The sequence below is a fragment of the Virgibacillus sp. M23 genome (assembly GCF_034190895.1).
GTDB lineage: Bacteria > Bacillota > Bacilli > Bacillales > Amphibacillaceae > Virgibacillus > Virgibacillus salarius.
The window spans coordinates 1-56,619 of sequence record NZ_JAWDHA010000013.1 but is presented as its reverse complement, the minus strand read 5'-3'; the positions used below and the strand labels follow the sequence as shown (position 1 = coordinate 56,619).

Below are 56,619 nucleotides of genomic sequence, written 5' to 3'. Positions count from 1 at the left end.
TCATCAATTTTTATTATTTTACACGCTGTGAAACAGTAAAGAAAAGTATATCTAAACATAGACTTTTCACCATCAGTCTTGGCAATGCGCCAAGCTTTTCTAATTAGGTTGATGTGATGTGATAAAAATGAAACTAACATTGATTAAACTAAAGGGGGGTAACACATTGGCAGAGCATCGTGAATTTCTAACTAGAAGATTACACTCGTTACTAGGCGTAATTCCAATTGGAATATTTTTGGTTCAGCACTTAGTGGTGAATCATTTTGCTGTGTATGGTGAAGAAAACTTTAACAAGGCAGCAGACTTTATGCACGGTTTACCATTTCGACTCTTATTGGAATTCGTAGTCATTTACCTGCCTATCTTGTTTCATGCTATTCTAGGGGTTTATATTGTATTTGTAGCACGAAGCAATACGAAAAACTATGGTTTTTTCCGAAATTGGATGTTCGTCTTACAACGTGTAACAGGAATTATTACCTTTGTCTACATTGTATGGCACGTTTGGGAAACAAGAATTCAGATTGGTTCTCAGGGAGCAGATTATAGCTTAATGGAAGGAATACTTTCTAGCCCATTCATGTTCTGGTTCTACATTATTGGATTAATAGCAACTGTTTTCCATTTCGCAAACGGACTTTGGAGCTTCTTCGTGACATGGGGTATTACGCAATCACCGAAGTCGCAAAAAATTGCTACATATGCAACGGTCGTAGTGTTTTTAGCATTGAGCTATGTTGGTGTAAGAACGTTAATTACATTTGCATACGGAGTTTAACTAAAGAACAAGGGAGTGAGCATCTATTATGAGTAATCGAAAAATAGCCATCGTCGGTGGAGGGTTGGCTGGATTAATGGCAACTATAAAAGCGGCCGAAGCAGGAGTCAATGTTGATTTATTCTCCATTGTACCTGTAAAGCGCTCTCACTCTGTATGTGCCCAAGGCGGTATTAATGGTGCAGTAAATACGAAGGGAGAAGGGGATTCTCCTTATATCCATTTTGATGATACTGTATATGGTGGTGACTTTCTTGCGAACCAACCACCTGTTAAAGCGATGTGTGATGCAGCGCCAAGCATTATCCATATGCTAGATAGAATGGGTGTTATGTTTAACCGGACGCCAGAAGGATTGCTAGATTTCCGACGTTTTGGTGGAACACAGCACCATCGTACAGCATATGCAGGGGCAACTACAGGACAGCAATTATTGTATGCGCTAGATGAGCAGGTTCGTCGCTATGAAGTAGAAGGACTTGTAACGAAATATGAAAATTGGGAGTTCGTTCATGCCGTCATTGATGAAGAAGGTGTTGGAAGAGGGATTGTAGCGCAAGACATTAAGTCACATGAAATTAAGGCCTTCCCATCTGATGCGACGATATTCGCAACTGGAGGCCCTGGAATTATCTTTGGTAAGTCCACGAACTCCGTTATTAACACAGGTTCAGCTGCTAGTATTTTGTATCAACAAGGAGCAAAATATGCAAATGGTGAATTTATTCAAATTCACCCAACAGCCATTCCTGGAGATGACAAATTACGTTTAATGAGTGAATCTGCTCGTGGTGAGGGTGGACGAGTTTGGACGTATAAAGACGGTGAGCCTTGGTATTTTCTTGAGGAGAAATATCCAGCTTACGGAAACCTCGTACCACGTGATATTGCGACCCGAGAAATTTTTGATGTTTGTGTAAATCAAAAACTAGGAATTAACGGGGAAAATATGGTTTATTTGGATTTATCCCATAAGGATCCGAAAGAACTTGATATTAAGCTTGGCGGTATTATTGAGATATATGAGAAATTTGTCGGTGAAGACCCTCGTAAAGTTCCAATGAAGATATTCCCAGCAGTTCATTATTCAATGGGTGGTCTATGGGTAGATTATGACCAGATGACAAACATTCCAGGAATATTTGCAGCTGGAGAATGTGATTATTCACAACACGGCGGTAACCGTTTAGGGGCTAACTCCTTACTATCTGCCATTTTTGGTGGTTCAGTTGCTGGTCCGAATGCAATTAAATACGTTGAAGGGTTAGATAAACATGTTGATGATTTATCGCCTGAACTATTTGAGTCTAATGTCAAAGCGGCAACAGAAGACTTTGAAAAGCTAATGAAGATGGATGGGGAAGAAAATGCCTATCAAATTCACAAAGAGCTTGGTGAATGGATGACAGATAATGTTACCGTTGTTCGTGACAATGAGAAGTTATTAAAAACAGATGAGAAAATTCAAGAACTGCTTAAGCGGTGGGAAAATATAAATATTAATGATACATCGCGTTGGAGCAACCAAGGCGTTATGTTTACTCGTCAGTTGAAAAATATGCTTCATTTAGCACGAGTTATTACACAAGGAGCATATAACCGTAACGAAAGTCGTGGAGCCCACTATAAACCAGAATTCCCTGATCGAAATGATGAGGAATGGTTAAAAACGACAATTGCTCAATTTGATAAAGAAACTGAGTCACCTCAGATTACGTATGAAGAAGTCGATGTGTCATTAATTAAACCACGTAAACGTGATTACACAAAGAAAAGCGAAGGGAGTAAGTAAGAATGGCTGAACAAAAGACAGTTACTTTTATCATAACTCGACAAGCCGGCCCTGATTCTGCTCCTTATAAGGAAACATTTAACATTCCTTACAAAAAAAATATGAACGTTATTTCTGGATTAATGGAAATTCGTCAAAATCCAGTTACTGCTGATGGGAAGAAAACATCACCAGTACAATGGGATATGAACTGTTTAGAAGAAGTATGTGGTGCTTGTTCTATGGTGATTAATGGAACAGCTAGACAGTCATGTGCCGCACTAGTAGATCAATTGGAGCAGCCTATCCGTTTGGAACCGATGTCTACGTTTCCGGTAGTTCGTGATCTAATCGTTGACCGTGAACGTATGTTTGATGCATTAAAACAAGTAAAAGCTTGGATTCCAATTGACGGAACACATGATTTGGGACCAGGACCAAGGATGCCTGAGAAGAAGCGGCAATGGGCTTATGAATTATCTAAATGTATGAGTTGTGGTGTTTGTTTAGAAGCCTGTCCGAATGTAAACGATAAATCTAACTTCATTGGTCCAGCAGCATTGTCTCAAGCTCGCTTGTTTAATGCTCATCCAACTGGAGAAATGAATGCAAGTGAACGATTAAACGGTTTAATGGAAGATGGCGGAATTGACGGTTGCGGGAACTCACAAAACTGTGTGCAAGTATGTCCGAAGGGTATTCCGCTTACAACATCAATTGCAGCAATGAACCGTGCGACAAATATTCAAGCATTTAAAAACTTCTTTGGAAGTGACAATGCACATTAATGATGAATGTTAAATAAAATGGCCCCTGCCAAGATTGGCTGGGGTCATTTTTACAAGTTTAACAAATGGAAAGGGGTAAGGGAGATGCGAATTGCTTACATAGAAGACATGGATCATTGGCGTTCTACGTTTTCTTTCTCAATACCGATTAAGATTCGTTTTTCGGAGACGGATTTATTTGGGCATGTGAATAATACATCACCATTTATCTATTTTGAAGAAGCAAGAATTGAATTCTTAAAATCAAAGGGAATGTTTATTAAAGAATCAGAAGCCATTCCTGTTGTTTCTGATTTACAATGCGATTATTTACAACAAATGTATTTTGATGAATCCTTTGACGTCTATGTTAAAGCAAACCATGTCGGGAATACCTCATTAGATCTGCATTATATGGTTCTTAATGAGAAAGGAGAAATAGCCTTAACAGGACGGGGAAGATTAGTATATATTAATCCAAAAACGGGGGAAACTGTTTCTTTACCAGAGGAAATGAAGGAATTGCTTGTGAAAAATTAAATGCTCAAACCTAAATCGGCTTTCCAATAAGGAAAGCCGATTTGATTAGAGCTTCAATTCCCCCATGCGAAGGAGCTCTACTACAGCCTGTGAACGCCCCTTAACTCCTAGCTTTTGCATAGCATTTGAAATGTGGTTGCGGACAGTTTTTTCTGATATGAATAATTCCTGGGCAATTTCTTTTGTTGTTTTATCTTGTACTAACAGCTCGAAAACCTCTTTTTCACGTTTTGTTAATAATTGCTTCGGTTTATACTCGTTGTCCTTCAAATGTTAACCCCTCCTTGCTGTCAATAGAGCTGCAGATTGAAGGGAAATTATTTAGTCACTATAGCTTATGTTGGATCAAGGAAACGGTGCGTACATTTGTCGTGGTAGTAATTGATTTATTTAAAAGAAATTTTAATATAGGAATCAGAATGTCTTATAATAAAATAACGATCAATATACACGTGATTTGAATAGGATGAATGTAGCACTATTTCCTATTTGGTTGTAAATGAATATCACTTTACGGGACTGCAGTACGTTATGTAAAATAGTCATATACGGGAAGTAATTCTAGGAGGTTACATGTTGAAATCAAACGCAACAACAGATACAATAAATAAGATTGAAAAAAGAATGCGCTACATTTCAGGAATCATAAAACAAAAGGGACGACAAATATTAAATAATTATCCAATTACTTCTCCGCAGTTCATTGCATTGCAATGGCTATTGGAGGAAGGGGATTTAACGATCGGAGAACTATCCAATCGGATTAGTCTAGCTTTTAGCACGACAACTGATTTAGTAGATAGAATGGAAAATAATAACCTTGTTGAAAGAGTACGAGATGCTAAAGACAGAAGAGTAGTACGTATTCACGTTCTTGAAAAAGGAAAAACAATTATCCATGAGGTGATTGAAAAGAGACAGCAGTATCTTGGCAACGTACTTGAAAATTTTTCAGAAGAACAAGTGGAAGACTTACATGAATTACTTTCATACTTGCATGAGCAAATGATAAGTATAGATGATAAATAAAACTTCAAAGAAGAGGCGATATGGTTGAAGCAGGCAATTGGGGTCATTGACTCTGGGGTAGGGGGATTAACCGTAGCACATGAACTAATGAGGCAGCTACCGAAAGAAAAGCTGATTTATTTAGGTGATACTGCTAGATGTCCCTATGGACCAAGATCAAAAGAAGAAGTAAAGCAATTCACGTGGGAAATGGTCGATTTTCTACTGGAAAAAAATATAAAAATGCTTGTTGTCGCATGTAACACGGCCACTGCATTTACATTAAAATCATTAAAAGAGGAACTAGATATCCCGGTAATTGGTGTTATTCAACCTGGAGCAAGAGCAGCAATTAAATTTACAAGAAATAATCATATTGGTGTTATTGGAACAGAAGGTACTGTTAGAAGTCATGCTTATACGAATGCACTTAGAAATATTAAAAGCGAGTTAGAGGTTAATGCGCTAGCATGCCCCATGTTCGTACCTATGGTTGAACAAGGGATACTTGAAGGAAGTCAGGCAATAGAAGTTGTTGAAGATACGTTAGCTCCATTATTACAATACAGTAATATGGATACGTTGATCTTAGGATGTACGCACTATCCGTTAATTAAAGATACTATCCAATCTGTTATTGGACAACATATAACAATTATCTCATCAAGTGAGGAGACGGCAAGGGAAACGAGTACGATATTGGATGTACATCAACTGTTTAATAAAGATGATATTTATCCGGTTCACCAATTTTATACCACTGGTGACTTAGAAATTTTTATTGAAATATCCAAAAGTATCTTTAAAGAGCCTTACTTGCAAATGGTAACGATTGAAAAAGCATATCTCCATCAATTACAGGATTCTTAAAGCTAAGAATCCTGTTTTTTTATTTTTGCTTGGTCTATTTTCGCAGTGGGCTCGTATATATAATAGTACAAACCATCGTAGGAGGGAAAGATATGCAGAAGCGCGGAATTTTTTTGATTGCGGGTACAGTAACAATGTCCATTATATTATCCGGGTGTTTTCAAGGTGAGCAGTCCTTGGAGGAGGAAATGATCGATCCTCCACAAAATGCAGAGCCCGTTGATAATCTGGAAGATTCAGATGCAAAAGCTAATGAACAGAGTGAGGATGAAGACAACGTCTCAGAGACAATAGCACGTGATCTGTATTTAATTGATGCAAATGGAATGGTAGCGTCTCAAACATTGGAATTACCAACTCCTGAATCGAATAAAGTAGCTACACAGGTTTTAGAATATTTAGTAAAGGGTGGACCGATTTCCCAGTTACTTCCTAACGGATTTCAAGCAGTTCTACCAGAAGGAACTGAAGTTCTAGGCATTAATTTGCAGGAAGATGGCACAATGGTAGTTAACTTTTCGAAAGAATTTGCAAACTATGAAGCGAAGGATGAAACAAAAGTTCTAGAAGCCGTAACATATACCTTAACGCAATTTGAGAATGTAGAGGAAGTTCAATTAAAAATGGATGGAATGGCATTAAAAGAGATGCCAGTTAATGGAACACCAATTGGTGAAGGGTATTCCAGGGAAAATGGAATTAATGTAAGTGATACTGGGGTTTCTGACTTCATGCAAAGTAAAACGGTCACAATGTACTATCCAACGGAGCATGATGAAAATCGATACTACATTCCTGTGACACAGTATGTAGAACCATCTGAGGAAGTAGATGAGTTCAGTGCTATCGTTAAGAACTTACTGAAGGGTCCAGGAATTCAATCAAATGTAAAGCAAGTCTTTAATGATTCAGCTGCATTGACGAGTAAACCTTCATTAAAAGATGGAGTTTTACAACTACATTTTAATGAATCTATACTTAAAGAACAGGATAAATCCGTAATCGCTGATGAGGTAATGGAAACGCTAGTTCGAACGTTGACAAATGTACAGGGGGTGGAAGCTGTTCAGGTTAACGTGGAAAGTGTAGAGGAACTAGTCAATGAAAATGGTGAGGCTTATACGGAACCAGTAACGAAACAGCAGTTTATACCGACAGAGAAGTTATAGCTAAAAGAGGCTTTGATAAGCCTCTTTTTTATAGTCTAGGAAATCCATGTGGATAAATAGGCGCGTGTTGAGCCGCGTCCAGCTCCAGTTGCCCAGAAACTAGGCGACCTCACGAATCGCCCTGCGATAAGTCATCGTCGGACCGTGATTCCTTTATCTCTATTGACTCGCTCCAGTCGCTACGTTTCTTTTTAGTGCATGTAAAACCACAGGCTATGTGAAAACAAGGAATGTAATAAAAAATCTCCAAACGTTATAAAGAAACTGGCCACCAAACCAATTTCGAATAACGAGAGGAGATCTACTTATGTCGAGTGACAATAGTTTATCATATACCAGGTGAGATTGTAAGTAGCTTATTGTCCGTATTTCTAATATACACATCTTACTGCTATTAGATTGGATATGAGAATCCCAAGTGACACTTGTTTCCTTCTGTAATTTATGTGTATTTCAATAGTGCTTTTAACAAAAAATATGTTAAGCTAATGGTTGAACTAAGGAGGAGTTATGATGAGAACTGATCAACGTAATCGTAACAGCTTACGTCCTGTTACAATCACACCGAATTTTCTACAGCATCCAGAGGGTTCCGTGTTAATTCAAGTAGGGAATACTAAAGTAATATGTAATGCAAGTATAGAAGACAGAGTTCCTCCGTTTATGCGCGGTCAAGGTAAGGGATGGATAACTGCTGAATATGCAATGTTACCAAGAGCAACCGAACAGAGGAATATAAGAGAATCTTCAAAAGGAAAAGTTAGTGGTAGAACAATGGAAATACAACGCTTAATTGGTAGAGCTTTACGCTCTGTTGTTGATTTAGACAGCATTGGAGAACGGACTGTATGGGTGGACTGTGATGTCATTCAGGCGGATGGTGGAACAAGAACTGCTTCCATTACTGGTGCATTTGTGGCTGTAGTGTTAGCCTTCGAAAGTTTACTTCGTCGGAAAGTCTTATCCAAAATGCCAATTACTGATTTTCTTGCCGCAATATCTGTGGGGGTATTGCCAGATGGCATGGAGATATTAGATTTAAACTATGAGGAAGATTCCAAAGCTCATGTCGATATGAATATAGTTATGACAGGTACCGGTGAATTTGTAGAAATTCAAGGGACAGGAGAAGAAGCGACATTTAGTATGAAACAGTTAAATGAACTGCTGCAATTAGCTGAACAGGGAATACAGACAATTATTATGAAGCAGCGTAAAGTACTTGGAGATATCACCAATAGAATTGGAGAAAGTGTTACAGCAAAAGGAGAAAGCAAATGAAGCAAATCATCATTGCTACGAAAAATAAAGGGAAGGCTAATGAGTTTAAGGAGTTTTTTAAGCCCTATAACTTAAAGGCACTTTCTTTAAATGACTTAGAAGACCTTCCAGATGTAGAAGAAACAGGTGAAACATTTAAAGAAAATGCTGCCTTAAAAGCAGAAGAAATAGCTTCCATATTATCATTACCTGTACTTGCAGATGATTCTGGTTTAGTGATTGATGCATTAGATGGTAGACCCGGTGTTTATTCTGCAAGGTATGCCGGGGAACATAAAGATGATCAATTAAATATAGAAAAAGTGCTATCGGAATTACGTGGTATTCCTGAAGCTAAACGTACTGCTAGATTCGTTTGCGTTCTTGCTATTGCATCTCCAGGATCTAAAACACGTTTTTATACAGGGTATTGTGAGGGGAGAATTGCCGATAACCAATATGGTGAAAATGGTTTTGGTTATGATCCAATTTTTATACCTAAAGGTTATCAGCAAACAATGGCACAGTTATCATCGGATAAAAAAAATCAAATTAGTCATCGTAGAAATGCAATTGTTCAGCTAGAAGATACAGTGACACAACACGGATTACTAATTAAGGAATAAGGTGGATTCGATGACAAAAGTACTTATATTAAGCGATAGTCATGGATTAACGGAAGAATTAGATAAGATTAAACAACGTCACAATGTGGATTATCGATTTCATTGTGGAGATTCTGAATTGGATTTGGATGAGAACGAAATGGATGGATTTTATACAGTTATTGGAAACTGCGATCATGACATACGTTATCCAGAAGAACAGACACTTACTATAGGCGGTTTAACCTTTTTAATAGTTCATGGTCATTTACATCAAGTTAAAACGAATCTCATGCATATATCATACCGTGCAGAGGAATTAGGAGCACAAATTATATGCTTTGGCCACACACATATCGCAGGGGCAGAACAACGTGGAGATCAATTATTAATTAACCCAGGTAGTATACGATTGCCCCGGGTTCGCAAAGAGAAAACATACGCTATAATGGAATGGGAAAAGAAAGAAAATATCTTATTACGTTACTATACAACTGAAGGTGAATTAGTTCATAATCTGCAGTATGAGTTTACATTATAAAACAAAATACGCATCCATCCTGGACATTGCTCCAAGGATGGATGAAATTAAAATTATTTATTAGAAACTATTGACAAAAGCTGTATAAGTTTATATAATGATTCTTGTCCGTTAAAAACGGAGTAACTATTAATCAATTGTTTTTTCATACATAGTAATGATATGCGGGTGTAGTTTAATGGTAAAACCTCAGCCTTCCAAGCTGATGACGAGGGTTCGATTCCCTTCACCCGCTCCATACATATTTTTATGTCCCAGTAGCTCAGCTGGATAGAGCAACAGCCTTCTAAGCTGTGGGTCGGGAGTTCGAATCTCTCCTGGGACGTCTAATAAAAGCCTTGTAAACAACGAGTTTATGAGGTTTTTTATTTTTGCGTGGGAAACTGTATATTTTAAAAAGATACCAATAGGATACCATTTTAAGCTTTTTTAAATAGTGATTCAAAATGTGTTGCAGCACTTTTTTCTGCTTGTTGAAGTACATGGCCGTAAACATCCATTGTAGTACTGATTTTAGAGTGCCCTAGGCGTTCCTGGATAATTTTGGCATGAACACCTTGATTAATTAATAAAGTCGCTGATGTGTGTCTTAAATCATGAAACCGTATCTTTTTTAATCCTTTGTTTTCCTCTTTGTCTAAAAACCGGATCCACCTTTGACTAATGCTATCAGGTCTGAGTGGTTGTCCGTATTCATCCGAAAATAAAAATAAATGTCCTGGCCACTTCCATAAATCATCACTCATTTCCACTTGATGTTCTAATTTAATTGCTCTTAACTTTTTAAGTGCCTTCATTAAATCTTCTGGAACGGATACCTTACGTGTACGATCTGTTTTGGTTGATTTTAATTTTAAACCTTCACCTGTGACTATGACTAACGCTTGTTCAATCGTAATGGCATTATTTTCAAAGTCGAGATGCTTTCCTTCCAATGCTGCTATTTCCCCTTCACGTGCTCCCAAAACGGCGGCAACTTGTACAATTAATTGCCACATAGTATCTTCTTTTTCTAATTTGGAAAAGAGCAGTTGAGACTCTTCTAATGAATAGACTTCCGATTTTTTGTGTCTAACTGCTGGTAGGTTGATTTTTTCACATGGATTACGATCAATTAGATCCCATCCTTCAGCAACTTTAAATAAGGCATTTAAAGCCTTGTACACGTTTTTAATACTACTTGATGATAGAGAACCTTTCTTACCATCCAAACGCTTCCCGTTCTTCTTTAAATCATCAAAAAAGTTAACTATGTGAATCTTCTTTACATCTTTTAATTTCATTGGGCCAAATTCCGGAAGCAAACGTTTCTCAAATATGTTTTTGGTCTCCTGGAGTGTACGGATCCCGTAATGATCCTTAGCAAACTTTTCTAACCACTGTTCATAAAAACCTTCTACAGACAGTTTGGTTTCATCAATCAACTGCTTTGATAAAATCTCTGCTTCAAAAAGTGTCAGCATTTTACCAGCTTCAGTTTTATTTTTTGCATTTACTGTTTTATTTTTCTTTTTTCGTTTTCCTCCAACATATCCTAATTCAACTGTAAGTTTGTATTTTCCTTTAGAAATTTCTCTAAAGCTGGCCATATCTAATACCTCCAATAGATTTTTTTGTGAAAATTACTAGAACATTTGTTCTGTTCATGATACAATAATTTCATGAAAGTTACAAATTTATTAAAAAGGTGTAACAATTACCAATGCACATATTACCAATATGTGGTATAAATGAGTAAATAAAGCTGTTCGGCTGTATTAAGTCGGTGAGTAGATAAAATATCTACTCTTTGTAGCCTACTTCAATCCATTCGTAGAGATCATCGATATGACAATTTAATATTGATGCAATGTTCTTTGCAACCTGTAAGGACATCTTCTGTCTATCAAGAACATATTTGTTGACTTGTTGAAACGTAACATTGAGTCTATTTGCTAATTCTTGTTGAGTCATTTTCGATTTCTCAAGGTGGTCACGAAGCAGGCATCTTCCGACTTTATAAGCCAAACAGACACCTTCTTTATATGAAATTTTGTTTAATATTACTAAAAGGCGGCGATGTAATGACAGAAGAAGAAATCAAGAATATTGTTTTACTAGCAAAACTGATTAAAATAAGTGAAACAAAGTACTTAGATGAATCACTTGTCCATGTTCTCAAAGAGATCAACAGCAAGCTTAATGCTATTCATTAATTGCTTTCTATCATCGCCCTCAAGTTCGAGGGCCTTTTCAGTAATCTTTTTAATAAGATGCATTTCATCTGTAGATAGTTCCTTATCTTTTGAAACTTCTAAAGCTTTTTGTAAGTGATTTTCTTCTGTTTTAGTTGCTGGGAATAAATCATCAATGCTGATTTCGAATATATCTGCAAGTATAAAAAGATTGTCGTAACTTACTTCCCATTCGCCTTTTTCATAACCAGCCACTGTATTCTGCTTAACTCCTAGCTTTTTTCCTAATTCAGTTTGGTTCATACCCTTTTTCTTTCTGTATTCTCTAATTTTGCTTCCAACATACTTATTAATATCCAATTTGTCTTCCTCCATCTATTCATCTATATAAATGTGTTTATATACTATTTGTACTAAAGATAGTATATATCAGTATTTCTTACATTTCAATAAAAATAATCAGTATTTATGATTTTTTCGTTGACTTATCAGAAAAACTGATATATCATAAAAGCACACTGATAGAAAAGGGGGTTAGTAGATGGTAGTTCATTGGGAGCTAGTTAAATTGCGTAAGTCTAAGAAAATCAGCCAAGAAGATATGGCTAAGCTTCTAGGAGTAAATGCTAGAACATACGCATTAAAAGAACGTGGGGAAACAGATTTTAAACTCGAAGAAATATTCATCATAGCAAAATACTTCAATAAAAGAATAGAAGAAATTTTTTTGCCTAGAAATATCAGAAAAACTGATATTTGAAAAGGAGGTTAGATAAAATGAAGCGAACGGATGTTAAAGGGTTAGTTACATACCTAGAAGATACAGGCAACAAGATGTCAAAATCCTTTATCTATCGATTAGTTAGAGAAAATAGAATTCCTCACAAAAAAGTTGGTTCAAAAATAATTTTTGATATTGAAAGCATTGAAAAATGGTTAGACCCAGAAAGCAAGGTGAACCAAAATGTCTGAAAAAATACCAGCCGCTAAACATTTACAAGAGCATGAACTTAAAATGTTGAAAAATACGCATGAAGCACACAACCAAGCTATGGGTACTGAAGAACGCAAGCATTATAGTCTAGATAACATTAAGAAAGTAAAGCGTAATTTTCCTGAACGTTGTTTCGAGGTTTATTTCAGAAATGGTGAATGGTTTAAATATTATATCAACGGGACTTGGGGGTGAGGTGAAGGTGGGAAAATATCCAATTGTTTACTCAAAAAAAGACGGTATCAATAGATTATTACCTATCGATACCAACGGCGATCTAATTTCATTAGCATCTTTCGTTGAGAAAACTTATCCGGATGAAAAAGATTTTGTCTATGTGTTAATTGATGGTGTGGAGATCAAGTTATTTTAATCCAATTTGATTCTTCACAATACTTGTCGCAACGTTAGAGAGAATAGATAAAGACACACTTGATAATGACTTAACGCTATCTTTTGCTTTAGTCCAAACAACTTTATCTCGAATGTTGTCTAAAAAAAGGTGACCGCTCCAAGTTATAGAGATAATACCAATATCAATGATTTCTTCATCACTGCGTAGAACTTGACCATCAATAAAATCGGCTTCTTTTAACTTCAATAAAGCATAAACGGATGTCTGGTAACCAAACTTATTAAATGTTTCAAAGTCTTTAAGGTCTTGTAGAACTAGAGTTTCATTAAGTGTCAACTGTTCTTCTAACTCAAGAAGAATTGAACGAACGCAATCTTGATTAAGTTTCAAACATACAACCTCCCTTCTAGTAGATATTCTATCAGAAGTGAGAAAAAGAAAGGAGATCGTAATGGAAAAATTATCTATGTTTCTACCAAAAGACCAGGAACAAGCTGATAAAGAACTAGATTGCTATGACTATCTTTTGGCAAACGCAATTGAATTAATGCTTAAAGGAGAATTTGCCAAAGCAGCAGTTTATCACAGCAATATTGCTAGGTCACTGGATGAATTGGACAGGCTGAAAAGAAATAAGCAGACTGCTGAGGAAGCAAAGGACCTGTTAGAACAGATCAATAAACAAGATGCCATCAGGAGGCACTGGTTTGAACAAACTCATAGAATCTGATTGGACATATGTAGTGTTGTTTGCGGTTGTAGCTCTTTGGAATTATTACTTAATCATTACTTATTGAAGGAGGTGGGAGCATGGTAGATCAATTAACTTTCAAACGAATCGGTTATGTGAAAGTTCGAGTTGGAAACAAAATTCTTGATCGTTCTGATTCTATAAAAGTAATTCGAGCATTTAAATATCAATTATTCAAAATAGGTCAAGAGATCACAATTAATCCAAATGATAAATGGCACCACTATCTTTATAAAAACATAGTTAAGTTATGATTGTGGTCTTTTAAGGAGGTGAAGGATTTGAGGTTAGGAAGTTTTGCTGGTGCATTGGTTATAGCTCTGATTATAGCAATAATTATTTGAGAGGAAGGTGGACTAAGTGAGTAACTGTTTTGAAGATGAAACTGGTAAGTCACCTGAAGAATTAACAAATGAAGAGTTCATCAATCTATCTGATGACCTGAAATGGCTTGCTTATGAAAATTTATTAGAAATGTTCTATGGCGTTTCTGGTGAGTTAGAAGAAAAACTCACTGACGGCAATCAGTGAGTCTAAAACGAATATTCAGCATTATCATAACACAGGAGGTCAAATAAATGAAAGTAGAAGTGAATATAAACGCACCAGAATTAGTGGGTGCTTTGAATAATTTAGCGAATGCGTTGGGGTCTGCACCAGTAGTTGAATCGAAGCCAGTCAAACAGAAGGACAAGTCTGATTCGAAGAAAGAAACGAAGAAGGAGACACCTAAGGAAGAGAAAAAGTCTAAGAAAGAGGATCCGAAACCAGAAAAAGAAGAGAAGCAAGAGGCTGAGGTCCCTGCTATTGAAGACATACGTGCTAAGACGGCAGAAGTCTCCAAGTCTGGTAAAAAAGCTGAAATCAAAGAACTTCTTAGTGAACTAGGTGTGAATGCAATTTCAAAAATTCCGGAAGAAAAGCGTGCCGAGTACTTAGAAAGGTTGGAGAATCTATGAGCCAAAACCATGCAGAGCGAGCACACGCCAAGTTGAGTGCATCTGGCTCTAGTAGATGGTTAGCTTGTCCAGGTAGTGTGAAGCTAGAAAGTCAATACCCAGATGTCACGACGTCATTTGCTGAAGAGGGAACTGCAGCGCATGAATTATCCGAACTCATGCTGCAGTATAAGATTGGCGAAATAACAAAGCGCCAGTATTCCGGGCGATTGAAAAAACACAAGAAGGGTGAGTATTTCAGCCAAGAAATGCTTGACCACTGTGAGAACTACACAGATCTTGTAGTGGAGAGAGTAAACGAAGCTAAGGCAAAAACGAAAGACGCCTTGGTGCTTTTAGAACAACGTCTCGATTTTTCTCAGTGGGTACCTGAAGGGTTTGGAACTGGCGACGTGTTGGTTATAGCTGATGGGGTTATGGAGGTCATCGATTTAAAGTATGGCAAAGGTGTACTTGTTTCAGCAGAAAACAACAGTCAAATGCGTTTATATGGATTAGGTGCGTACAACGAATATGATTTGCTCTATGATATCGAAACGGTCCGTATGACGATCATTCAACCAAGATTGGACAATGTTTCTACGGAGGAGTTAGCTGCAGATGAACTTTTAAAGTGGGCGGAAGAAGTAGTCAAGCCTACGGCAGAGGAAGCAGCGCAAGGTAGTGAGACTTTTGAAGCTGGCTCTCATTGTCGCTTTTGTAAAGCAAGAGCTGAATGTCGAGTGAGGGCTGAGGCAAATCTTGAACTGGCCAAACATGAATTTAAAGAGCCAGAGCTCCTAAGCCCTGTTGAAATTGCCGACGTCTTGGCCAAGGCTGATGAGCTGAAATCATGGGTGTCTGATATCGAGGGACATGCGCTGGATCAAGCCTACAAACATGGAGTGTCTTATCCTGGTTGGAAGGTGGTTGAAGGTAGAAGCAACCGTATCTATGCCGATAAAGAAGCCGTCCAAGATCTACTAATTTTAGAAGGCTACAGTGAGGATGAGATTCATAAACCTACGGAAATCAAAGGCATCACAGATATGCAGAAAGCGCTAGGTAAAAAACAGTTCGACACCTTATTGAAAGACTTTATCATCAAACCACCAGGAAAACCAAAACTTGCTCCAGAGTCGGACAAGCGTCCAGCGTTATCATCTGCAGCAAGTGCGGCTGAGGATTTCAAGTAATGGGAGAAACTGTTGAGTTAATCCATGAAGGATACATTTGCCAGCATTGCGGTGAGCTATTAGACGGCGATGATCCGGGTTATCCGAGGAGCTGTGAAGATTGTGAGGAATTTTAAAATTGTACGGGATATATAGTACCGTATCAAAAAAGTTTGTTTTTGGTATTACTGAACCATCAAAGACCAAAGCCTACAAAGTTTTACGTAAGAAGATAGGTAGTGACTGGATGAAATATCGCTTTGAGGCTAGAAAAATTCCAAATTCGAAAGGTCTGAAATCAATGGGCGATATAGCTGATGATCATGTAGATCAATTTTCCTCTGGAAGATGGGGAACTAATTTTAAACAACAAAGGAGAAATGAAAAAATGGCAGTTACAAATACAGATACAAAAGTGATTACAGGAAAAGTACGTTTAAGCTTTGCGAATATTTGGGAGCCGAAATCCATTAACGGAGGGGATGCTAAGTACAGCACTTCCATACTCATTCCAAAGTCAGATAAAACAACAATGAAAAAAATTAAAGCAGCTGTTGAAACTGCAAAAGAACTTGGCAAGAACGAAAAATGGGGAGGTAAGATTCCTAAAAACATCCATACTCCAGTTCGTGATGGAGACGAAGAAGCAGATGAAAAAGGGGAGGCATACGAAGACCACTATTTCCTAAATGCTTCTAGTAAAAACAAGCCAGGTATTGTGGACCGTCATCGTGAAGAAATTATCGATACGACTGAAGTGTACAGCGGTTGTTACGTTCGAGTTAGCATTAACTTTTATCCTTTCGATACGAACGGAAATAAAGGGGTTGCCGTAGGTTTAAATAACATTCAGAAATGGGAAGATGGGGACTTCTTAGGTGGCCGTAGCCGTGCAGAAGATGACTTTGACGATCTAGAAGATGATGGAGACGATGACGACGACTTTTTAAGCTAAGAAACAGGGGGAGTTTTTACTCCCTCTTTCTATTAAACGAGCTCGGAGGTATTTTCATGAACGACATACTTTCTATTGATATTGAGACGTATTCAGGTACAGATTTAATCAAATCGGGTGTTTATCGATACGTAGAAGATCCAGACTTTGAAATTCTATTATTCGCTTACGCTTTTGAAGATGAACCAGTTACTGTGATCGACTTACTAGATTTTGAAGATGTTCCGGACAAGGTGATGGAAGCATTGGAAAATCCAAATGTCATAAAAACTGCATTCAACGCCAATTTTGAACGGACTTGTATTGCAAAGCATTTTGACCTTGAAATGGATCCGGCACAATGGCGGTGTAGTTCTGTTCATGCCCTAACTTTAGGTTTACCCAATCACCTTGGTGGCGTGGCCAAAGCGATGAATCTGGATGTAGAGAAAGATCAAAAGGGTAAGAATTTGATTAAATATTTTTCCGTACCCTGTAAACCAACAAAGGCAAATGGAAAGCGTACTAGGAACTACCCACATCATGATGAAGATAAATGGCAGCAATTCATTGAATACTGTCGTCAAGATGTGGTGGTAGAACGAGAGATTCGCAAAAAGCTAGAAAAGTTTCCGATACCTGAACAAGAGAATAGATTGTGGCAAGTTGATCAGCACATCAATGATCGTGGCGTTTATCTTGATCAGGATTTAGTTAAGCAAGCCATCGCTTGTGATAAGCAATATAAAGATCGCCTGCTGAATCGAGCCGCAGAGATAACGGGGTTGGATAATCCGAATAGCCTTCCCCAATTGAAAAAATGGATAAAAGAGCAAACCGGTGAAGAGGTAAAAAGCTTAACCAAAGATACGGTACCAGAACTAATCAAAAAGGCGAATAATCCAGCTGTACAAGAAGCTTTGGAGACTCGTCAAGAATTGGCCAGGACGTCTGTGACAAAGTACGCAACAATGAAACGTTCTGTATGTAGTGATAGCCGTATACGAGGTATCCTTCAGTTTTATGGTGCCAATCGGACAGGTCGGTGGGCAGGACGTTTGGTTCAGATTCATAATCTTCGTAAAAATGAATTGAAAGATTTAAGTCTAGCGAGGGAGACATTAAAGCAAGGGGATTTCGAGCTATTGGAAATGCTCTATGGTGATGTACCAGATACGTTGTCTCAGTTGTTACGCCCAGCTTTCACACCGACACCCGGAGGACGCTTTATTGTATCTGACTTTTCCGCTATTGAAGCACGAGTCATTGCATGGTTGGCAGGGGAGCAGTGGAGACTAGATGTATTTAACAGTCACGGTAAAATCTATGAGGCTTCTGCATCTACCATGTTTAACGTACCGATTGATGAAATCGATAAAGGCAGCCCTTTACGTCAAAAAGGAAAAGTTTCGGAATTGGCTCTTGGCTATCAAGGTGGACCAGGGGCACTGATTCAAATGGGTGCGTTGGATATGGGGATTGATGAAGAGGAACTACCTGAACTGGTAAGAACCTGGCGTGACGCTAACCCGAAAATCAGACAGCTATGGTACGACACAGAAGCGAATGCCCTTGCAGCAGTCAGAGGAAAATCATTTATAAAAGGTCCGAAAGGCGTCAACTTCATCTATGAATCTGGGACGCTTTTCATTCAGTTGCCATCTGGAAGAAAACTAGCTTATGTCAGACCGAAAATCGAACCACACCAGAAATTTGAGGGGAAAGATGAGCTCACATATGAAGGACCAGGTGGGAGAGGAATGGAACGTATAGGCACATACGGTGGCAAACTGGTGGAGAACATCATTCAGGCTATTGCAAGAGACTGTCTGGGCATTTCTATTATCAACTTAGAAGAAGCCGGATATAAAACTGTCATGCACGTTCATGATGAAGTTGTACTGGATGTACCGAATGACGAAGGTAGTCTGGATGAAGTAACGGAAATTATGGGTCAGCCAATTAAATGGGCGAAAGGGTTACCGTTAACAGCTGACGCCTTTGAAACCGACTACTATATAAAGGATTAATGCCTATGAAAATATACGTGTTAGTGGTACATGAACAAAATGAAGACGGGGATCTTATTCAAACAGTTTTCACGTATTTTAATAGGCCAGAAACATTCACCTACGTTGATTGGGTGTGAAGGGAGTGGCTTAAGATGAAAGCTTATAGAGGTGATGTTGCTGTTTATAGAGGAGAAAAACTAATTGCAATCGGTTCAGCAGAAGAATGCGCAGAACAGCTAAACGTTAGCTCAAAGTATATACGTTGGATGTTAACGCCGTATGGAAAGCGAAGAGCTTCTTTAAGGAAGAACCCTGAAAAAGCGACTACTGCAGTTAAGATCGATGGCTAAGCATAGGAGATGATCTCATGTTAAAGAAAGCACAGACAAAGATAAAGGATGAAATGAAGAAAGATAACAACCCATATGTAAAATTAATTGGCCAATTTTTATTGGACCATCTTACTCATAATCCGGAAGACGCAGAAAAAATATTAGTGAAAAGTAAAACGATTAAGGGCAGTCTAGCCAGTATGCGTAAAGAAGCAGAAAAGAAAAAAGTCGGAAACATGGCCGTGTTAACAGATGAAGAAGGATTTGCAACTGTTTTCGATTACTTTGAAATTGCCGGAAAGTCTGAGTCAGTCAAGCCTGCTGTGCCAGCTAACCAAGAGACGACAGAAACTGATCTTGTATTTAATGTGACGTTGGGAGGTTGAAAAGATGTCACTAGATCCTGAATTTCTTGCACATTTCCCAAAAGAAGTTAGTCAAGAGTTGGTTGACTATGTAAGGGACATTGTTTTTTACGAAAGTAGATATGTCTTCGTTAAAACCGTGAAAGGCATTCAGCATGGATACTGCTCCCACTGTGAGAAAGATTATATGATTGACCAACTTCAACCATTGAAACATAACGAATCTTGGACTTGTCAACTTTGTGCTTCTCCAGTTGTGGTTAAGAGTGCTGGCCGGGGTCGTAAGAATTTGTTTACGGAAGCCTACGTTGTTTGGTATGAAAAATCACAAGTGGATCCAGAAACCATTGTCGCTATGGGACTGCATGTTACAAGAGACTATGGAGATTATAGGAACGTAAAAACCATGTTTAGGGAGGTTTCCATGTATCTTTTTGAACCTGGATACAGCGAACAGAGGGTGTATAACGGCTGGAGAGATGAATGGTCTAAGTTAAAGAAGATTCGTTCTGAGTCAACAGGATTAATGCAATATAAGGGTACATTCATCTCTCATGAGAATGTGGCAGCCACAGTTCAAAATACACCTTTTCAATATAGTACGTGGGAGAGTTATAAAGACCTATATGGCAGAGAAGATCTTGTTCATTTCTTTGCTTTAGCTGCAAGGTATTCTTGCATTGAGTATTTAACGAAGATCGGTTTCCGGAAATTCATTGAGGCGAAGTTAACAGGGCTTAGAACTTACGGGACGATTAACTGGAATGGGAAGACGCTTGAAAAAGTAATTCGGCTATCCAAATCGGAGCTAAAACAGCTTAAACGTGAACGAGTTATTCCTCGTCCTGAATTACTCTATGTGTACCAAACTCTAAAAAAGCATGGTTTATCCGTATCATTTGAAACAGCAGATTTACTAGATGATCTGTTTATAGAGGAAGCTATAAAGCTACATGAGCCACTAGATTTTGTAACGAAATATGCGTTAAAGCAGCGTTCAAAATCTCTACTAGCATATCATTCAACTTCTTCTATAATCAGAGATTTACGAGATTATTGGCAAGAAGCAGAAGAACTTGGTCTTGATGTAACGAAGGATCATATAAAATATCCGAACAATTTGCAGAAGGCTCACGAGGATACCTCTCGGCGGATAAAAATTAAAGTGGATGAAAAGGTAAATGAACAGATTAAGAAGCGTATTCCATCTTTAGAAAGGTATTCTTTTACACAAGGCAGACTGCATATAAGACCTGCAACATCCAGCATAGAACTATTTGACGAGGGTAAGGCACTTAAGCATTGTGTTGGCCAGTATGCGAAACGTTATGCAGAAGGTGATACAGACATTTATGTTATTCGAAAGAATGATGCGCCTCATAAATCCTATTTCACTGTAGAAATTCAACAGAATAGAGTGATTCAATGCCGTGGCTTTAGAAATTGTAACATGACCAAAGAAGTTGCTGCTTTCATAGAAGCATTCGAACTTGAAAAGTTAAAACGTCGTAAGAGGAATAGAAACCTATCAGCATAGAAAGGAGGGTGGCCTGTGTTAGAAATATCCTTTGGCCGTAATCGATCAGATAAAAACTGGACAGTGGATTATCTAGAATGGCCAGAATTTATCGATACGTTAAAGCTACGTCGAACAAATGAGACGATGGCCGAATACGACAAACTCTCCAAATTAAAGCAAGGAGCCATTAAGGATGGACCTGCCTTTGTAGGCGGTCTTATCCGAAGTGGTAGACGGAAAAAAGTCAATATTGAGAGCCGATGGTTAATTACATTAGATGCTGACTATGCCACTGATGATTTCATGATAGACGTTGACCTTATGCTTGGTGGTACTAGCTATCTGATTTATAGCACACATAGTCATCGACCGAACAGGCAGAAGTTTCGTTTAGTAATTCCAGCTAATCGTGAAATGACTCCTGATGAGTATGCAGCAGTAAGCCGTAAATTGGCAGAAAACATAGGCATGACTTATTTCGATCACACTACGTTTCAGTTGCATAGACTCATGTATTTCCCTAGTTGTTCTAAGGATGCAGATCCAGTCTTTGAAGTAGCTGAAGGAGAGCCCCTAGATGTTAATGGCATACTTGACGAGTATATCGATTGGACAGATATAGCTGAGTGGCCAAGACATGAATCAGAAAGTAAGGCGCCGCTGGAAAACGGAAAGAAACAGCAAGACCCAACGCAAAAGCATGGCGTAGTAGGTTTATTCTGTCAGACTTATAGCATTGAGGAAGGCATCGAAGAATTTCTATCTGATCAGTATGAACAGGGTTCTATGGAAAATCGGTATACGTATTTACATGGTTCTTCTGCAAATGGTCTCGAGGTATTTCCAGATCAAGCTTTAGCATATAGCCACCAGGATAGTGACCCAGCTGCAGACGGCCACAGTAAAAATCTATTTGACCTGGTTCGCCTTCATAAATTCGGGGATATGGACGACAACGTGAAGAAAAATACGCCCGGTAATAAATACCCTTCTTATGTGGCCATGCAGGAATTTATCTATGAACTACCGGAAATTAAACGAACTCTAGTAGATAGAAGAGCGGCAAGTATTGATGAAGATTTTCAAAATGAAATAGATGAGGGCCAAGATCCAGATGCCTGGAAAGAAAAACTAGTCTATACGAATAAAGGAAACCTAGTAAGCAATGCGGGAAATGTAGAGCTTTTACTATCAAATGGACCTTTGAAAAATACTTTAGCCTATGACGCTTTCAAAAATCGAGAAGTAGTTCTTAACGATTTACCTTGGCGCAAAAAAGCTCCCTTTCAATCACATGAACCGTGGTTAGGTTCTGATGATGCAGAATTAAGGCACTTTCTTGGAAAAGGATATGACATTAAATCAGCTAATATCATTCGTGATGCTTTTACCCATGTTACCCGTCAGAATGCTTTTCATCCTATTCATGACTATTTAGAGTCGTTTGAATGGGATGGTGTTAAGCGTTTAGACACGCTATTTATTGATTACTTAGGTGCAACAGATAGTGATTACACCCGTACGGTTACTCGAAAAATGTTTATGGCCGGGGTAGTGAGAATTTACGAACCTGGCACCAAATTCGATGAAATGTTAGTTCTTGTTGGACCACAAGGATGCGGTAAAAGTACGATCTTGGCTAAAATGGGACGGCAGTGGTTCTCAGACTCCTTAAAAAGTTTTGAAAGTAAGGAAGCTGGAGAATATCTACAAAACTCTTGGATATTTGAATTTGGAGAGCTATCAGCAATGAAGAAGGCTGAAATAGAAGAAGTAAAGGCGTTCACATCCAAAACAACAGACATGTATCGTGTAGCGTTTGACAGAGTAGTATCAGAGTTTCCAAGAAAGTGTATATTCTTTGGAACAACAAACAATTTTGATTTCTTAAAAGACCAAACAGGAAACCGTCGATTTTGGCCAGTTAGCGTGGAGCCAGAACGGGCGACGAAAAACATCTTTTACGACCAGGAAAATCCGGAATCGCCCTACTTATCTGATGAGATCGTGGGTCAAGTATGGGCAGAAGCTAAGCACTATTGTGAACAGGGAGAACCGTTGACTCTACCAAGACAAGTAGCAGATGTGGCCAAGTCTGTGCAAGAAGCTCACATGGAAGACGATCCGAGAAAAGGGTGGATTACCGAATATCTCGAAACTCCAATTCAAGAAGATTTTATGGATGAGCCAATGCAGCGTACATCTGTGTGTGCAGCAGAAATCTGGGTTGAGTGTCTTCAACGTAAAAAAGGAGACATGAAACCTTGGGATGCGAAGGAGATTTATGGCATTTTAAGAAACATTCCAGGTTGGAAAGACGCAGGTAGACAACGGGTAAAAGGATACAACATTCAACGTGTGTTTGAACGTGAGCAGTAAATCCATATCTACTAACACAGTTACTAACACACTAACACACCAAAAAATGGAAGTAATTGTAGTGTTGCAGTAAATGTGTTAGTAAAATTTATCTACTAACACAATCATAAACCCTTGATGGAACAGCTTTGAAAATACTTTTGTGTTAGTTGTGTTAGTAGATTTACTTAAAAACTATAAAAATAATATTAAGTAATAATAGGGGTTTATATAGAGGTTAAACGCGTATCGCCTAGTACGCGCGCGAGACAACAACAAGAAACACCTAATTTTTGGAAGGTGATTTTATGAGAGAATCTGATTTAGAAAAAAGACTAAAAGATAAAATTGAACAACTCGGAGGTCTGTGCTTCAAATGGGTGTCTCCTGGTAGAAGAGGTGTGCCAGATCGCATTTGCATTTTACCTCGAGGACGTACCATTTTTGTAGAGATGAAAGCACCAAATGGAAAGCTAAGTCCGCTACAGGAGAAACGGATTCAGGAGCTTGAGAAACGTAAACATGAGGTCTATGTACTAGAATCTAAGCAAAAAGTAGATGCGTTTATAAAGATGCTTGGAGGGGATATTTAGTGAAATTCATTCCCCATCAATATCAGGAATACGCCATTCAAAAGATTATTGATACTCCAGCTGCAGGTCTTTTCTTAGATATGGGTTTAGGAAAAACTGTTATCACCTTAACTGCCCTAGAAGAGTTGAAAAATACGTATTTTGACGCAGGGAAAATTTTAGTCATAGCTCCTTTGCGAGTGGCCCAGGATACGTGGAGTAGGGAAACGGCTAAATGGGATCATCTGCAGCATATTACGATATCTAAAATTCTTGGACCCCGAACCCAACGGGAAAAAGCTCTAAAAGCAGAAGCTGATGTGTATGTAATCAATCGAGAAAATGTACCTTGGCTGGTGAGTATGACAGGTAGTAAATGGCCATTTGATACAGTTGTGATCGATGAGTTATCTAGCTTTAAATCCAGTAAATCCAAACGTTTTCGTGCTTTACGTCGAGTTAGGCCTCTAATGCAGCGTATCATCGGCTTAACTGGTACACCAACACCAAACGGTCTGCATGATTTATGGGCGCAGTTGTACCTATTAGACCAAGGAGAGCGTTTAGGAAGAACGATAACCGGATACCGAGATCGATACTTCACGCCAGGAAGACGTGACGGTCATATTGTCTACGAATGGAAACAAAAAAATGAAGCTGAGAATCGAGTGTATGAGAAGATATCAGATATTTGTGTCAGTATGAGTGCCAAAGACTGGCTAGACTTACCAGAGAGAATAGAACGGATGGTGCCAGTCACTTTAATAGCTAGTACTAGGAAAAAATACGAGAAGCTAGAGAAAGATCTCCTATTGCCATTTGAAGACAGTGACGTAACAGCTGATACAGCAGCAGTTTTGTCTAATAAGTTACTACAGATAGCCAATGGGGCTGTGTATGACGAAAATAAAGATGTGCAGGAAGTCCACCATGCAAAACTTGATGCTTTAGAAGATCTTATCGAAGCCGCAAACGGGAGAACGATCTTATGCTTTTATACGTATAAGCACGACCTATCCAGAATCATGAAAAGATTCCCGGAAGCAAAAAAGTTAGAAGGACCTGAAGACATTGAAGCCTGGAATAAAGGAGAAATACCTTTACTTTTAACGCACCCAGCTTCAGCTGGTCACGGATTAAACTTACAGGATGGTGGGCATAACATTGTTTGGTTTGGGCTGACCTGGAGCTTGGAATTATACCAACAGGCAAATGCAAGGCTAGATCGACAAGGACAAAAAGAACGAGTTATCATTCACCATTTAGTAGCTGAAAATACATTAGACGAGACTGTTTCATCGAGACTAGCTGATAAAACTGCTGGTCAAGATGCCCTACTGGAAGCTGTGAAAGCACGAATTGAGAAAGTAAAGGAGGGGTAGAGATGGACTACTATACAGGAAGAATTATTATTCAAGAGTCTGAGTATGATGATCTTTTAGAAGAAAAGCAAAACCTTAAAGAACGTGTGCAGGAATTAGAGGAAAAACTAGACACAGCTAAATTCATGGCAAGACAAAATAATTCATACGGAATTAACCAGATGAAAAGAGCCGAACGCTACAAACAGGCTATTGAAGAAGCAACAGATATTTTAGATGATGTTGAGCGGTACCGAAATAAGTGTGCGACAAATGCGTATATAAAGCTTTGTGAAGCACTGAAAGGAGAATCGTAATGTACTACTTCGAAAATGATGATTACATGAAAAGAATACTAAATAAAATTTATGAAGTTGAAATGGCTAAATATCTTTCAAGTGTGTCATATAGCTCAAAGCCTGCATACGAAAAGATGGAATATGATTGCAAAACATCCGTTACCGATGAAGATATTCTTAACATTTTAATAGATTATGCTTTGGATACTGGAAATAGAGAGCTATTTTTTGAATTAACGAAGCAGTTAAATAATCAACCTTCCCTTTATGGAGGAGTAAAGGAGGAATCCTAATGCATATAACCGAAAAGCAGTTGAAACTAATTACACAGACTGCCTCACAGGAGGCAATCAAAGCATATAAAGAAGAGATAAAGCAGCAGGAACGGGAAAGACATGATAGAAGGTTGCACAACATTAAGCTGCTTTTACGAAATTACAGATCATTGGTTATGCATTGTGAGAAGCTAGAAACAGATTTAGAAAAACTTCAGGACACTTCAATCCAAGACTTAGACATTGAAACAATTAGTCTTGAATCTATCGAATCTATTAAACAAAGCAAAACCAAAACGATAGCAATGGTCTATTTCATCAGGGGGAAGATGGAAGCATACAAACAATCTTGCAGTAAAGAGGAATTAAAATACTACAGGGTTCTCGAAAAGAAATATATTTCCAAAAGAAAATACACTACCAGAGAGATTGCAGAGATCGAACATATTGAGGAAAGAACGGTGAGAAGATATATAGAAAAAGCAATATCCGATTTACCTGTCATCTTTTTTGGGGTAGATGCTATTAAGTTTAGCAATTGAATCTGTCCGAAAACTGTCCACAAAGTGTCCGTATTAATGTGTTATTATGGTACTGTAAACAAAATATAGGTACCTGTATTACGGTTACGTTGTTTACGATATATTGTAATGTTGTAGATATGTAAATGGTGCATCCAAGTTTTGCAAGGGCTTGGGTGCTGTTTTTTTTAGGTAAAATTATGCAGGAATATCTTCCTTTCTGTCGAATATTAGGAAATAGAAAGGTGGAGATGACAATGGAAACTGAGATCAAAAGACTAGAAAAGTTAGGAAAAATTAAATTAAAACAGAAACAACAATGGTATTGTGATGTATGTGGAGAGATAATTAATACAGCTAAAGAAGGGATGCTAGAATGGGATAGCTTTCTTGAGGAAGAGACCGGAGCAGCTGGATACACTGCTAAAAATTTTAGAATAATTCATCACAAAAAGTCGTCTCCGTTTAAATATTGCCAAACAAAAAGTTCAGATGTAAGTTTATCAGATGGTCATTTGCATTGGTTTATAGGATCTGACGGGCTATCAAAATTATTAAACCTATATGATTATAATATTGTTGATCATCAGGAATTAAATGAAATTATACGTAGACTTCATGTGGATTATTATGAAGAAGCAAGACCGTACATGGGGATAGCAAATGAAGACCAACAAAGTTTTGATCCTTATCAAGTAGGTGATTATTCACAAGCTGATTTATTAGCTTTAATAAACATTTATGCAGAAAGAACAAAGACATCTCAATGAGGTGTCTTTTTATTATTTAAAAGGAGAGGATATCATGGCAGACAAAAAGTCGCGCGAAGGTAAAGTTATTTGGGAATGTGTTGAATGTGGACATGAACATGATTTTCATCAAGATGATTATCGGCAAGATGGTTTGAGATGCAAATGTTGTGGAGGGCTTGTTATTAGAAAGTCTTATCAAGATAAGCACAAGCTAAGTGAGGAAGCTTTCAAAATTAGAGAGAAAATAGTTGATAGAAAAATAAACTATTGCAGGAACCTAACACCTAAACAAGTTGATACTGTTATAGAGTTATACAAAGAAAACAAGGAAGGTACAAGAAGACCAGTAGAAGGAAATGGTCCGAGGATAGGAGATACACCACCAAAGAAAAGCGTTGGAACATTGGAAGTAGATATTGACTATTCCAATACAATCAAAGGTCTTAAAGCAATCCAACGTGAAGCAAAGAAAACTACTGCATCATTGAAAGAGTTGGAAGAACAGAGGAAAAGAAATATTTTTTTAACCATTGAATTAGATGACGAGGACAGTACGTTGCCTAGAGTTTTTCATGAAGGTAAAGAGATAACGAATAAAGTACGAGTTCATTTTGATTGGAAAACTAGAACAGATCAGCCAGGTAAGTTAGAAGTTAATGTGGAATATTATAAGCTGGATGACCAGGTTGAACCGAGGATCACTGGTATCGGAATAGAAAGATTAACGTGAGGAGGACTCATCATGATAGCATTGTGTGATAAATGCAATCGAGTAACTAATATTGCATATAAAACCAAACAGCATCCGAACAGCATCAAAGAAACCTACTTTAAATGTGATCAATGCCATTATCATTTTACCTGCTTTGTCACAGATAAACGGGTAAGAAAACTCCAACAAAAAAGAGATGAGTTAAACGGTCAGCATAACGCAGTAAAAAGACAGAGGATCCAAGAAGATATAAACAATCGGATGAAACAACTCAAGTATAACTTGGTTAACTATGGTCGTGCTGATTTAGGTGGGGATTAATGGTACAGAAATCACTGAGACCTTGTCGTGAGATTGGCTGCAATAATCTGACAAGAAATTCCTACTGTAAAACGCATGAGAAAAACGCACAGAAAACTACCAGAAATTATAACCAATACAAAAGAGATCCTAAAGTAAATGCGTTTTATAAGTCGAGTAAGTGGCAGCGTGTGAGAGCTCTAGCAATGGCAAGAGACAATGGTCTATGTCAAAGGTGTTTAAAGCAAGGGAGTATAAGGCAGGCGCAGGTGGTGCATCATCTGATTGAGGTTAAGGATGATTGGTCACGACGTTATGATCTTGAGAACTTAGAATCGGTTTGTCATGCTTGTCACAACCAAGAACATAAGAAAAGGCCCCCAGGGTAAATTATTTAATTTTCAGAATACTATAGAGCGACGCCCCCTCAAGCGCACACAAAAATCCGTTTTTAAAATTTTTTCAAGGAGGTGTAATTGATGGCAGGGAGAAATAAACAACCTTTAGCTGTTATTCAAGGTAAAGGAAGGTCGAACCATTTAACTAAAGACGAAATCAAGAAACGTCAAAGCCAGGAAGAACAAATGAAAGGATTTACGGACAATATCGAAGCACCGAAATACCTAACCAAAAAGCAGAAGGAAGAATTCAATCATCTTTCTACCGAGCTTTTAAGGTTAGGTATTTTTAGTAATCTCGATGTTGATAATCTAGCCAGATATATTGATTCTAAAGATCAGTATATTAAACTTATTAAGTTGATAAGAAAGGTTAAACCTGCTGAGGATTTTAAAAGTTATTCAGCAATGCAGCGAAGTAAGAATTTACTTTTTAACGAGTGTAGATCATCTGCAAATGATTTAGGTCTGACAATTACATCTCGCTTGAAGTTGGTAATTCCAAAAACGGATGAAAAACCTCAACCTAAAACGGAAGCAGAAAAACGCTTCAGTGGGCGATTATGACTTTTCTTGATCGAGTCTTTGATTACTGCGGTAAAATACTAAACGGTGAAATCAAAGCGGGTAAAAAACATATATGGGCAGTAGAAAGGTTTCTACGTGATTATGAAGAGTGTCAATCTGATGACAGTCTTTTTTATTTTGATGAAGACACATTGGATGATTTTTATTGGTTTGCACATGAATTCAAGCACGTAGAAGGCGTACTTGCTGGCCAACCAATTGAATTAGTTGATTTTCAACTTTTTTTAGCAGTCAATATTCTCTGTTTTAAGAAGAAAAAGAATGGCGCACGCAAAATACGTAAGGTTTATATTCAGCTAGGAAGAAAGAATGCGAAGTCTCAATTCTTAGCTATTATATCAGGATTTATCACTTTCTTTGGCGATGAGAAGCAACGGGTATTTATAGCTGGATGGTTAAAAGAACAATCTGAAGAAGTATACGAGGCAATTCGCTCAGGGATAAACACCAGTGAATTGTTAGATGGAAAATGGAAAGAAGCGTACAGCAAGATAGAAATATTGCGCAACAGCTCAGTAATTATCCCGTTATCCAAAGAAGCAAGGAAAAGCGGAGATGGGAAAAACCCATCTGTCGGAATTGTTGATGAGTACCACAGGCATGATACCAGCGAAATTTATGATGTACTAGCTTCTGGGATGATGGCTCGTAGAGAGCCGTTAATGTTCATTATCACAACTGCAGGCTTTGATTTAAACAAACCATGTTTTAAGGAATACGAGTATGTCAGCAAAATTTTGGATCCAGATCAGCCACAAGAAAATGATGAGTATTTCGCTATTATTTGTGAGCTTGATAAGGACGATGAAGGAAATCTTATTGATGATATAAAAGATGAATCAAACTGGATAAAGGCTAATCCTATTGTAGCGACTTACGAGGAAGGGTTAACTGCCATACGTTCAGAATTAAAAGTTGCTCTCGAACAGCCTGAGAAAATGAGAAGCTTTTTAACCAAAAACATGAACGTGTGGATAGATGCTAAGCCATTAGGTTACATGAAAATGGGTAAATGGAAAGCTGCAATTATAAAACCTAAAGATGTTCTTCCTTATCCCGTTTTTCTCGGACTAGACTTATCAAGCACAACGGATTTAACCAGTATCGGTAAGGTGTTTCAACTTCCGGAGAGAAAATTCATTGTACAACAGCACTCGTTTATGCCCGAAGAAAGGTTACAGGAAAGGATTAACACGGATAATGTGCGTTTTGACCTGTGGAAGAAAAAGAAGTACTTAACAACCACTCCGGGAAGTGTAGTTGATTACAGCTATGTAGAACAACACATATTAGACATGAGAGATGAAGGGTACAACATCATAGAGATTGATTATGATAAATGGAATGCAACGCATTTAGTTCAAATATTAGAAAATCATGGTTTTACAATGGTGGAAATTCCACAGATGCTAAGGCATCTTTCCTTCCCTACAAAAGAATTTAGAAGTGGGGTATATAGAAAAGATATTCAACATTTCGAAGATCCATTATTGCATTGGGCTTTGAACAATGCTGTAACGAAAACGGATCCTCAAGAAAACATCATGCTTGATAAAGAAAAATCGGTTGAGCGAATAGATCCAGCTGCCGCTATAATTAACGCTTTTAGCAGAGCGATGAGTGTGGGACCACAAGATCTAAGCAATCACTTTTTAAATAATTGGAGTATGTAGGAGGTAATTAAAATCGCAAAAGTAATTAGAGATTTTTTCATAGCTTTTTTTACATCATTCTTCACCAAATGGTTGGAGGATTTTTTAATTTTCACAGGCATGGTACTAGGGATAGTTAATACGTATCTCATTACAGTAATTGATGCAAATATACTGGCAGGTAATTATTTATTGTCAGCTGTACTGATTTTAATTGGCATTATTATTGCCAGGAGGTGAAGGAGGTGGTAAACATTGATATTTAAAAATGTATTAACTCCAAAAGCAGAAACGACGGACTTAAAGAATCCAGCACCGTGGTTTATGAAGATGTTTGGTCATGAAGCTTCAAGCGGTGAACAAGTTACTGTTAATTCTGCTTTAGGAGTACCAGCTGTTTATACCTGTGTAAACATACTAGCCAATAGTATTGCTAAGCTTCCTTTTCAAACATTTAAAAAGACAAATGATGGTCGTGTCAGGGATAAAAAACATGCTGTTGCAAAAGTGTTAGAGACAAGGCCTAACCCATATCAGAGTCCATTTAAATTTAAACACCTAGTAGAAACCCATCGTAATACATGGGGAAATGCTTATATCAATATTAACTGGGGTGCAGACGGGCGACCAAAAGAATTATGGTTATTGAATCCAGCTGTTACAGAACCATATGTTGATGTGACGACGAACACATTGTGGTATCACACTACATTGCCAAATGGTCAGTTTGTAAAAATCGGATATGGAGACATAATTCATCTAACAGCTTTATCTACGGATGGAGTAAAAGGAAAGCCTCCCATTCAAGTAGCTAGAGAAGCAATAGGAAGTTCACAAGCAGCTCAAAAATTTAAGGGTAAGTTTTATAAAAATGGTGCTTCTAACAGTGGGGTGCTGAAAGTACCAGGGATGTTAAACGCAGAAGCGAAAGACGTTGTGAGAGATGAATGGGAAAAGGCTAATACTGGATTAAATAATGCCCAACGTATTGCCATATTAGATGCAGGTCTTGAGTTTCAAAGTATCAGCATGCCTTTAAAAGACGCACAGTTTGTAGAGGGTATGAAGTATGACAAAACAGAAATTGCTATGCTCTATAACATTCCTATGCACATGGTTAATGAGTTAGATAGATCCACTCATAATAACATTGAACAGCAATCTTTGGATTATATTCAAAATACGTTAAGTCCGATTATAAAACAGTGGGAAGAAGAGTTTACTTATCAACTGTTTTCAGAACGGGAACTGAAAAGATACTATTCAAAATTTAATCTTACAAGCTTATTGCGAGCTGATTCGAAATCAAGAGGAGAGTTTTATAAAACCATGTGGGAAATTGGAGGCTTCGATATTAATAAAATATTAGAGCTTGAGGACATGGATGGTATTGGTGAAATGGGTAATAAACGTTTTGTATCTCTCAACTACACTACTCTAGACTTGATCGAAGAATATCAACGAGCTAAAGCAGGAGCATCGAAAGGAGGTGTGGAAGATGAAACAGAAGATTAGGCAACCGGTGTATATGTCAGCGACACCGATCCAAAATAAGTCGAATCAACTTATGACAGTAAAAAACCTCACCGATACGTCTGCTGACCTTTATATTTATGGTGAAATTGTAGATAACACTGATTTTAAATGGGATGAAGCAGATGTAATGCCGGATGATGTACTTAACGCTCTTAATCAGGTAGAAGGGCTAAACGAATTAAATATTTATATCAACAGTCCTGGCGGATCCGTTTTTGCTGGTCAAGCAATCTATAATATGCTTAAACGCAACAAAGCAAAAAAGACAGTATATGTGGATGGTGTTGCAGCATCGATGGCCTCTATCATCGCAATGGTTGGTGATACGATTCGAATTCCTTCTAATGCGTATCTCATGATTCATAAGCCATTAACGATTGCTATAGGAAATGCTTCCGTTTTTAGAAAGTTAGCTGATGATCTAGACACCATTGAATCTGGACTGGTTAATATCTACGAGGAAAATCTTAAGGATGGAGTGGACATCGAAACCATTAAAGATCTCATGGAAAAAGAAACATGGCTTACTGGTGAAGAAGCTGCGCAGTATTTTAATGTGGATGTCGGGGAATCAAAAGCCATTGCTGCATGCGCCACAGACATTTTAGCAAGGTACGATAAGACACCACAGAAGCTAGTTGCACAGGTGAGTAAACCTAACAATCAACCACAACCAAATAACGAAGATGAATTATTTCAATTTCAAAACGAATTGGACCTACTCGAATTGTAAGGTCTATTTTTTATGTTTAAAAACAAGGAGGAAAAACAATTGAAAACAAAACTAGAAAATACACTACAAGCTTTGAGACGAAATAAAAACGTACTATCTTTAAAGATGGATGGTTCATCTGGCATGACCAAACGCGAACAAGAGTTACGCCAGAATGTTGCTGATTTAAAAGCATCTGCACAGAAGTTGATGGACGAAGGAAAGCACAAAGAAGCAAAAGCGAAATTAGAAGAAGCGAAGGCAGCTAAGAAGGACCTTGATAATTTCCTAGCTCTACAAACGGATTTTCAAGGTCTGACTATTCCTGAACCAGAAGCAAACGGAGCGCAGATGAACCAAGAGCCTAAGGACCCTAAAGATAATAAGCCAGAATATAAAGCTCTTTTCTTTAAAGCTGTTCGTGGGCAATCTTTAACATCTGATGAATTAGATGTAATGGATAAATACAAAGCACGTATTTCTTCAGGAACTGGTGAAGATGGCGGCTATATTATTCCTGAAGATATCCAAACACGTATTAATGAATTGCGCCAGACAACGGATGATTTACGTCAATACGTAACAGTGGTGCCTGTTTCAACTAATAAAGGTGCTCGTACGCTAGAACGCCGTGCGGAACATACACCTCTGCAACCACTGTCTGAATATGGTGATCCAGATGCAATGAAAGAGATTGAATCTCCTAAGTTCGATCGTTTATCTTATAACATTGAAGAGCGTGCTGGATTCTTACCAGTCCCTAATAGTGTTCTGGATGATACTGATCAAGCGTTAGAAGATTATTTAATTCGTTGGATTACTAAAAAATCCAAAGCAACAGATAATTATTTGATTCTACAACAAGTGAATACGTTAGATAAGGTTGTTCTTGATGATTACAAGGGTATTAAAACTACGCTTAATGTTACGTTGGACCCTGCTTTTGCTGAAGGTGCAGCTATTTATACAAACCAGGATGGTTTTAACTATCTTGATCAATTAGAGGATGGTAATGGACGTCCATTATTACAACCAGATCCAACTCAAAAAACTAGAAAACTGTTTGCTGGTACACATCCAATCATTGTTTTATCTAATAAAACAATCGCTACAACTGCTGAAGGATTGGCCCCACTTATTATTGGTGTGCTAGAAGAGGCTATTGTTTTATGGGATAGAAAACAGTTATCTATTGATATGACTAAAGTGGGTGGACAAGCTTGGAGATCAAATACTACTGAATTCCGAGCTATTCAACGAGAAGATGTTACAAAATGGGATCCAGAATCTGTTGTATTTGCTCAAATCAATGTTAATAACGGAGGTGCAGAGGGGTAATGACTTACTTTACAGCGAAAGTTACAGAAGATGTACAGGCTAATAGATTACTATCTTTATCTGGCGGAAATGGTATGCCTTCAATTTCAATTACACCGGTTGGAGGTACACCAGATTATAAATCTACAGGTGAACTCAAAGCAGATCAAGAAGTAAGAGTAACATTAAAAAATGAACCTGTGTGGGATATTGAAGCGGGAGAAGATTTATCAGCTGGCACTTATGTAGAAGTGGGAGAAGCAGGCGTTATAGTTGCTTCAGCAGGAGAAGGCTTTGGTTATGTCGCTGAAGCAGTCACGACCGGTAATTTGGCAAAGGTTGTACGTAAATCTAGCGGTGGTGTGCCAGGGCCACAGGGACCTGCTGGTCCAGAAGGTCCTCAAGGTCCAGCTGGTACTGATGGAGCAAAAGGGGCTAAAGGAGATAAAGGTAATCCTGGTGCTGATGGTGTTAGTGTCACAGGAGCCACTTCGGACGGTACTAATATTACGTTTGAGCTATCTGACGGATCTACATTTGATGTTCCTTGGCCAGCACAATCTTAGGAGGGCGATGATATTCGCTCTCTTTCTTTTTATGAGAGGGTGGTAATGTGACATCTGAAGAACTTAAAAAGCTGAAACGGTTTTTAAGACTGGATGAACTTGAAGAAGAAGATGAAAAGGATCTAGAAAACTTCTATAAGCAGGCAAAAATCAGTGTAAAAAATCAAGCAAGAAAAGATATAGATGAAACTAATCCCGATATGAAAGAACAATATGACCAGGCTTGCGCACTATTAACACAACATTGGTATGACAACAGGGAAGCTTTTCGAATTGGGAATGCATCCTATGAGATCCCACATTCTCTAGACAGTATTCTCAGGGAATTGCGATACTGTTACCCAGCAGGTGATTCGAATGAAACCAATTAATCCTGGAGAATTAAGACACCGTTTAATATTTCAACAACCAGCTGGCGGTACAGATGAAGATGGTTTTCCAATCAATGAGCCAACTCTTTATACAAAAGCATGGGCAAAATTAAAAACCTTAAAAGGAAACGCTTTTTATACAGCTGCACAATCTCAAATGGAACATAACAGGCAATTTACAATACGTTACCAAAGGAAATTAGAAGATAATCAACGTCCAAAAGGGTTAACGGTATTGTGGAGAAATGTAGAACATGAGATTGAATCTATAGAAGACGATGACGGACTACGTATTTCTATGACCGTGGTATTAAAGGCGGTAAGTTGATGGACTTTCAATTTGAAGGTATTGACGAACTAATTAGAGAGATTGAGCTTATCGAACAAGTACCAACTAGAGTTAAAAACCGAGCGTTAAAAAACGCAGGAGATCTGTTGCGTGAGCGTATGAAAGCCGAAGTTTACGCACATGGATTGCATCGAATCTCTGGTGAAGCAGAAGAATCTATCGTACGAACTGATCCCAAAAAAGGTGAGTTATTTGTAGGAACAAAGGGCGGTGCAAAGAAACCGGGATACTATTTGTACATGCATGAATTTGGCTATTGGAATGTAAAAGCCGGCGGTTTTATTTCCCCAAAACCTTTTGCATCCGTCGCTTTTGAATTAAGTAAAAGTGAAATACTAGATATTTATGTTAGAGAACTGAGAAAGGAGATGGGTATGACATGACTTTAAATAAGTTAATTATAGATACCTTGAGTCCTTTAAATATCCCAATCCATTACATTACAGCTAGCGATACGGTTGGAGACTATATTATTTTTAATGACTATAACCAGGGGTCAGCTTTAACAGCCGATGATGAAGAGCTTACCACAAATTATTATGTGCAAATAGATATATTTTTGGAAGAAAACTTTTTAGAAGTTTTCAATCAAACCAAGAATTTATTAAAACAAGCTGGTCTTCGGCGTATCTATGAAGCTCCAGGAGAATATGAAGAGAACGTAGGCAAGTTTAGAAAGACAGTGCGATTTATATATGCAACCGAAATTAAACAGGGAGAGTGAATGATAGATGGCTATTAAAGGATTAAAAGATTTACATTATGCAATTATCACTGCTGAGGACGATGCTTCAACTACCTATAGTGAGGTAAAACCATTAGGACCTGCAATGGCATTAAATTTGGCACCATCAGTTAACAGAGCTAATTTAAGAGCTGATGATAACGTGTTGTTTTCGGATTCAGCGAAAGGAGCAATTGCGGTAACACTTAATACGGCATATCTAGAAAAAGAAGTAGAAGCAGATATTCTAGGTAAAACAATTGATGCAAATGGAGGTATTACAGATAGCGGCGATGATGATGCTCCCTACATTGCTATCGGTGGGAGAGCATTAAGTGCTCGTGGTGGTTATGAGTACTTTTGGATCTATCGTGTGAAGTTAGCTCCAGCAGAGGAAAACAAAGAAACATTACAAGAAACACCTGCATATCAAACACCGAATTTATCTGGTGAGGCGATCCCAAGACTTCACGACAAAGCAGAAAAGTATAAAATGTGGGATCAGGATCCAGATATTACGGATAACACCATATTTGATAAATGGTTTACGCAAGTTATCGATAAAAATTATTCTGCTGGAACTGGCGGGGGGGTGGAAGGTTAATGCAAATAGAACTTTATATTGATGGTCAGAAAAAAATATTCACGGCACCATTTGTTCCTATGTTAGCTAGAAGAAAATATTTTGAGATACAGGCAAAGGCAGAAGAAAGAGAAGAAAATCCAACCACAAAGGAATTGCTTGCGGAAGATGATGACATAATGTCTATTCTTACTAACGTTGTATTTAAGGATCAATTTACCATTGATCAGTTGTTAAATGGTGCAAGTAAAAAATATGTTGATGAAAAACTAGCAGAAGCAGTGTTTGGCGTGAAGCCGAAAACGAATAGAGAAGGTAATGAGGGAAACGAGAAGGGGGAGTGACGTTTAAAAAAGCGTACACTTCCCTTTTAAAGTTATATAAAGATTTAATGTTTCCCCCTCCGAGTTATATACATGGAGGACAAATCAATAGAACTGGGTGGACGATGTCTCAAATTGATGAGATGGACGTCCACTTTTTTAATGATCTACTCAGTGAAGAAAGCACTGTTCAGCAAGACAAAGAAGTTTACTTAAGCGATGTGTGGTAAGAGAGGCAGGTGAGAACGTGGCAGAAAGAGAAGTTGGCAATTTAAGAACGAGGTTATCCTGGGAAGATGACGGAGCATCTCGCGCCTTAACCGGATTTAGGCAAGATTTAAAAGGACTAAGATCTGAAATGAATGCTGCACGATCTGGCGGTAAAGAATACACGAACAGTTTAAAAGGGTTAAGACAGCAATCAGATATTCTCACTCGCCGATTTAAAACACAGCAGTTACAAGTAAAGGAATTAGGTAAACGTTTTGAAGAATCTCGAAGAATAAAGGGTGAGGATGCAAAACAGACAAAGAATCTGTCTGACCAATATAATAATGCTGTTGCGCAGATGAACCGTACCGAGAACCAACTGAACGATATCACTAGAGCTATTGAAGAACAAACAAATCCTTGGAAGCGACTTAGCAGGAACATGACAGATGCCGGAGATAAAATGCAGACTGTTGGTAGAAATATGACCGACTTTGGGCGCAATTACTCTATGAGGGTTACAGCTCCTATCGTAGCAGGCGGTGTTGCGATATTTAAAGCGGCAAGTGATTATGAATCAGCCTTTGCTGGTGTCGAAAAGACCGTTGACGGTACCGCGGAACAAATGCAGGGGTTGCGTCAGTCCATACGTGATATGGCTAAAGAGATTCCTTCATCTACAACAGAAATCGCAAAAGTAGCTGAAGCTGCAGGTCAGTTGGGTATTAAAACTGAATCCATCGAAGAATTTACCCGAACCATGATAGACCTCGGAGAAGCTACCAATATGACAAGTGACCAAGCAGCAACAGAGTTTGCTAGATTTGCAAACATCGTGGGTATGTCTCAAGATGACTTTGATAAACTTGGCTCCACTGTTGTTGCCTTGGGGAATAACTTGGCTACTACAGAATCTGAAATATCTAGCATGGCTATGAGATTAGCAGGTGCCGGTGCCCAGGTAGGACTGACAGAGGCAGAAATTATGTCATTTGCAGCTGCATTAAGTTCTGTAGGTATTGAAGCAGAAGCTGGTGGATCCGCCTTTTCAAAAGTGATGGTTAACATGCAACTTGCAGTTGAAAAGGGTGGAGACTCCTTAAATAATTTTGCGAAAGTAGCCGGTATGTCTGCCTCTGATTTTAAGAAAGCATATAAAGATGATGCTACTAAAGCAATAAGTACCTTTATTGAAGGACTGTCAACAGCTGAGGACAGAGGGCTATCAGCAATCGGCATCTTAGATGAAATGGGAATAAAAGAAGTCAGATTACGAGATACCCTGTTACGTGCTGCAGGTGCAAGTGACGTATTTTCCGAGTCCTTAGAAATTGGATCAAAAGCATGGGAAGAAAACACAGCACTTACAGAAGAAGCAGAAAAGCGTTATGCAACTACAGAATCTCAAATGAAAATACTTTGGAATCGAATCAAAGACATTGGTATTACGCTTGGTGAGGCATTAATACCAGCCGTCATGGATGCGATTGATGCTGCTCAACCTTTAATTGATAAAATTGAATCTGGCGCAGAAGCCTTTGCAGATATGAACGAAGAACAGCAACAAACCATTTTAAAAATGATTGGGTTAGTAGCAGCCATTGGTCCTGTAAGTGTGGGATTGGGCGGACTAACAACTACTATAGGTGGTTTGCTTAAAGTCGGTGGTAGTCTAACTGGCTTACTTGGTAAAGCTGGTGGTAAAGGACTACTTGGTCGATTTGGTCTTATGGGTGTAACAGGCGGTCCAGTTGGAATTGCGATTGCTGGTGTAGCCGCGTTGGGTCTTGGTATCTATGCTACGACAAAAGATATGAAAAAGCTTAATGATGTCAATTATGAGTTGGTTGATAGTGTAAATAATGAAATATCAACAATGGACGAATTATCAAAGAGGTTTGAAGACTTGCATGGTAAGAATAAACTTACCACTGACGAAATGTTGCGATACATGGATATCATGAGCGAATTAAAAGATGCGAAAAACGAAGATGCAATAAAAGCACTAACTGATGAACAAAATAACTTATTAAAAAAATCTGGATTGACTAATGATGAAATGGACGAGTTTTTAGAACTAAATGATACTCTTGTAGAAAAAACACCAAACGTAACAAACGCTATATCAGAACAAGGAAATGCTTATATCAACAACTTAGATACCTTGAAAGAGTTGAATGAGGAAAAACGAAAAGAACTCATCATGAATGCAGAGAGAGAATTAGAAAAGGCATTGGAAAATGAAACTCAACTCTTAAAGGATCAAAAAGACCTTACTATTGAAATAAATGAAACGCAAACCAAAATAGATGATACCTACCAAAAACGTTTAGATAAGATGTCTGAGTTAGAAAAAGAAGAGATCAAGCAAAAAGAAATAAATACCCAAATCAAAGAACTAAAAGATAAAATGTCTGGACTAGACGGTAATGCCCTTACAAAGGCTGAATCAAAATTGGCTTTGCTGGAACTTGAAAAGGCAGAACAGGATACAATTGTTGAAGCTATCGGATATGAAAAAGCAGAGTTAGATAAAACTTATGATAAATTGCTCGAAAAGCTAAAGACTAAAAGAAAAGACAAGGAAGTAACAGAAGAGGAAATAAAAGAAATTCAAAAACTCCAGGGAGATTATGAAGAATTAATCCTTGCTCAAGCAGGTATTACTGCTGAAAAAGGAAGAGGTCTTATAGCAATTGATAAAGAGATAGAAAAAAACAAAGAAGCAAAAGAAGAATTGAAACGAAAGAATGACGCTGGTGAAATTTCAACGAAAGAGTATGAAAAATCCAATAGAAAATTAGAAACGCAGAAAAATCGATTAGATGAAGCAAAGAAACGATTAGAGAACATTAATGAGCTAGCTGGCAAAACTGTTTATGATAAGAAAATAGATATATTCACTAATCCATCAATAGATTCTATAAATAAAGAATTATCAGCGCCTTTATTTAGAACGGTTAATGTTGCAACTCAACTAAGAGAAGGACTATACGCTGATGGTACTCCACCAGGAGGACATCCGGGTGGACCATTTATTGCAGGTGAAGAAGGATTCGAACTCGGCAGAATGGGTAACCATTGGGAACTACTTAACTTTGGTAGATACGAACGCCCGGCAGGATATCAAGTATTCCCGCATGATGAATCGAAAAAAATAATCCGATCATTAAATAACTTACCTGGTTATGCTTCAGGTGCTAGACCGCCTGGTGAGGCTAATAGAGTTGTGAGCCAACTTGACAATTCGATGAGCGATAGTAGCAGTCAAGTGGTTTCCTTACTACAAGATATCGCGCGAGGTGTGAGAGAAGGAAAAATAATACAAGTTAACGGACAAAGTATTACTGAAGTAGTTAACGAAAATAATGCAGTTTCTAATGTAGGTAATTATTTTTAAAGGAGGTAGTTATGGTGTATATAGTATATGACGAATATATGAACTTAAAGAAATTTCCTAATGGGATACTACCTCTTGATATTTTTATTTCATCTATGCAAAAAAACAGAGTTATAGATTCAGTCGAAGGGGCTGACGGTGTTATAGATAAAGGATACACCTTTACAACACGATCCGTAACAGCAGAAATAGGATTACTTCCATATGATACGATGGATTATCGATTATTAAGAGATGAAGCTTTTGCATTTTTCGTTAACCATGATTTTTTATACGTATCAGAAAAATATCAAAAAGGGAAAAAATACAAAGTGACTGTAGTTGATTCGTTTATTCCGGAAAGATTAACTCAAACAATGGCGCGGGGAACGTTCTCATTAGAAATGTCAGAATTACCGTTCGCTGAATCAATAGGAACAACGCAAGACATCGAACAAAACGGAATAAATGCAAATGATGAATTATGGGGATTTGGTATGGGGTTGATTGCAGAGGATGAATCATTAAAATATACACATGAAACTAATAATTTCCGTATATACAACGCAGGAAATCAGCCTATACATCCGTTTGAACAGGAATTAAAAATAAAAATAAGTAATGTAGTAGGGTCGTTAAGTTATTTACAACTGAAAAACAAGACAAACGGGACTACTTTCCGAGTCAATGAAGAAGTTAGAGATTCACAAACAATTTTGTTAGATGGTCCGAACATAACTTCTAACGGATTACAATTTATGCGGAAAACAAATAAAGAATTTATTGAATTAGTGCCGGGTTGGAATGAATTTGAGTTAACAGGAATATCAAGAGCAAGGACAGAATTTGATTTCAGATTTTATTATGCATAAAGGATGATGTGATATGAAAGGTTATATACCATTAGAAACACTATGGGATAGAAACATGAGAAATGAAGAAGATCGTATGTATAAAGAATTATATGAAATGATAGATAATATCGCATCTACTATAACCGAGGAAGTTTATCAAGAAATCATAAACGGATCAAAACTAAATTGGCTTGATTTCGTTGATACCTACGAAGATATAACAACAACGTACCCTAATCCTTCTGAAAGTGACACCGCTATGGCACGAAGTGATTCAGCGGACTATCCTACAGGACCCGATGACAAAAGACAAGGCGGAACTGTATGGAGGTACGATGGTTCGGAATGGCAACCTATACAAAATATAGATGCTTCCGTAATTAATGCAGTAGAGGAACAATTAACGCAACGGATCAATGAAAACGAACAAGAGATAAATTCCATTAATTCTAAGTTGAGTAACCAAAAATTAGCAGATGTACAAGAACCTTTTTATATAGCGCATCGTGGTGCTTCTAACATTTTCCCCGAAAACACTTTAGAAGCATATAAGGGATGTTTAGCTTTAGGTAATAACTTTATAGAAATGGATGTACAGACACTTGCGGATGGTTCTTTAGGAGTTATGCATGATGATACAGTGAATCGTACTACAGATAAAACAGGATATGTATATGAATATTCCGCAATGGGATTTAGAAATTTAAACGTATATGTCCCATCGCCTTATAAAAATGTTAGTGCACCTTTATTCGAAGATATAGTAAGCACATTCGGTAATTCAGCAATTTATTGCCCGGAATCCAAGGATAAAAAGTCTGTACAAAAAATAATAAACGTGCTAGACAAATATAAACTAAAAGATTATTCGCTTATCCAATCATCTGATATCAACGATCTGCAACCAGCTATTAACGCAGGATATGCAACTTTATTAATAACAAATGTGGCAGACCCAGCAACGATTAGCGCTGCTGGAATAGGATATGTTGGTGTTTCAAAAGGCGTCGCTGGCTCTTATATACAATCTTGTATAGATAACGGTCTTAAAGTCATTGCTTGGACTGTGAATAATCGTTATGAGAAGGAAGAATTATTAGCAAAGGGTGTGCATGGCTTTTTCTCGGATGATCCTTTTTATTTGTCAGAGTCTATACCAGCATCTAGTAAAGATACTTTCATAGATCAAACATTTGGGCACGGGATGTTAGCTAGTGGCCATTCGAACAGAGGCGGTTTTATATCACCGAATAAATGGGGATTTACCAATATACTCACGGACGACACAGTCAGAGAATATGTATTGCAAGGTTGGGCGGGTGAGTTGCCACAAACTTATACTATGAACCTTGATATCACTTTTGAAAGTGGAACATATTGGGGATCTGTTGCAATTAACACACCAATAGACTATTTCGAGGACAGTCCTAACGGTCTTAGTGACGGTTATCAGATTTTGTTTATCGCTAGTGGATCAATTTATGTGTATAAAGGAGCTAATGGAGTAGCTACGGGAATTGGTAATGTAACTGGTGGCGAAGACTTGCAAAAAGGTACACCTTTCTCTGTAGAAATCGAAGTTACACCAACAGGTATTAGAGTAACCAATGTAGATCAAAATCTAACGGCAGAAATTACAGATTCCGAGTATAGAGGCGGATATCTTCACTTCGGAAGAAGAGAAGCCAAGTGGAGTTTTTCGAATGTCGTTATATCCTAATAGGAAGGAGGACGACAGATGTTTATTCGTGACCTTGAAGGAAATGAATATCCTCTCCAAGCTACAATAAAAATAGACGAACAATTAAACGGAAATCAATCATTATCACTAAAAATACTACCAACAAAGGTTAATGCTCTATTTATCGAAAACGTTACTGAAATGTGGCAAGTTGTTACAGATGAAATAACGTATAAAGTGGTTTACGCAAAACGTAAAGGGGAAGGGCAACTAATGTCTACAGACATTAAAGCTGTTCCTTTGTTTTTTGATGACTTTGATACACAAAGGGTTTATGAACGATACGACCAACACATGACAGCGCAGGCTTGTTTTACGCTTATATTTGAAGGTTCGAGATATAATTATGTGTTAGTTGATAGTTTCGACGCCATTCAATGGGAAGGTTTTGGCGATGGCGACACTAGACTAACTCTATTCAAGAATGCATTAAATCGATATGGTGCTGAGTTTGAAATCGTCGGAAACATTGTTTATTTAAAAAAGCAAGTAGGACGAGATGCTTCGTTTATGTATCGATACAGACTAAATGCATCAAACATCGTCCAAGAGATCGATGCAGGCTCTTTCTACACCTATGCTAAAGGTTACGGCGATTATAAAGAAGGCGAAGAACAAGACGCAAAACTTATAAGGGAATACACTTCACCTCTAGCCAATATACCCGGAATAGGAAAACGAGAAGCGCCTCCTATCAAAAATGGAAAGATTACAACAACGGAAACAATGGATAGACAATTAAAAATTTTGGTTGATGAATCATTAAAAATAAGTGTATCAGCTAATATTCACGATCTGCGTAAGCAAGGGTATAAGTTAGCGCAACCGAAGTTAGGAGATAGAACATTTTTAATTGATGAACGAATTGGGCTGAAAGAAGAAGTTAGAGTGATTGATAAATCTACTACTAAAGATTGGAAAGGAAATATATTAGATTTATCGGTTACATTCGGTAGCGAAGGATTAACGAAGCGACATCAAGCGAATTTAAACACATCTGTAAAAGCGTTAAATGATCTACTAGAGGGAAGAAAAAAGCTTCCTAGTTCAGTATTTGATGACTCTATGCTAAACGCAGTAAATGCCATTAAAAACGCTCAAACAGAGTTGCAATTTCCCGATAAAGGCGGAATATGGGGTATTGACCCAAGCAACCCAAATTATGTGACAGGTTTTACATCGCATGGGTTTATGGTATCGATAGATGGTGGTAATACTGCCGAAGCAGCTGTCACTGGTGAAGGCGTTGTGGCAGAAAAAATCATTGGACAATCCATTATTGGAGTTAATCTGTCCTCGGTTAATGAAGATGGATATTTCAGCGTAAATGGATCAGATGCAGAGTTTTTTGATGTATCGAATGGACGTAAAGTGTCGATTAGTCCAGATGGTATGTACGGCTACTATGCTGATGATAGTATTAAATTTCAAGCGGATGAATATCTTGTGACATCCAGAGCGTTAGGGACAACCACAGATAACGTGTATTTAGCAGCTCAGTCGGGTCAAGAGGGTCGCATCGTAGATATTAATGGAATACCGGGTGATGGAGAAATAGGGAGTTATACGTACTTGCCATTTCGTGCTTCAGGTTTCTATGGAAATTATCTCGAAAATAATGCAGGTTCTGCCGGTAATAATATTTATTTACGACCACGTTCTGGCGGGGAAGTCAGAGTGACGGGAGCAGGCACTACGGACGCTTACTACCCTTTACGAGCAGGTAAGCTGTTTAGTAATGGATTAATCACAACAACAACAAGTCTTTGGATGGGTACAGACAGTGCAATGCATGTAGTTAATAAAGGATATGCGAACGATGGCACAGGTTCTCCTATTTATAGAGATGTTTTCGCTAATCAAATATGGGGTGGCGCTTTTATAACCCGAACTGAAAATGCTTATATTGGTATGGATGGAGTTTTAAAAGTAGTCAATAAAGGATTAGAAGAAACTTATAGACCAGTATGGGCTGGTTCTTTTGAGAATAAATCTTTACGAGAATTAAAAAAAGATATTGAAGTGTTTCAGGATGATGTTTTAGACATTATCAAAAGTACAAATCCGCATACCTATCGCATGAAAACAGATCCTAGCACCGCAAAAAAGCAACTTGGTTTAATGGTTGATGAATCGCCGGAAATCATTAAAGGTAGCGACGGAACTACTATTAGTCAGTATCCTTTAACAACTTATGTTTGGCGAGGTATGCAGCAAATCATTGACCGATTAGAACAAATAGAGGGGGATTTATATGCATCCTAATAAGGATTTCATTATTCAATCGTTACAAGTACAATTATCACAGTCAGCGCTTAATGTCGCACAACGTGATGCTATTATAACTGAACAAAAACAACAATTGGACGAACTAAAGAAAGAATTAGAACAGTCACGAAAACAGCAGATAGAGGAAATGGATAACGCCGAGTAAGGCGTATTTTTTATGTTTGGGGGCGAGGGCAAAGGGGAAGCCCTCTGGCCACCTAAAGTGAAAAAGTGGTTAAGAATAAAGTACGATTATAGTTCTTTCGGTTAGGGGGTCGAGAATGGCAGACCAAGCAAAGGAAGTGGAGGACATGAAAGAATTCATGACGGTGCTCATGGATGTTAAAGTGTCACTTGCAGAACAGAGTGGGAAGTTGGACAGCTTGCTAGATATGAAAGATAAGATTAATGAAACTTATGACATCGCTAAAGGAGCATATAATCGGTCGAAGGAAAATGAAAAAGATATTGACGATTTAAAGAAAGGTATATCATCCACTGCAAGCAAGGAAGATGTGGAACGCATTGTAAAGCAAAGAGAAAATATGTTTAAGAATTTACCGTCATGGTTGGCATTAGCCATATCCATAGCGGTTTTTTTATTGACTTATTTAGCAAATTAAAGGGAGGAATATAAAATGAAACAAGCAATTGTAAGACTTGTCGTATTAGGGTTTTTACTAGCAAATCAGGCATTAATGCTATATGGGTGGAGCCCACTGCCATTTAACGAAGAACAAATATATGAAGGAGTGTCAACAGTAGCAACAATTGGCGTAGCTGTATGGGCATGGTTTAAAGACAATCCTGTTACTAAAAAAGGTAAGCATAATGATAAATTTTTACGTGATAGGGGGATGAAGTAATGCCAAAAATAATTCAAGATTTTATACCTAAATCTCAAACGAATCAACGCCCTGGTCATTCTATGAAACCAAGATATTTAACTGTCCATAACACAGCTAATTCAAGCAAGGGAGCAAATGCAGAAATGCACAGTCGGTATTTGCATAATGGCGCAGGTGGCCGAGTGGTTGTTTGGCACTACACTGTCGATGACAAAGAAATATACCAACACATTCCAACGAATGAAAACGGTTGGCACGCTGGCGACGGTGAAAGAGGTGCTGGAAATCGACAATCAATTGGAATTGAAATATGCGAAAACAGCGATGGCGACTTTAACAAAGCAATTAAAAATGCCCAATGGCTTATTAAAAAATTAATGAAAGAACATAATATACCTATTGAACGTGTTGTACCACATAAGTATTGGTCAGGGAAAAACTGTCCTCATTTACTGCTGAATATGTGGAGTACATTTATAGATGGCATTGAGGGTAAAACCGTAGAAGCACCAGATCAACAAGTAGGCTCTGAAACAGTAACAAACTGGACAAAGGTTACTGGTGATTGGAAAGGACAAACACTTAGAAATGGTCAATATGGTAAGCCTGTTAAACAATTACAAACGATGCTATCGAAGAATGACCCACCATTCTACCCTGAAAAAGGTGCTAAAAATAACGGAATAGATGATTACTATGGCGATAAAACAGAAGATGCAGTAGAACGTTATCAATCTTACTATGGGTTGAAACGGGATGGATTGGCTGGTAAAGAGGTTTATGGATCCTTAAAAGAGAATGAACCAAAAAGTAAGTCTAAACCTAGCCAAGCAAAAGGTACCGTTCATTTACCTGCATCCGCAAAGACATGGAGGACATACAAGCTTAATGTTAAACCGATCAAAAAAAATAGCGATTGGAGCCTTACTCCTGCTAGGTATGGTGGATTAACTTATAAAATACTAGATAAACCATATCCAGATGTAGTAACTATTAAAACAGGCAGAGGTAAGCGTAATATATATGTTGGTTCTGGTACTAGTGCTGTGATTAAGTAAGCATCATGCCCTGCCTTTTGGTGGGGCTTATTATAATGAATAATGGTTATTGTGTGTGGGTGGAGTAAATGAAAGTATCCCCCTCTACTAACTAAGGAAGTAAAAGGGGATAAATGTAAGGTTGAAAAGGAACATTTGTTCGTGTATAATGATCTTAGTTTAAGAAATACTATTTTGGTAATAATTAAAGGTTTACAAAAATAAATATTATACATAGTATAATAAAAAAGGGAGTGAACTTATGGATATTAATAATTTTGTTAAAGAGCAAAAAGAAATCATGAAACACCATGAAAAAAAACTTAATAATTTGAGAAATAAAAACCAAAGCAAACGTAAAGATGTGAATAACATAATCAATAAAAAAATTGTTGACTTTGAAGCTCGAAAAAAAAGAAATTCTGATACATTTAATTTGATTCGTAATAAACGGCAATAGGCGCCACTAATATATCATCCAATTCTAAAATATCGAATGAGTTTAACAAAACATCCAACAAAATACTTGGAATCTTATTTATTTCATTTGGGGAAAAATCGAAATCCGAGCCATCGAATATTTCGCTTTTTACACCTATGACCCTACCTAAGAATTTCGCTTTTCTAGTGTTTTTTCCTCTGAAAGATAGTGACTCGGTTGACTCGCGTAAAAATCTTTTCTTTAATAATCCAATCAAATTGTTTGTTTTTACGAAAGTAAGATCCTTGAATAATTGATCAGTAGTAGAGCTGTATATTTCTAACATCTTCATAACTTTTATTATTTCATTCCTATCAATAATTTTTTGGTGAAATAACAGAGCTTCATTTTTAATCTGTTTTTGTCTTTTGTTTAGATCTTGATTTTTTTGTGTTTTTTCATATACTTTTTTTGCTTCGTCTTTGGTGAAATTATATACTGTTTCATGATCCTCCCAGCTCATGATTTCTCCCCAAACTTCAGCATTTGATGCTTTGTTTATTAAAGAGAAATCATAAAATTCAAATTGCCCCTCGCTTTGAATGATATCCCCCTCTTTAATATTATTGCTATCCTTAATCAGGTTTTCTTTTCTTAATTTATATATAAGTATATCTAGCGAGTAATCATGGAACTGTTTATTTAATAAATCTCTCTGTCCGTCAGTTACTTGTACAGAGCTGATTTCTCCTTCATTTTCACTATCCCCTCTTTTAAATTTAAAATTAAGAGCTCCACCTGGAAGCATTCCGGTATCTAGTTTCATTCCCCCTTCAAAACTATTGTCCATTCCTAAATCAGTTGTGGAAGACGAAGCGTGGCTTACTGATGTAGCTTCTTCTACTGTAAATTCGTTAGTTACTCCCTGATCTAGTTGAGCTAACAGAGAATTGACACTTTCAGTGTCTAGATAAATGATTTCTTTCAATGCTATTTCCCCTTTCTTTTTCACTAAATATAAAAATTCGACGCTGTTCTACAAAAATCCTGCTTGAATATGGAAATGTTTAACATAAAAGTATTAATTCCATATTCCACAACAACACCACTTCCTGTAACCATAGTCGAAATGGATTACGGGGAGGTGGTGATTTTTTGTTTTCCATAAAATAATACGTACGTTTGTTCGCTTTTAATGATATAATAAGAACAAACGTTCTAAAGGTGGTCTTATCATGAAAGGATTACTTAATCGTTCTGTGGAGAATAAGCAAAAAATCATTATCTTTTATATAGATAGCAATAACAATGTTACGGAACGTTATATACGCGTGCTTGAAGTAAATGAAAAGAGTATTCTGGCTTATTGTTACTACCGTAAAAAAGTGAGAACATTTAAGGTAGAAAATATCCTTTCAGCTGGATCAGTACGGAAGGAAGCTATGTAAAAATCCCCTTAAAAATTTAAGGGGGAGGTACGGTACTTGTTTAACATCGCAAAAATAAAAGTGGACAATTTCTAATTATTTTTTAGTATTTCTTTTAATTTATCTGATTGATTATTTTCCAATTTATAAAAATTTCCCTCTTTATAATCTACCATACCTGTATGGATTAAGGTGTTATTATCATTATACCAAATTGATATATTTAATTCGTTGTAGTTCTCATCGCTATTTTGAATCAATAATACTGTATCAGGATAATCTTCTGGTATATCCTTAATATTTGTTTTTTCCATTTGATCAAGTATTTTTTTTACTTTTTCAATTTCTTCTTTGTTTGTTATTTCATTATTAAATTTAACTGTACTCTCATCTATTTGTTCACCTGTCTTTAATATGGTTTCACTGGAACAACCTGTTATAATCAACAATGACATTATACTAAAAAGAATACCTTTCATTTATCCATCCCCCTTCTATTTTAAGAATTAAAATCATTATATGAAATATTTGACAATTATTCAAGTTTATTATAAAGTTATTACAAATATTTAAAAAAAAGGAGGAATTTTAATGAAGTTTTTGAAACTTTTATCTTTTACGAGTTTCGTTTTGGCCACTCTCTTCATCTTTGCAACCCCATCTTTTGCTTCAACTTCAAGTAATTCTTCAGCGTCAGACATAGCTAACTCCTTAGAAAAAACAGCTAATAGTTTGAAAGATTTTCAACTAGAAAGGGAACTAGTAGAAACTAATGTGGTGGATGGTAATGTGATTTCTACATATGAGGAACTTCCAGACAAATTCACTGTACCAAGTTCAAACGTTAGTTCTAAGCAATCAGATATTGGGACCAATTGTGCATCATGTAATCGTAGGGAATATACTAAGATTTCTTCACGCGTTGTTAACTCTAATTATAATTTTGGCTGGCATCCTGACTTTTCAGGTTATAATAGAGCATCTGGATATTGGTTTAGTACTTCTAAAACATCGTTTGGTGTATCAGTAAGTTATGGTTATGTATCTGTAGCTATTAATCAAGCTGGAGGTTCAGGTTATTTTGTCAATGCAGACTATAGCCGTTGGAGCAGACCGGCAGTATATGGAGTTTATAAAGTTACTAGATATAAAGTAAGAGAGTACAATGGCGGTGGGACTTTAATCAGGACTTACTATGAAAATGTTCCTTCAGCTAATAGCACCTATGTGAAAATTAAATATAGATAAAATATAAAGCCCTCCTAGTGGGGGCTTTCCTTCTCCAATCTTCTCAACTGATCTACAAATCCGTCTTTCACCTCAAATTTTGTACTGTAAATATACCTACCCATAATATTTTTAGTCATTTCTCTTAGTTCATCTGGTGTATATTCAATAATTCCAGATTGACCACGACTGAGCCACTTATAAGAAGTCTTTCCAACTCTTTTCACATCGACATGATACTTTGTGTACATTTTCTTCTTTGTTTCAATTTGTGCTTGTCTTAATCGTTCTATATTCGCATCAATCATACTGATGTAGATATTTGCCATATAAAAATCCTCAACAAGTTTCTTGTCTTGTTCATACACTTTTATAGCCATAGGGAGGGTAATAAAATCTTGTATTAGCTGTTTTAGTTCAGTATTCATCTAATCACCCCAAAGAACGTTTGTTCTTATTTTAGAATATAAGCAATCATTTTGCAACTAGGTAGTTAATATGTACTTATTTTATGGTAATATGTAGAAAAAAGGGGAGGATTGGTACATATGAAAAAAGTATGTATGATTTCAGTTTTGTTTTTATTAACCGTTTTCACATTAGCTGGGTGTAAGGATGCTACAGCTGAAGTAGAGGGGGAGGCTTTAAACTACGAGGAAGTGAAAGAAAAGGTCAAAGAAGCAGAAAAAGAGCTTGATAAGGTAAATAGTGAATTAGATGAGTCGAAGGGGAATTTAAAAGAGAATAAAGATGAATTAGCTGAATTAAAAGAACTAAGAGACAAACGGGACAGTATGAAACAAGAAACAGATGAAGGAAAGTCTACTTTAGAAGGTCTAAACAGTGACATTGACGCAGCAGAAGAAGAATTAGATGCTCTTAATGAGGAAATCGTAAAAGCAACCGACGAACCAGTTAAGTTGTCAGCTGGGCAGTGGATTGTAGGGACTGATATTCCTGCAGCGCGTTATAAAGCAAGTGGATCTTCTAATTTTTTTGTATATGACAGTAGTGGGTCGATAATGGTTAATACAATATTAGGGGACAGTTCAGTTGGGAAAGGTGACTATGTGTTTTTTGCTGAAGATGGCTATATAATAGAATCGTCTGCTGCAGCAACACTTACTCCTGTAGAATGAATAGTAAAAGAAGGGTGATATGTAGAAAAAAGGGGAATAGGGGGATTGAATAATGAATAAAATCGCAATATCTTTATATGTGGTTGGAGTGTTTGCAATTATCGCAGGAGTTATCTTGGGTTTGCAAGATTCGGCAACTGTTGTTACGAGTGAAAATATTCTTGGAGAAATTGAATACGAGGAGACCATTACATGGACTATATTTTGGGCTTATACTATAGGTGGGATAATTTCGGGGATTATGATGTTTGGTTTTGGTGAGATAATAAGAATTCTTGACGAAAAGAAAGAAATGGAATCAAAGTCTTATGAAGAATTAATGAATATTAAACAGTATTTAGTGGGTAGTGAGGAAAAACATAATGTACATCGTACACAAGATAATTCTCTAGAGGATAAAACAGAGACTTTCGATGATATACAATATCCAAGCAGCTATTCAAATCAAGACACAGATAACTCAGATACTAAGAAAGGTAAAGGTCTTAGTGGTTTAATTGATGAAGCGGTAAATGGTAAAAAGTGATGATGAAAAACTCGAAATGTTAATTAGGATACCAACAGGATACCATTTTTGTGAAAATCGAAAAAACACCATAACAAAATAAAATATTATAAAATAAACAAAAGCTACAAAACGCTATTTTGAAGCACTTTGTAGCATCTAAAGAAAAATAGAATCATAAAGTATACAGCCTTCTAAGCTGTGGGTCGGGAGTTCGAATCTCTCCTGGGACGTCTAATAGCGGAGGTAAAACTCCGTCAGATAAGCCTTCTAATCCGTTGGTTGAATCGGTCAACTAACGATTAGGTGGCTTATTTTTTTGGGCTCTAAAATATATGTTGGGGTACTGAGAAAATTCAGCTAAATAAAAACACGCAAACTCCGAATTTTGTTAGACTTGTTTTACCCACAAAACAAAAACAAAAGGAGTTGCGTGTAAGTGAATTTTAACATGTCTTTACCAGGTTTAGAAGCCTTTCGTATTAAAAAAACAGTTGAAAATGGTGGAGTTTTTCAGCTCCATGTGGAACTGGATGCTAAGCCCCATCGTTGTCCAGTATGTAATGTGCTTACAAAAAAGGTGCATGATTACCGTACGCGTCGCTATAAATGTGAACAACCGAATTGTGAAAAACGTTTTTATGAGAATAACTCATTAGTAGAACGCTATCAACGGCAGTCTAAAGAACTAAAGCAAGCTATTGCATTGGAGCTAATTCATGGAAAAAACTTTAAATCTGTTGCCTCTCGATTTAACATTTCCTCAACTACTGTAATGCGTAGGTTTGATGAAGTGGGATCTAGTTTTTTGAAGGAAACAAAAGAGTTGCCTTCTGTAATCGCCATTGATGAATATAAGGGAGATTCAGACGGAGAAAAATACCAAACTATTATTGCCGATCCGGTGGATCGGAAACCCCTGGAGATATTGCCGGATAGGAAAAAGGAAACGGTAGAGACTTATTTGAAAGAACATGGGCAAAGAGTAGAAGTGGTGGTTATGGATATGAGCCCTGCTACATTAATTAGATCTCTTATGAATGAATTTGTTATCCCTATAGAAAATGTGGTTCCACATAATCATTGGAGTGGAAAAAACTGTCCTAAAAATCTTTTATATCAATTTGGACGATTTCAAGATCAATTTATGGATTCCACCCCTCCTGACATCAAATCTATATGTACCAACAGGAAATGACTTATTTGCTCCTTTTGTATTTGCTGGTACCGTTACTGCATATAAACCTGTCGGTGTTTCCTATATTAAAAAATTCGTGTATATTTAAATTAACTTTCTACTATGAGAGGGGATGACTTGTTATCAGAAAGAACAAAGCATATTTATATTTGATATTACTTATTGCAGTAATATCAATATTTGTACCTAGTGTTGTCGAAAACATTATGGAGTATGGAAAAGATAGTTTTCCCCTGACTACAAATTATTATATAAAATATATTATTTACGTAATCAGTGTTCACTTAAGTTTATTTTACTTAGTAGCTGTACTATTAGTACTCATAATAAAAAATAAATAATAGAACACACTTGTGTTACTTGCAAAGGGGATGTAATCTACTACATTCCTCTTTGTATTTTTTTAGAATGAAATTACAAATATGTATATTGTTGCTATGAATATACGGTTGAGTTAATTGTATTTGAAAAGTAAAAAGCTCCTTCAGCAAAAAAGAGCTTTAAATAATTTAGGTATCTTAATAAATATTATCTTCTAAAGTATCTTAATACCCCTGCTATTGATAACGAGAGAATAGCAATTAAACCAACGACCGAAATGAGCATAAATAAATAAAAATGCAAGATAACACTCCTTTTATTCTCCTGTATCAATATTATAATTGGTTTAATCAGAATTTACAAATTAGGTTTAATTATGAAATAATTAACCGTCACGCGCCACTTTCTTCTGTACTGGTCCAGCTGAAAGGATATTTTTTTACTTAAATGTCTTACTTTTTTATGGTAGAAACAATAAGCCAATATACTCTTTTTCGCGTATTTCTAGAACACGTATATAACGCTCCGTAACGTTGTTATTGCTATCTATTTAAAAGATATTGATTTTTTGCTTATTTTCCTCAGAACGATTAAGTAACCCTTTCATAACAAGACCACCCTTAAGAACATTTGTTATTATTATATACGTACTTTAGTTCTGTTTAATGATTAAAAAAGAACCCACTTCTTATGGGTTAAATTAACACCTAAAAGTTAATCCGTTAACTTATCAACTAATTTCATAATTCCATTAGAACCTTCAAATGGTGGAAATGAATAGAAAGCAAGAATTAGTTGATTTTTTATCTGATAGCTTACCTGTTCTTTCTGACTATATTAATCAAATCGTCTTGCTAATACCAAGAGGTGTAGAAAATTTGGAAATAGATCATATCAAAAAAATAGTTCCTAAGTTATTGCAGTTAATTAGCCACATAAAAGAAGGGTATTTATAGAACAAGAGATGATTTTAGCTACAGAAAAAAGTTTACATACAGAAATTACGTACATTTCCATGATGTCCTTAGTAGATTCCCTTAGCTCCTGCGGTGTGAATTCCATTAATCCAGATTGACTACGGCTGAGCTACTTATAGACTATTTTACCAACTCTTTTTATATCGTATAATACTTCGTATGAAGTTTCTTTTTTGTTTCAATTTGTAAGCAATAAGCTTTTTATCTTGTTCATAAACTTATATAGCCATTGATTGGTATTACAATAATATCCTGTATTAGCTGTTTTAACTCAGTAAATTTAATCAACTTCTTTCTAGGAATTGATTAATGAAAAGCCCTCATTAAAATTAAGGGTTGTTACTACTACATATCTCTATGTAAACTATTAGTTGGCATTTGCAACTTTACGTTTATTTCACAAAAAATAAATTTATTGTAATCTATTCTCAAGGAGGGATTAGTGTGGACATTTCATTTGGACACAAAATAAAAAGTTTGAGAGAAAAAAACGGTCTATCTCAAGAGAACCTTGCAAAACAATTAAATGTATCTCGCCAAGCTGTATATAAATGGGAAACAAATAAAGGATATCCAGACATTGTTAATCTAATTCGAATCAGTGATATATTTGAAGTAACGCTTGATGAATTAATTAGAGAGGATAAAGATCTACAAGACAAAATTACAATTGATGAAGAAGAGTACTTTGAAAAATTATCTGATCCAGGTTTTTATATAGGAATAATTATACTCTTTATTAGCATATTTATTGAGAATTCACCTGACTATTTAATGATACTTGGAATTTTATGCATGGTGTTTTTTGATGATTTATTAAAGTCAATTAAATCAGCTATTCGATTTAAATAACCATACATATCCTTGTTTTTTCAAAAATAAAAAGTCCTTACTAAAATTTGACATGTACCCTTTGTCAAGGACATGTGAAAAAAAGACTATGCTACATCCAAAAGATGACTTCTGTATAGCACTGGAGTCATCTTTTTAAGATCCCATTGATATCTATAGTTATTGTAATAAATCATGTATTGTTTTATTTCTTCTTCTGAATTTTCACACTGTGTTATATAAGCTTCATCATTAAAATCACCAAAGAACGATTCTTGAGGGGCGTTATCCTAACAGTTTCCTCGTCGTGACATAGATTGTCCTAATTTATATTTCATTAGTAATACCTTCCTTGATATAAATGCGTCTTTTGCTAATTTTACTCTTGGAATTTCCTTTGATTTCCGGATTATATCTGCTGCCATTCTAATGCAAGGCTACTAGAAACGTTATATACCAGCAATTCATTTGTTGATCCATCCTTAATGGTGGATAAATATGCTTTCTTCCCACTGCCATCAAATAAATAAGACCATCTATTATCAGCAGATTTAATACGATCTATTCCAAGTATACTTATATCAAAACCATACTCTACAAATATCTCTCGGAAACTTTTCTTATTTGTTTTCTGTAATGAAAATGCGCTTAAATTCATCTGTATAAGTAATTCCTCACTAACTGATTTAACATATGGATAACGTGAACGTATCTTAATTTCTTTTTCTGTAAATAATTTGTTACTCGAGTTAATTTCATAATATAGAGCCCTTGGGGCTCAAGACTTTAAAGACATAAAAATTAGAGCACCTCCCCAAATCCTGTATAATGTTAGTTACCACACAAACATAAACAGAGAGGTGAGATGCCCCCTATGTCTATTATACGACAACAAAGCTTGTTTGACATACACGAATTATATGAGATGGAACCTACCCATCATTTTGAAGCTGTTTTTTCAACAATCAATTTGGATCCTATCTTGAATTTATTTGATAAACCTAATAAAGTTGGTGCCCCAAGAGAACTGAATTACGGTGCCATGATCTACTCATTAATCGCTCGTGTGGTGGAGCGAATTGTAACAATCAAAGACCTGATTAGGC

At 37.0% G+C, this 56,619-nt stretch carries 69 protein-coding genes, 2 tRNA genes and 3 pseudogenes; 65 read left to right on the top strand and 9 right to left on the bottom strand.

Annotated features, from left to right (window positions below):
* The first annotated feature begins 166 nt into the window (after positions 1-166).
* From RVS70_RS07690 to RVS70_RS07675, 4 genes are all read left to right on the top strand, one after another.
* Positions 167-781 carry a succinate dehydrogenase cytochrome b558 subunit gene (locus tag RVS70_RS07690; protein WP_026681381.1) on the top strand — a complete coding sequence of 205 codons (615 nt, stop codon included), beginning with the start codon at positions 167-169 and terminating at the stop codon, positions 779-781.
* Positions 782-809: 28 nt separating this feature from the next.
* Positions 810-2,573 (top strand): succinate dehydrogenase flavoprotein subunit, encoded by a 1,764-nt coding sequence (gene sdhA / locus RVS70_RS07685; protein ID WP_026681380.1) that lies wholly within the window; start codon positions 810-812, stop codon positions 2,571-2,573.
* A 2-nt stretch (positions 2,574-2,575) separates the two neighbouring features.
* Entirely contained in the window at positions 2,576-3,340 is a 765-nt protein-coding gene (gene sdhB, locus RVS70_RS07680; protein WP_026681379.1) for a succinate dehydrogenase iron-sulfur subunit, read from the top strand.
* 84 nt (positions 3,341-3,424) lie between these two features.
* Complete coding sequence (locus RVS70_RS07675; RefSeq protein ID WP_321132826.1) at positions 3,425-3,859, top strand: thioesterase family protein; 435 nt, start codon at positions 3,425-3,427, stop codon at positions 3,857-3,859.
* Positions 3,860-3,904: 45 nt separating this feature from the next.
* Here the strand turns inward: RVS70_RS07675 and RVS70_RS07670 are convergent, their stop codons facing one another.
* Entirely contained in the window at positions 3,905-4,129 is a 225-nt protein-coding gene (locus RVS70_RS07670) for a helix-turn-helix domain-containing protein (protein ID WP_010651078.1), read from the bottom strand.
* Between the two features lie 306 nt (positions 4,130-4,435).
* Here RVS70_RS07670 and RVS70_RS07665 point away from each other — a divergent pair, with 306 nt between their 5' ends.
* From RVS70_RS07665 to RVS70_RS07630, 8 genes are all read left to right on the top strand, one after another.
* Positions 4,436-4,888 carry a MarR family winged helix-turn-helix transcriptional regulator gene (locus RVS70_RS07665; protein WP_026681377.1) on the top strand — a complete coding sequence of 151 codons (453 nt, stop codon included), beginning with the start codon at positions 4,436-4,438 and terminating at the stop codon, positions 4,886-4,888.
* Between the two features lie 24 nt (positions 4,889-4,912).
* Positions 4,913-5,737: a glutamate racemase gene (racE, locus tag RVS70_RS07660; protein WP_026681376.1), complete on the top strand. Its 825-nt coding sequence runs from the start codon at positions 4,913-4,915 to the stop codon at positions 5,735-5,737.
* Positions 5,738-5,829: 92 nt separating this feature from the next.
* Complete coding sequence (locus tag RVS70_RS07655; protein WP_228088906.1) at positions 5,830-6,906, top strand: GerMN domain-containing protein; 1,077 nt, start codon at positions 5,830-5,832, stop codon at positions 6,904-6,906.
* Positions 6,907-7,419: 513 nt separating this feature from the next.
* A complete protein-coding gene (gene rph, locus RVS70_RS07650) occupies positions 7,420-8,187 on the top strand; it encodes a ribonuclease PH (RefSeq protein WP_205388687.1) in 768 nt (255 codons plus the stop codon).
* On the top strand, positions 8,184-8,792 hold the full coding sequence (locus RVS70_RS07645; protein WP_205388686.1) for an XTP/dITP diphosphatase: 609 nt from the start codon (positions 8,184-8,186) through the stop codon (positions 8,790-8,792). Before rph ends, RVS70_RS07645 begins: the two co-directional genes overlap by 4 nt.
* Positions 8,793-8,802: 10 nt before the next feature.
* Positions 8,803-9,312, top strand: coding sequence for a metallophosphoesterase (locus RVS70_RS07640; protein WP_026681372.1), 510 nt, complete (start codon positions 8,803-8,805; stop codon positions 9,310-9,312).
* 164 nt (positions 9,313-9,476) lie between these two features.
* Positions 9,477-9,550 (top strand) — tRNA-Gly (locus RVS70_RS07635).
* A gap of 13 nt (positions 9,551-9,563) precedes the next feature.
* Positions 9,564-9,637 (top strand) — tRNA-Arg (locus tag RVS70_RS07630).
* Between the two features lie 94 nt (positions 9,638-9,731).
* Here the strand turns inward: RVS70_RS07630 and RVS70_RS07625 are convergent.
* From RVS70_RS07625 to RVS70_RS07615, 3 genes are all read right to left on the bottom strand, one after another.
* Complete coding sequence (locus tag RVS70_RS07625; protein WP_321132825.1) at positions 9,732-10,916, bottom strand: site-specific integrase; 1,185 nt, start codon at positions 10,914-10,916, stop codon at positions 9,732-9,734.
* A gap of 178 nt (positions 10,917-11,094) precedes the next feature.
* Positions 11,095-11,319: a helix-turn-helix transcriptional regulator gene (locus RVS70_RS07620; protein WP_321132824.1), complete on the bottom strand. Its 225-nt coding sequence runs from the start codon at positions 11,317-11,319 to the stop codon at positions 11,095-11,097.
* Between the two features lie 134 nt (positions 11,320-11,453).
* Positions 11,454-11,846, bottom strand: a complete 393-nt coding sequence (locus tag RVS70_RS07615) for a helix-turn-helix transcriptional regulator (RefSeq protein ID WP_321132823.1) — start codon at positions 11,844-11,846, stop codon at positions 11,454-11,456.
* 181 nt (positions 11,847-12,027) lie between these two features.
* Between RVS70_RS07615 and RVS70_RS07610 the strand changes: the two genes are divergently transcribed.
* The 4 genes from RVS70_RS07610 to RVS70_RS07595 are packed head-to-tail and all read left to right on the top strand — an operon-like array spanning position 12,028 to position 12,853.
* Entirely contained in the window at positions 12,028-12,246 is a 219-nt protein-coding gene (locus tag RVS70_RS07610) for a helix-turn-helix transcriptional regulator (protein WP_321132822.1), read from the top strand.
* A 17-nt stretch (positions 12,247-12,263) separates the two neighbouring features.
* On the top strand, positions 12,264-12,458 hold the full coding sequence (locus RVS70_RS07605) for a helix-turn-helix domain-containing protein (protein ID WP_321132821.1): 195 nt from the start codon (positions 12,264-12,266) through the stop codon (positions 12,456-12,458).
* The gene (locus RVS70_RS07600) at positions 12,451-12,675 is read left to right on the top strand and encodes a hypothetical protein (protein ID WP_321132820.1); all 225 of its coding nucleotides are present in this window, start codon (positions 12,451-12,453) and stop codon (positions 12,673-12,675) included. Before RVS70_RS07605 ends, RVS70_RS07600 begins: the two co-directional genes overlap by 8 nt.
* Before the next feature lie 7 nt (positions 12,676-12,682).
* On the top strand, positions 12,683-12,853 hold the full coding sequence (locus tag RVS70_RS07595) for a hypothetical protein (RefSeq protein WP_321132819.1): 171 nt from the start codon (positions 12,683-12,685) through the stop codon (positions 12,851-12,853).
* Here RVS70_RS07595 and RVS70_RS07590 read toward each other — a convergent pair.
* A complete protein-coding gene (locus RVS70_RS07590) occupies positions 12,845-13,225 on the bottom strand; it encodes a DUF2513 domain-containing protein (RefSeq protein ID WP_321132818.1) in 381 nt (126 codons plus the stop codon). The genes RVS70_RS07595 and RVS70_RS07590 overlap by 9 nt on opposite strands.
* 61 nt (positions 13,226-13,286) lie before the next feature.
* Here RVS70_RS07590 and RVS70_RS07585 point away from each other — a divergent pair, with 61 nt between their 5' ends.
* The 41 genes and pseudogenes from RVS70_RS07585 (at position 13,287) to RVS70_RS07385 (ending at position 47,927) form a co-directional block, all read left to right on the top strand.
* Positions 13,287-13,565 carry a hypothetical protein gene (locus RVS70_RS07585; protein ID WP_321132817.1) on the top strand — a complete coding sequence of 93 codons (279 nt, stop codon included), beginning with the start codon at positions 13,287-13,289 and terminating at the stop codon, positions 13,563-13,565.
* 80 nt (positions 13,566-13,645) lie between these two features.
* Positions 13,646-13,840 (top strand): hypothetical protein, encoded by a 195-nt coding sequence (locus RVS70_RS07580; RefSeq protein WP_121603808.1) that lies wholly within the window; start codon positions 13,646-13,648, stop codon positions 13,838-13,840.
* 106 nt (positions 13,841-13,946) lie between these two features.
* On the top strand, positions 13,947-14,117 hold the full coding sequence (locus RVS70_RS07575; protein WP_321132816.1) for a hypothetical protein: 171 nt from the start codon (positions 13,947-13,949) through the stop codon (positions 14,115-14,117).
* Positions 14,118-14,164: 47 nt separating this feature from the next.
* A complete protein-coding gene (locus RVS70_RS07570; RefSeq protein ID WP_321132815.1) occupies positions 14,165-14,545 on the top strand; it encodes a hypothetical protein in 381 nt (126 codons plus the stop codon).
* Complete coding sequence (locus tag RVS70_RS07565; RefSeq protein WP_321132814.1) at positions 14,542-15,720, top strand: DUF2800 domain-containing protein; 1,179 nt, start codon at positions 14,542-14,544, stop codon at positions 15,718-15,720. The genes RVS70_RS07570 and RVS70_RS07565 overlap by 4 nt, the downstream gene beginning before the upstream one ends.
* Positions 15,721-16,087: 367 nt before the next feature.
* Positions 16,088-16,654 carry a DUF2815 family protein gene (locus RVS70_RS07560; protein ID WP_228088838.1) on the top strand — a complete coding sequence of 189 codons (567 nt, stop codon included), beginning with the start codon at positions 16,088-16,090 and terminating at the stop codon, positions 16,652-16,654.
* A gap of 56 nt (positions 16,655-16,710) precedes the next feature.
* Positions 16,711-18,663: a DNA polymerase gene (locus RVS70_RS07555; protein WP_321132813.1), complete on the top strand. Its 1,953-nt coding sequence runs from the start codon at positions 16,711-16,713 to the stop codon at positions 18,661-18,663.
* Positions 18,664-18,797: 134 nt separating this feature from the next.
* On the top strand, positions 18,798-18,995 hold the full coding sequence (locus RVS70_RS07550; RefSeq protein WP_321132812.1) for a hypothetical protein: 198 nt from the start codon (positions 18,798-18,800) through the stop codon (positions 18,993-18,995).
* A gap of 17 nt (positions 18,996-19,012) precedes the next feature.
* Complete coding sequence (locus tag RVS70_RS07545; RefSeq protein WP_321132811.1) at positions 19,013-19,363, top strand: hypothetical protein; 351 nt, start codon at positions 19,013-19,015, stop codon at positions 19,361-19,363.
* A 4-nt stretch (positions 19,364-19,367) separates the two neighbouring features.
* Positions 19,368-20,879 (top strand): PcfJ domain-containing protein, encoded by a 1,512-nt coding sequence (locus RVS70_RS07540; RefSeq protein ID WP_321132810.1) that lies wholly within the window; start codon positions 19,368-19,370, stop codon positions 20,877-20,879.
* Positions 20,880-20,894: 15 nt separating this feature from the next.
* The gene (locus RVS70_RS07535) at positions 20,895-23,240 is read left to right on the top strand and encodes a virulence-associated E family protein (RefSeq protein WP_321132809.1); all 2,346 of its coding nucleotides are present in this window, start codon (positions 20,895-20,897) and stop codon (positions 23,238-23,240) included.
* A gap of 287 nt (positions 23,241-23,527) precedes the next feature.
* Positions 23,528-23,812 (top strand): VRR-NUC domain-containing protein, encoded by a 285-nt coding sequence (locus tag RVS70_RS07530; RefSeq protein ID WP_321132808.1) that lies wholly within the window; start codon positions 23,528-23,530, stop codon positions 23,810-23,812.
* On the top strand, positions 23,812-25,173 hold the full coding sequence (locus RVS70_RS07525; RefSeq protein WP_321132807.1) for a DEAD/DEAH box helicase: 1,362 nt from the start codon (positions 23,812-23,814) through the stop codon (positions 25,171-25,173). Before RVS70_RS07530 ends, RVS70_RS07525 begins: the two co-directional genes overlap by 1 nt.
* Before the next feature lie 2 nt (positions 25,174-25,175).
* Positions 25,176-25,469 (top strand): hypothetical protein, encoded by a 294-nt coding sequence (locus RVS70_RS07520; RefSeq protein WP_321132806.1) that lies wholly within the window; start codon positions 25,176-25,178, stop codon positions 25,467-25,469.
* Positions 25,469-25,744 carry an IDEAL domain-containing protein gene (locus RVS70_RS07515; protein ID WP_228088814.1) on the top strand — a complete coding sequence of 92 codons (276 nt, stop codon included), beginning with the start codon at positions 25,469-25,471 and terminating at the stop codon, positions 25,742-25,744. The genes RVS70_RS07520 and RVS70_RS07515 overlap by 1 nt, the downstream gene beginning before the upstream one ends.
* Positions 25,744-26,268: a hypothetical protein gene (locus tag RVS70_RS07510; protein ID WP_321132805.1), complete on the top strand. Its 525-nt coding sequence runs from the start codon at positions 25,744-25,746 to the stop codon at positions 26,266-26,268. Before RVS70_RS07515 ends, RVS70_RS07510 begins: the two co-directional genes overlap by 1 nt.
* A 236-nt stretch (positions 26,269-26,504) precedes the next feature.
* On the top strand, positions 26,505-27,017 hold the full coding sequence (locus RVS70_RS07505) for a hypothetical protein (protein ID WP_321132804.1): 513 nt from the start codon (positions 26,505-26,507) through the stop codon (positions 27,015-27,017).
* A 34-nt stretch (positions 27,018-27,051) separates the two neighbouring features.
* Positions 27,052-27,729 (top strand): hypothetical protein, encoded by a 678-nt coding sequence (locus RVS70_RS07500; protein WP_321132803.1) that lies wholly within the window; start codon positions 27,052-27,054, stop codon positions 27,727-27,729.
* Between the two features lie 12 nt (positions 27,730-27,741).
* A complete protein-coding gene (locus tag RVS70_RS07495; protein WP_321132802.1) occupies positions 27,742-28,032 on the top strand; it encodes a hypothetical protein in 291 nt (96 codons plus the stop codon).
* A complete protein-coding gene (locus RVS70_RS07490; RefSeq protein WP_321132801.1) occupies positions 28,032-28,400 on the top strand; it encodes an HNH endonuclease in 369 nt (122 codons plus the stop codon). The genes RVS70_RS07495 and RVS70_RS07490 overlap by 1 nt, the downstream gene beginning before the upstream one ends.
* A gap of 90 nt (positions 28,401-28,490) precedes the next feature.
* Complete coding sequence (locus RVS70_RS07485; RefSeq protein WP_321132800.1) at positions 28,491-28,976, top strand: phage terminase small subunit P27 family; 486 nt, start codon at positions 28,491-28,493, stop codon at positions 28,974-28,976.
* Entirely contained in the window at positions 28,973-30,670 is a 1,698-nt protein-coding gene (locus RVS70_RS07480; protein ID WP_321132799.1) for a terminase large subunit, read from the top strand. The genes RVS70_RS07485 and RVS70_RS07480 overlap by 4 nt, the downstream gene beginning before the upstream one ends.
* A 234-nt stretch (positions 30,671-30,904) precedes the next feature.
* Positions 30,905-32,164: a phage portal protein gene (locus RVS70_RS07475; protein ID WP_321132798.1), complete on the top strand. Its 1,260-nt coding sequence runs from the start codon at positions 30,905-30,907 to the stop codon at positions 32,162-32,164.
* 13 nt (positions 32,165-32,177) lie between these two features.
* Positions 32,178-32,918 (top strand): head maturation protease, ClpP-related, encoded by a 741-nt coding sequence (locus tag RVS70_RS07470; RefSeq protein WP_321132829.1) that lies wholly within the window; start codon positions 32,178-32,180, stop codon positions 32,916-32,918.
* Between the two features lie 123 nt (positions 32,919-33,041).
* Positions 33,042-34,235 (top strand): phage major capsid protein, encoded by a 1,194-nt coding sequence (locus RVS70_RS07465; protein ID WP_321132828.1) that lies wholly within the window; start codon positions 33,042-33,044, stop codon positions 34,233-34,235.
* A complete protein-coding gene (locus tag RVS70_RS07460) occupies positions 34,235-34,780 on the top strand; it encodes a hypothetical protein (protein WP_321132797.1) in 546 nt (181 codons plus the stop codon). Before RVS70_RS07465 ends, RVS70_RS07460 begins: the two co-directional genes overlap by 1 nt.
* A 47-nt stretch (positions 34,781-34,827) precedes the next feature.
* Positions 34,828-35,151, top strand: a complete 324-nt coding sequence (locus tag RVS70_RS07455) for a head-tail connector protein (RefSeq protein WP_321132796.1) — start codon at positions 34,828-34,830, stop codon at positions 35,149-35,151.
* Positions 35,138-35,479, top strand: a complete 342-nt coding sequence (locus RVS70_RS07450; protein WP_321132795.1) for a phage head closure protein — start codon at positions 35,138-35,140, stop codon at positions 35,477-35,479. Before RVS70_RS07455 ends, RVS70_RS07450 begins: the two co-directional genes overlap by 14 nt.
* Positions 35,479-35,883, top strand: a complete 405-nt coding sequence (locus RVS70_RS07445; RefSeq protein WP_321132794.1) for an HK97-gp10 family putative phage morphogenesis protein — start codon at positions 35,479-35,481, stop codon at positions 35,881-35,883. Before RVS70_RS07450 ends, RVS70_RS07445 begins: the two co-directional genes overlap by 1 nt.
* Positions 35,880-36,224, top strand: a complete 345-nt coding sequence (locus tag RVS70_RS07440) for a hypothetical protein (protein ID WP_321132793.1) — start codon at positions 35,880-35,882, stop codon at positions 36,222-36,224. The genes RVS70_RS07445 and RVS70_RS07440 overlap by 4 nt, the downstream gene beginning before the upstream one ends.
* 7 nt (positions 36,225-36,231) lie before the next feature.
* Positions 36,232-36,828 carry a major tail protein gene (locus RVS70_RS07435; RefSeq protein WP_321132792.1) on the top strand — a complete coding sequence of 199 codons (597 nt, stop codon included), beginning with the start codon at positions 36,232-36,234 and terminating at the stop codon, positions 36,826-36,828.
* A complete protein-coding gene (gpG, locus tag RVS70_RS07430; RefSeq protein WP_321132791.1) occupies positions 36,828-37,151 on the top strand; it encodes a phage tail assembly chaperone G in 324 nt (107 codons plus the stop codon). Before RVS70_RS07435 ends, gpG begins: the two co-directional genes overlap by 1 nt.
* Positions 37,152-37,377: 226 nt before the next feature.
* Positions 37,378-40,740, top strand: a complete 3,363-nt coding sequence (locus RVS70_RS07425) for a phage tail tape measure protein (RefSeq protein WP_321132790.1) — start codon at positions 37,378-37,380, stop codon at positions 40,738-40,740.
* An 11-nt stretch (positions 40,741-40,751) separates the two neighbouring features.
* Positions 40,752-41,591 (top strand): phage tail domain-containing protein, encoded by an 840-nt coding sequence (locus RVS70_RS07420; RefSeq protein WP_321132789.1) that lies wholly within the window; start codon positions 40,752-40,754, stop codon positions 41,589-41,591.
* Between the two features lie 13 nt (positions 41,592-41,604).
* Entirely contained in the window at positions 41,605-43,293 is a 1,689-nt protein-coding gene (locus tag RVS70_RS07415; protein WP_321132788.1) for a glycerophosphodiester phosphodiesterase, read from the top strand.
* Positions 43,294-43,311: 18 nt separating this feature from the next.
* Positions 43,312-45,579 (top strand): phage tail protein, encoded by a 2,268-nt coding sequence (locus RVS70_RS07410; RefSeq protein ID WP_321132787.1) that lies wholly within the window; start codon positions 43,312-43,314, stop codon positions 45,577-45,579.
* On the top strand, positions 45,569-45,748 hold the full coding sequence (locus RVS70_RS07405; protein WP_321132786.1) for a hypothetical protein: 180 nt from the start codon (positions 45,569-45,571) through the stop codon (positions 45,746-45,748). Before RVS70_RS07410 ends, RVS70_RS07405 begins: the two co-directional genes overlap by 11 nt.
* Before the next feature lie 115 nt (positions 45,749-45,863).
* Positions 45,864-46,205, top strand: a complete 342-nt coding sequence (locus RVS70_RS07400; RefSeq protein ID WP_026681329.1) for a hypothetical protein — start codon at positions 45,864-45,866, stop codon at positions 46,203-46,205.
* A 15-nt stretch (positions 46,206-46,220) separates the two neighbouring features.
* Entirely contained in the window at positions 46,221-46,448 is a 228-nt protein-coding gene (locus RVS70_RS07395; protein WP_321132785.1) for a phage holin, read from the top strand.
* Positions 46,448-47,236 (top strand): annotated as a pseudogene (locus RVS70_RS07390) (N-acetylmuramoyl-L-alanine amidase); the annotation flags it as partial. The gene RVS70_RS07395 and the pseudogene RVS70_RS07390, both read left to right, overlap by 1 nt.
* Positions 47,237-47,729: 493 nt before the next feature.
* Positions 47,730-47,927, top strand: coding sequence for a hypothetical protein (locus tag RVS70_RS07385; protein WP_321132783.1), 198 nt, complete (start codon positions 47,730-47,732; stop codon positions 47,925-47,927).
* Here the strand turns inward: RVS70_RS07385 and RVS70_RS07380 are convergent.
* Positions 47,899-48,876 (bottom strand): hypothetical protein, encoded by a 978-nt coding sequence (locus RVS70_RS07380; protein WP_321132782.1) that lies wholly within the window; start codon positions 48,874-48,876, stop codon positions 47,899-47,901. The genes RVS70_RS07385 and RVS70_RS07380 overlap by 29 nt on opposite strands.
* Positions 48,877-49,123: 247 nt before the next feature.
* Between RVS70_RS07380 and RVS70_RS07375 the strand changes: the two genes are divergently transcribed.
* Entirely contained in the window at positions 49,124-49,336 is a 213-nt protein-coding gene (locus RVS70_RS07375; protein WP_321132781.1) for a hypothetical protein, read from the top strand.
* A gap of 71 nt (positions 49,337-49,407) precedes the next feature.
* Here RVS70_RS07375 and RVS70_RS07370 read toward each other — a convergent pair whose 3' ends face one another.
* Positions 49,408-49,794 carry a hypothetical protein gene (locus RVS70_RS07370; protein ID WP_321132780.1) on the bottom strand — a complete coding sequence of 129 codons (387 nt, stop codon included), beginning with the start codon at positions 49,792-49,794 and terminating at the stop codon, positions 49,408-49,410.
* A gap of 112 nt (positions 49,795-49,906) precedes the next feature.
* On the opposite strand from RVS70_RS07370, the gene RVS70_RS07365 reads away from it, so the two are divergent.
* Complete coding sequence (locus RVS70_RS07365) at positions 49,907-50,563, top strand: hypothetical protein (RefSeq protein ID WP_321132779.1); 657 nt, start codon at positions 49,907-49,909, stop codon at positions 50,561-50,563.
* A gap of 14 nt (positions 50,564-50,577) precedes the next feature.
* Here RVS70_RS07365 and RVS70_RS07360 read toward each other — a convergent pair whose 3' ends face one another.
* Entirely contained in the window at positions 50,578-50,970 is a 393-nt protein-coding gene (locus RVS70_RS07360) for a hypothetical protein (protein ID WP_321132778.1), read from the bottom strand.
* Between the two features lie 120 nt (positions 50,971-51,090).
* On the opposite strand from RVS70_RS07360, the gene RVS70_RS07355 reads away from it, so the two are divergent.
* From RVS70_RS07355 to RVS70_RS07335, 5 genes are all read left to right on the top strand, one after another.
* Entirely contained in the window at positions 51,091-51,681 is a 591-nt protein-coding gene (locus RVS70_RS07355; protein ID WP_321132777.1) for a hypothetical protein, read from the top strand.
* 52 nt (positions 51,682-51,733) lie between these two features.
* Positions 51,734-52,207 carry a hypothetical protein gene (locus RVS70_RS07350; RefSeq protein ID WP_026681319.1) on the top strand — a complete coding sequence of 158 codons (474 nt, stop codon included), beginning with the start codon at positions 51,734-51,736 and terminating at the stop codon, positions 52,205-52,207.
* Positions 52,208-52,625: 418 nt separating this feature from the next.
* The gene (locus RVS70_RS07345) at positions 52,626-53,384 is read left to right on the top strand and encodes an ISL3 family transposase (protein ID WP_051388210.1); all 759 of its coding nucleotides are present in this window, start codon (positions 52,626-52,628) and stop codon (positions 53,382-53,384) included.
* A gap of 1,094 nt (positions 53,385-54,478) precedes the next feature.
* Entirely contained in the window at positions 54,479-54,661 is a 183-nt protein-coding gene (locus RVS70_RS07340) for a hypothetical protein (RefSeq protein ID WP_026679544.1), read from the top strand.
* Between the two features lie 465 nt (positions 54,662-55,126).
* Entirely contained in the window at positions 55,127-55,534 is a 408-nt protein-coding gene (locus RVS70_RS07335) for a helix-turn-helix transcriptional regulator (RefSeq protein ID WP_051388316.1), read from the top strand.
* An 86-nt stretch (positions 55,535-55,620) separates the two neighbouring features.
* Here the strand turns inward: RVS70_RS07335 and RVS70_RS23370 are convergent.
* Positions 55,621-56,045, bottom strand: a pseudogene (locus RVS70_RS23370) (IS3 family transposase); the annotation flags it as partial.
* Between the two features lie 342 nt (positions 56,046-56,387).
* On the opposite strand from RVS70_RS23370, the pseudogene RVS70_RS07320 reads away from it, so the two are divergent.
* Positions 56,388-56,619 (top strand): annotated as a pseudogene (locus RVS70_RS07320) (IS5/IS1182 family transposase); the annotation flags it as partial.

What these genes read in the sequence shown, in the direction of transcription:
- sdhA (WP_026681380.1), top strand. Translation starts at nt 810, where the DNA reads ATGAGTAATCGAAAAATAGCCATCGTCGGTGGAGGGTTGGCTGGATTA.
- sdhB (WP_026681379.1), top strand. Translation starts at nt 2,576, where the DNA reads ATGGCTGAACAAAAGACAGTTACTTTTATCATAACTCGACAAGCCGGC.
- RVS70_RS07675 (WP_321132826.1), top strand. Translation starts at nt 3,425, where the DNA reads ATGCGAATTGCTTACATAGAAGACATGGATCATTGGCGTTCTACGTTT.
- RVS70_RS07655 (WP_228088906.1), top strand. Translation starts at nt 5,830, where the DNA reads ATGCAGAAGCGCGGAATTTTTTTGATTGCGGGTACAGTAACAATGTCC.
- rph (WP_205388687.1), top strand. Translation starts at nt 7,420, where the DNA reads ATGAGAACTGATCAACGTAATCGTAACAGCTTACGTCCTGTTACAATC.
- RVS70_RS07645 (WP_205388686.1), top strand. Translation starts at nt 8,184, where the DNA reads ATGAAGCAAATCATCATTGCTACGAAAAATAAAGGGAAGGCTAATGAG.
- RVS70_RS07640 (WP_026681372.1), top strand. Translation starts at nt 8,803, where the DNA reads ATGACAAAAGTACTTATATTAAGCGATAGTCATGGATTAACGGAAGAA.
- RVS70_RS07610 (WP_321132822.1), top strand. Translation starts at nt 12,028, where the DNA reads ATGGTAGTTCATTGGGAGCTAGTTAAATTGCGTAAGTCTAAGAAAATC.
- RVS70_RS07605 (WP_321132821.1), top strand. Translation starts at nt 12,264, where the DNA reads ATGAAGCGAACGGATGTTAAAGGGTTAGTTACATACCTAGAAGATACA.
- RVS70_RS07600 (WP_321132820.1), top strand. Translation starts at nt 12,451, where the DNA reads ATGTCTGAAAAAATACCAGCCGCTAAACATTTACAAGAGCATGAACTT.
- RVS70_RS07585 (WP_321132817.1), top strand. Translation starts at nt 13,287, where the DNA reads ATGGAAAAATTATCTATGTTTCTACCAAAAGACCAGGAACAAGCTGAT.
- RVS70_RS07580 (WP_121603808.1), top strand. Translation starts at nt 13,646, where the DNA reads ATGGTAGATCAATTAACTTTCAAACGAATCGGTTATGTGAAAGTTCGA.
- RVS70_RS07570 (WP_321132815.1), top strand. Translation starts at nt 14,165, where the DNA reads ATGAAAGTAGAAGTGAATATAAACGCACCAGAATTAGTGGGTGCTTTG.
- RVS70_RS07565 (WP_321132814.1), top strand. Translation starts at nt 14,542, where the DNA reads ATGAGCCAAAACCATGCAGAGCGAGCACACGCCAAGTTGAGTGCATCT.
- RVS70_RS07560 (WP_228088838.1), top strand. Translation starts at nt 16,088, where the DNA reads ATGGCAGTTACAAATACAGATACAAAAGTGATTACAGGAAAAGTACGT.
- RVS70_RS07555 (WP_321132813.1), top strand. Translation starts at nt 16,711, where the DNA reads ATGAACGACATACTTTCTATTGATATTGAGACGTATTCAGGTACAGAT.
- RVS70_RS07550 (WP_321132812.1), top strand. Translation starts at nt 18,798, where the DNA reads ATGAAAGCTTATAGAGGTGATGTTGCTGTTTATAGAGGAGAAAAACTA.
- RVS70_RS07545 (WP_321132811.1), top strand. Translation starts at nt 19,013, where the DNA reads ATGTTAAAGAAAGCACAGACAAAGATAAAGGATGAAATGAAGAAAGAT.
- RVS70_RS07540 (WP_321132810.1), top strand. Translation starts at nt 19,368, where the DNA reads ATGTCACTAGATCCTGAATTTCTTGCACATTTCCCAAAAGAAGTTAGT.
- RVS70_RS07530 (WP_321132808.1), top strand. Translation starts at nt 23,528, where the DNA reads ATGAGAGAATCTGATTTAGAAAAAAGACTAAAAGATAAAATTGAACAA.
- RVS70_RS07520 (WP_321132806.1), top strand. Translation starts at nt 25,176, where the DNA reads ATGGACTACTATACAGGAAGAATTATTATTCAAGAGTCTGAGTATGAT.
- RVS70_RS07515 (WP_228088814.1), top strand. Translation starts at nt 25,469, where the DNA reads ATGTACTACTTCGAAAATGATGATTACATGAAAAGAATACTAAATAAA.
- RVS70_RS07510 (WP_321132805.1), top strand. Translation starts at nt 25,744, where the DNA reads ATGCATATAACCGAAAAGCAGTTGAAACTAATTACACAGACTGCCTCA.
- RVS70_RS07505 (WP_321132804.1), top strand. Translation starts at nt 26,505, where the DNA reads ATGGAAACTGAGATCAAAAGACTAGAAAAGTTAGGAAAAATTAAATTA.
- RVS70_RS07500 (WP_321132803.1), top strand. Translation starts at nt 27,052, where the DNA reads ATGGCAGACAAAAAGTCGCGCGAAGGTAAAGTTATTTGGGAATGTGTT.
- RVS70_RS07495 (WP_321132802.1), top strand. Translation starts at nt 27,742, where the DNA reads ATGATAGCATTGTGTGATAAATGCAATCGAGTAACTAATATTGCATAT.
- RVS70_RS07490 (WP_321132801.1), top strand. Translation starts at nt 28,032, where the DNA reads ATGGTACAGAAATCACTGAGACCTTGTCGTGAGATTGGCTGCAATAAT.
- RVS70_RS07485 (WP_321132800.1), top strand. Translation starts at nt 28,491, where the DNA reads ATGGCAGGGAGAAATAAACAACCTTTAGCTGTTATTCAAGGTAAAGGA.
- RVS70_RS07480 (WP_321132799.1), top strand. Translation starts at nt 28,973, where the DNA reads ATGACTTTTCTTGATCGAGTCTTTGATTACTGCGGTAAAATACTAAAC.
- RVS70_RS07470 (WP_321132829.1), top strand. Translation starts at nt 32,178, where the DNA reads ATGTCAGCGACACCGATCCAAAATAAGTCGAATCAACTTATGACAGTA.
- RVS70_RS07465 (WP_321132828.1), top strand. Translation starts at nt 33,042, where the DNA reads ATGACCAAACGCGAACAAGAGTTACGCCAGAATGTTGCTGATTTAAAA.
- RVS70_RS07460 (WP_321132797.1), top strand. Translation starts at nt 34,235, where the DNA reads ATGACTTACTTTACAGCGAAAGTTACAGAAGATGTACAGGCTAATAGA.
- RVS70_RS07450 (WP_321132795.1), top strand. Translation starts at nt 35,138, where the DNA reads ATGAAACCAATTAATCCTGGAGAATTAAGACACCGTTTAATATTTCAA.
- RVS70_RS07445 (WP_321132794.1), top strand. Translation starts at nt 35,479, where the DNA reads ATGGACTTTCAATTTGAAGGTATTGACGAACTAATTAGAGAGATTGAG.
- RVS70_RS07440 (WP_321132793.1), top strand. Translation starts at nt 35,880, where the DNA reads ATGACTTTAAATAAGTTAATTATAGATACCTTGAGTCCTTTAAATATC.
- RVS70_RS07435 (WP_321132792.1), top strand. Translation starts at nt 36,232, where the DNA reads ATGGCTATTAAAGGATTAAAAGATTTACATTATGCAATTATCACTGCT.
- gpG (WP_321132791.1), top strand. Translation starts at nt 36,828, where the DNA reads ATGCAAATAGAACTTTATATTGATGGTCAGAAAAAAATATTCACGGCA.
- RVS70_RS07420 (WP_321132789.1), top strand. Translation starts at nt 40,752, where the DNA reads ATGGTGTATATAGTATATGACGAATATATGAACTTAAAGAAATTTCCT.
- RVS70_RS07415 (WP_321132788.1), top strand. Translation starts at nt 41,605, where the DNA reads ATGAAAGGTTATATACCATTAGAAACACTATGGGATAGAAACATGAGA.
- RVS70_RS07410 (WP_321132787.1), top strand. Translation starts at nt 43,312, where the DNA reads ATGTTTATTCGTGACCTTGAAGGAAATGAATATCCTCTCCAAGCTACA.
- RVS70_RS07405 (WP_321132786.1), top strand. Translation starts at nt 45,569, where the DNA reads ATGCATCCTAATAAGGATTTCATTATTCAATCGTTACAAGTACAATTA.
- RVS70_RS07400 (WP_026681329.1), top strand. Translation starts at nt 45,864, where the DNA reads ATGGCAGACCAAGCAAAGGAAGTGGAGGACATGAAAGAATTCATGACG.
- RVS70_RS07395 (WP_321132785.1), top strand. Translation starts at nt 46,221, where the DNA reads ATGAAACAAGCAATTGTAAGACTTGTCGTATTAGGGTTTTTACTAGCA.
- RVS70_RS07385 (WP_321132783.1), top strand. Translation starts at nt 47,730, where the DNA reads ATGGATATTAATAATTTTGTTAAAGAGCAAAAAGAAATCATGAAACAC.
- RVS70_RS07375 (WP_321132781.1), top strand. Translation starts at nt 49,124, where the DNA reads ATGAAAGGATTACTTAATCGTTCTGTGGAGAATAAGCAAAAAATCATT.
- RVS70_RS07370 (WP_321132780.1), bottom strand. Translation starts at nt 49,794, where the DNA reads ATGAAAGGTATTCTTTTTAGTATAATGTCATTGTTGATTATAACAGGT.
- RVS70_RS07365 (WP_321132779.1), top strand. Translation starts at nt 49,907, where the DNA reads ATGAAGTTTTTGAAACTTTTATCTTTTACGAGTTTCGTTTTGGCCACT.
- RVS70_RS07360 (WP_321132778.1), bottom strand. Translation starts at nt 50,970, where the DNA reads ATGAATACTGAACTAAAACAGCTAATACAAGATTTTATTACCCTCCCT.
- RVS70_RS07355 (WP_321132777.1), top strand. Translation starts at nt 51,091, where the DNA reads ATGAAAAAAGTATGTATGATTTCAGTTTTGTTTTTATTAACCGTTTTC.
- RVS70_RS07350 (WP_026681319.1), top strand. Translation starts at nt 51,734, where the DNA reads ATGAATAAAATCGCAATATCTTTATATGTGGTTGGAGTGTTTGCAATT.
- RVS70_RS07340 (WP_026679544.1), top strand. Translation starts at nt 54,479, where the DNA reads ATGAATAGAAAGCAAGAATTAGTTGATTTTTTATCTGATAGCTTACCT.